General features: G+C 52.2%; 70 protein-coding genes, 2 rRNA genes, 4 pseudogenes and 3 CRISPR repeat arrays (1 of these 79 only partly in view). Of the genes and pseudogenes, 33 read left to right on the forward strand and 43 right to left on the reverse strand.

Translation table 11 applies throughout. The features are described 5' to 3' along the window. Positions 1–438 precede the first annotated feature (438 nt). Together JCM14467_RS11280 and JCM14467_RS20170 are read right to left on the reverse strand one after the other, a co-directional pair. Positions 439–702 (reverse strand): annotated as a pseudogene (locus tag JCM14467_RS11280) (PaREP1 family protein); the annotation flags it as partial. Continuing rightward, positions 693–824 (reverse strand): hypothetical protein, encoded by a 132-nt coding sequence (locus JCM14467_RS20170; protein ID WP_342765539.1) that lies wholly within the window; start codon positions 822–824, stop codon positions 693–695. The gene JCM14467_RS20170 and the pseudogene JCM14467_RS11280, both read right to left, overlap by 10 nt. Before the next feature lie 12 nt (positions 825–836). On the opposite strand from JCM14467_RS20170, the gene JCM14467_RS11285 reads away from it, so the two are divergent. From JCM14467_RS11285 to JCM14467_RS11295, 3 genes are read left to right on the forward strand one after another with little or no spacing between them, the layout of a single operon-like run. Next, entirely contained in the window at positions 837–1,187 is a 351-nt protein-coding gene (locus tag JCM14467_RS11285) for a hypothetical protein (RefSeq protein ID WP_252901459.1), read from the forward strand. Further along, complete coding sequence (gene cas6, locus JCM14467_RS11290) at positions 1,184–1,858, forward strand: CRISPR system precrRNA processing endoribonuclease RAMP protein Cas6 (RefSeq protein ID WP_054850213.1); 675 nt, start codon at positions 1,184–1,186, stop codon at positions 1,856–1,858. The genes JCM14467_RS11285 and cas6 overlap by 4 nt, the downstream gene beginning before the upstream one ends. A 55-nt stretch (positions 1,859–1,913) precedes the next feature. Next, the gene (locus JCM14467_RS11295; protein ID WP_054850214.1) at positions 1,914–2,333 is read left to right on the forward strand and encodes a hypothetical protein; all 420 of its coding nucleotides are present in this window, start codon (positions 1,914–1,916) and stop codon (positions 2,331–2,333) included. Here JCM14467_RS11295 and JCM14467_RS11300 read toward each other — a convergent pair. The 10 genes from JCM14467_RS11300 to JCM14467_RS11345 all read right to left on the reverse strand — a co-directional run bounded on the left by JCM14467_RS11300 (position 2,310) and on the right by JCM14467_RS11345 (position 7,831). After that, positions 2,310–2,576 (reverse strand): hypothetical protein, encoded by a 267-nt coding sequence (locus tag JCM14467_RS11300; protein WP_252901460.1) that lies wholly within the window; start codon positions 2,574–2,576, stop codon positions 2,310–2,312. The two genes, JCM14467_RS11295 and JCM14467_RS11300, sit on opposite strands and share 24 nt — an antisense overlap. Continuing rightward, entirely contained in the window at positions 2,563–2,835 is a 273-nt protein-coding gene (locus tag JCM14467_RS11305; RefSeq protein ID WP_054850216.1) for a hypothetical protein, read from the reverse strand. Before JCM14467_RS11305 ends, JCM14467_RS11300 begins: the two co-directional genes overlap by 14 nt. Beyond that, positions 2,808–2,990 (reverse strand): hypothetical protein, encoded by a 183-nt coding sequence (locus JCM14467_RS11310; protein ID WP_054850217.1) that lies wholly within the window; start codon positions 2,988–2,990, stop codon positions 2,808–2,810. Before JCM14467_RS11310 ends, JCM14467_RS11305 begins: the two co-directional genes overlap by 28 nt. Before the next feature lie 112 nt (positions 2,991–3,102). Further along, a complete protein-coding gene (locus tag JCM14467_RS11315; protein WP_054850218.1) occupies positions 3,103–3,795 on the reverse strand; it encodes a hypothetical protein in 693 nt (230 codons plus the stop codon). Beyond that, positions 3,795–4,526: a hypothetical protein gene (locus JCM14467_RS11320; protein ID WP_054850219.1), complete on the reverse strand. Its 732-nt coding sequence runs from the start codon at positions 4,524–4,526 to the stop codon at positions 3,795–3,797. The genes JCM14467_RS11315 and JCM14467_RS11320 overlap by 1 nt, the downstream gene beginning before the upstream one ends. A gap of 40 nt (positions 4,527–4,566) precedes the next feature. After that, positions 4,567–5,184, reverse strand: coding sequence for a hypothetical protein (locus JCM14467_RS11325; protein ID WP_252901461.1), 618 nt, complete (start codon positions 5,182–5,184; stop codon positions 4,567–4,569). Beyond that, positions 5,184–5,522 (reverse strand): hypothetical protein, encoded by a 339-nt coding sequence (locus JCM14467_RS11330; protein ID WP_054850221.1) that lies wholly within the window; start codon positions 5,520–5,522, stop codon positions 5,184–5,186. Before JCM14467_RS11330 ends, JCM14467_RS11325 begins: the two co-directional genes overlap by 1 nt. After that, entirely contained in the window at positions 5,500–6,282 is a 783-nt protein-coding gene (locus JCM14467_RS11335) for a hypothetical protein (protein ID WP_252901462.1), read from the reverse strand. Before JCM14467_RS11335 ends, JCM14467_RS11330 begins: the two co-directional genes overlap by 23 nt. Positions 6,283–6,419: 137 nt before the next feature. Then, a complete protein-coding gene (locus JCM14467_RS11340; protein WP_252901463.1) occupies positions 6,420–7,412 on the reverse strand; it encodes an RAMP superfamily CRISPR-associated protein in 993 nt (330 codons plus the stop codon). Next, positions 7,403–7,831 (reverse strand): type III-A CRISPR-associated protein Csm2, encoded by a 429-nt coding sequence (locus JCM14467_RS11345; protein ID WP_054850223.1) that lies wholly within the window; start codon positions 7,829–7,831, stop codon positions 7,403–7,405. Before JCM14467_RS11345 ends, JCM14467_RS11340 begins: the two co-directional genes overlap by 10 nt. 44 nt (positions 7,832–7,875) lie before the next feature. On the opposite strand from JCM14467_RS11345, the gene JCM14467_RS11350 reads away from it, so the two are divergent. The 4 genes from JCM14467_RS11350 (at position 7,876) to JCM14467_RS18145 (ending at position 9,723) form a co-directional block, all read left to right on the forward strand. Then, positions 7,876–8,184, forward strand: coding sequence for a hypothetical protein (locus JCM14467_RS11350; RefSeq protein ID WP_054850224.1), 309 nt, complete (start codon positions 7,876–7,878; stop codon positions 8,182–8,184). Beyond that, entirely contained in the window at positions 8,178–8,987 is an 810-nt protein-coding gene (locus JCM14467_RS11355) for an ATP-binding protein (RefSeq protein WP_054850225.1), read from the forward strand. Before JCM14467_RS11350 ends, JCM14467_RS11355 begins: the two co-directional genes overlap by 7 nt. A 278-nt stretch (positions 8,988–9,265) precedes the next feature. Beyond that, a complete protein-coding gene (locus tag JCM14467_RS11360; protein ID WP_054850226.1) occupies positions 9,266–9,469 on the forward strand; it encodes a hypothetical protein in 204 nt (67 codons plus the stop codon). Positions 9,470–9,585: 116 nt separating this feature from the next. After that, on the forward strand, positions 9,586–9,723 hold the full coding sequence (locus tag JCM14467_RS18145; RefSeq protein WP_252901464.1) for a hypothetical protein: 138 nt from the start codon (positions 9,586–9,588) through the stop codon (positions 9,721–9,723). A 267-nt stretch (positions 9,724–9,990) separates the two neighbouring features. Here the strand turns inward: JCM14467_RS18145 and JCM14467_RS11365 are convergent, their stop codons facing one another. The 7 genes from JCM14467_RS11365 to JCM14467_RS11390 are packed head-to-tail and all read right to left on the reverse strand — an operon-like array spanning position 9,991 to position 12,787. After that, positions 9,991–10,764, reverse strand: coding sequence for a hypothetical protein (locus JCM14467_RS11365; protein ID WP_054850227.1), 774 nt, complete (start codon positions 10,762–10,764; stop codon positions 9,991–9,993). Between the two features lie 29 nt (positions 10,765–10,793). Then, positions 10,794–11,012 carry a thermopsin family protease gene (locus JCM14467_RS11370; RefSeq protein WP_054850228.1) on the reverse strand — a complete coding sequence of 73 codons (219 nt, stop codon included), beginning with the start codon at positions 11,010–11,012 and terminating at the stop codon, positions 10,794–10,796. Further along, positions 11,005–11,520 carry a hypothetical protein gene (locus tag JCM14467_RS11375; RefSeq protein WP_054850229.1) on the reverse strand — a complete coding sequence of 172 codons (516 nt, stop codon included), beginning with the start codon at positions 11,518–11,520 and terminating at the stop codon, positions 11,005–11,007. The genes JCM14467_RS11370 and JCM14467_RS11375 overlap by 8 nt, the downstream gene beginning before the upstream one ends. Positions 11,521–11,555: 35 nt before the next feature. Continuing rightward, positions 11,556–11,843 (reverse strand): thermopsin family protease, encoded by a 288-nt coding sequence (locus tag JCM14467_RS11380; RefSeq protein WP_054850230.1) that lies wholly within the window; start codon positions 11,841–11,843, stop codon positions 11,556–11,558. After that, complete coding sequence (locus tag JCM14467_RS11385) at positions 11,822–12,352, reverse strand: hypothetical protein (protein WP_054850231.1); 531 nt, start codon at positions 12,350–12,352, stop codon at positions 11,822–11,824. The genes JCM14467_RS11380 and JCM14467_RS11385 overlap by 22 nt, the downstream gene beginning before the upstream one ends. Position 12,353: 1 nt before the next feature. Then, positions 12,354–12,485, reverse strand: coding sequence for a hypothetical protein (locus tag JCM14467_RS19535; protein WP_256359253.1), 132 nt, complete (start codon positions 12,483–12,485; stop codon positions 12,354–12,356). Positions 12,486–12,538: 53 nt separating this feature from the next. After that, a complete protein-coding gene (locus tag JCM14467_RS11390; RefSeq protein ID WP_054850232.1) occupies positions 12,539–12,787 on the reverse strand; it encodes a hypothetical protein in 249 nt (82 codons plus the stop codon). Positions 12,788–12,953: 166 nt separating this feature from the next. Between JCM14467_RS11390 and JCM14467_RS11395 the strand changes: the two genes are divergently transcribed. After that, positions 12,954–14,180 (forward strand): hypothetical protein, encoded by a 1,227-nt coding sequence (locus JCM14467_RS11395; protein WP_054850233.1) that lies wholly within the window; start codon positions 12,954–12,956, stop codon positions 14,178–14,180. An 8-nt stretch (positions 14,181–14,188) separates the two neighbouring features. On the opposite strand, the gene JCM14467_RS18150 is transcribed toward JCM14467_RS11395, so the two are convergent. The 3 genes from JCM14467_RS18150 to JCM14467_RS11405 form a co-directional block, all read right to left on the reverse strand. Next, the gene (locus tag JCM14467_RS18150) at positions 14,189–14,416 is read right to left on the reverse strand and encodes a hypothetical protein (protein WP_252901465.1); all 228 of its coding nucleotides are present in this window, start codon (positions 14,414–14,416) and stop codon (positions 14,189–14,191) included. Between the two features lie 348 nt (positions 14,417–14,764). Further along, positions 14,765–15,769: a CRISPR direct-repeat array (repeat unit 25 nt; unit sequence GAAGATTTCAATAGAATATTGAAAC). Between the two features lie 45 nt (positions 15,770–15,814). Then, on the reverse strand, positions 15,815–18,373 hold the full coding sequence (locus JCM14467_RS11400) for a thermopsin (protein ID WP_252901502.1): 2,559 nt from the start codon (positions 18,371–18,373) through the stop codon (positions 15,815–15,817). 211 nt (positions 18,374–18,584) lie between these two features. Then, the gene (locus JCM14467_RS11405; RefSeq protein ID WP_054850234.1) at positions 18,585–19,457 is read right to left on the reverse strand and encodes a hypothetical protein; all 873 of its coding nucleotides are present in this window, start codon (positions 19,455–19,457) and stop codon (positions 18,585–18,587) included. A 669-nt stretch (positions 19,458–20,126) separates the two neighbouring features. Between JCM14467_RS11405 and JCM14467_RS11410 the strand changes: the two genes are divergently transcribed. From JCM14467_RS11410 to JCM14467_RS11420, 3 genes are read left to right on the forward strand one after another with little or no spacing between them, the layout of a single operon-like run. After that, a complete protein-coding gene (locus tag JCM14467_RS11410) occupies positions 20,127–20,483 on the forward strand; it encodes a hypothetical protein (RefSeq protein WP_054850235.1) in 357 nt (118 codons plus the stop codon). After that, on the forward strand, positions 20,459–21,388 hold the full coding sequence (locus JCM14467_RS11415) for a CRISPR-associated DxTHG motif protein (RefSeq protein ID WP_252901466.1): 930 nt from the start codon (positions 20,459–20,461) through the stop codon (positions 21,386–21,388). Before JCM14467_RS11410 ends, JCM14467_RS11415 begins: the two co-directional genes overlap by 25 nt. Then, entirely contained in the window at positions 21,385–21,744 is a 360-nt protein-coding gene (locus JCM14467_RS11420) for a hypothetical protein (RefSeq protein ID WP_054850237.1), read from the forward strand. Before JCM14467_RS11415 ends, JCM14467_RS11420 begins: the two co-directional genes overlap by 4 nt. A gap of 603 nt (positions 21,745–22,347) precedes the next feature. Continuing rightward, positions 22,348–22,867: a CRISPR direct-repeat array (repeat unit 25 nt; unit sequence GAAGATTTCAATAGAATATTGAAAC). Between the two features lie 50 nt (positions 22,868–22,917). Here the strand turns inward: JCM14467_RS11420 and JCM14467_RS11425 are convergent. The 14 genes from JCM14467_RS11425 to crn1 form a co-directional block, all read right to left on the reverse strand. Beyond that, positions 22,918–23,793 (reverse strand): hypothetical protein, encoded by an 876-nt coding sequence (locus tag JCM14467_RS11425; protein WP_054850238.1) that lies wholly within the window; start codon positions 23,791–23,793, stop codon positions 22,918–22,920. A gap of 66 nt (positions 23,794–23,859) precedes the next feature. Further along, a complete protein-coding gene (locus tag JCM14467_RS11430; protein WP_252901467.1) occupies positions 23,860–24,183 on the reverse strand; it encodes a hypothetical protein in 324 nt (107 codons plus the stop codon). After that, positions 24,122–24,442, reverse strand: coding sequence for a hypothetical protein (locus JCM14467_RS11435; RefSeq protein ID WP_054850240.1), 321 nt, complete (start codon positions 24,440–24,442; stop codon positions 24,122–24,124). The genes JCM14467_RS11430 and JCM14467_RS11435 overlap by 62 nt, the downstream gene beginning before the upstream one ends. Beyond that, positions 24,405–25,217, reverse strand: a complete 813-nt coding sequence (locus JCM14467_RS11440; RefSeq protein WP_252901468.1) for a hypothetical protein — start codon at positions 25,215–25,217, stop codon at positions 24,405–24,407. The genes JCM14467_RS11435 and JCM14467_RS11440 overlap by 38 nt, the downstream gene beginning before the upstream one ends. Continuing rightward, on the reverse strand, positions 25,166–25,372 hold the full coding sequence (locus JCM14467_RS11445; RefSeq protein ID WP_054850242.1) for a hypothetical protein: 207 nt from the start codon (positions 25,370–25,372) through the stop codon (positions 25,166–25,168). The genes JCM14467_RS11440 and JCM14467_RS11445 overlap by 52 nt, the downstream gene beginning before the upstream one ends. Further along, positions 25,369–26,073, reverse strand: a complete 705-nt coding sequence (locus JCM14467_RS11450; protein ID WP_054850243.1) for a hypothetical protein — start codon at positions 26,071–26,073, stop codon at positions 25,369–25,371. Before JCM14467_RS11450 ends, JCM14467_RS11445 begins: the two co-directional genes overlap by 4 nt. Beyond that, positions 26,049–26,609, reverse strand: coding sequence for a hypothetical protein (locus tag JCM14467_RS11455; RefSeq protein ID WP_054850244.1), 561 nt, complete (start codon positions 26,607–26,609; stop codon positions 26,049–26,051). Before JCM14467_RS11455 ends, JCM14467_RS11450 begins: the two co-directional genes overlap by 25 nt. Before the next feature lie 97 nt (positions 26,610–26,706). After that, positions 26,707–27,036 (reverse strand): hypothetical protein, encoded by a 330-nt coding sequence (locus JCM14467_RS11460; protein WP_054850245.1) that lies wholly within the window; start codon positions 27,034–27,036, stop codon positions 26,707–26,709. Positions 27,037–27,044: 8 nt separating this feature from the next. After that, positions 27,045–27,413 (reverse strand): DUF58 domain-containing protein, encoded by a 369-nt coding sequence (locus JCM14467_RS11465; RefSeq protein WP_252901469.1) that lies wholly within the window; start codon positions 27,411–27,413, stop codon positions 27,045–27,047. Continuing rightward, positions 27,317–27,946 (reverse strand): hypothetical protein, encoded by a 630-nt coding sequence (locus JCM14467_RS11470; RefSeq protein WP_054850247.1) that lies wholly within the window; start codon positions 27,944–27,946, stop codon positions 27,317–27,319. Before JCM14467_RS11470 ends, JCM14467_RS11465 begins: the two co-directional genes overlap by 97 nt. 100 nt (positions 27,947–28,046) lie before the next feature. Beyond that, positions 28,047–28,811 carry an AAA family ATPase gene (locus tag JCM14467_RS11475; RefSeq protein ID WP_342765545.1) on the reverse strand — a complete coding sequence of 255 codons (765 nt, stop codon included), beginning with the start codon at positions 28,809–28,811 and terminating at the stop codon, positions 28,047–28,049. Continuing rightward, positions 28,760–29,011 (reverse strand): MoxR family ATPase, encoded by a 252-nt coding sequence (locus JCM14467_RS20175; RefSeq protein WP_342765540.1) that lies wholly within the window; start codon positions 29,009–29,011, stop codon positions 28,760–28,762. Before JCM14467_RS20175 ends, JCM14467_RS11475 begins: the two co-directional genes overlap by 52 nt. A gap of 65 nt (positions 29,012–29,076) precedes the next feature. Beyond that, positions 29,077–29,601 (reverse strand): hypothetical protein, encoded by a 525-nt coding sequence (locus JCM14467_RS11480; RefSeq protein ID WP_054850248.1) that lies wholly within the window; start codon positions 29,599–29,601, stop codon positions 29,077–29,079. A 58-nt stretch (positions 29,602–29,659) separates the two neighbouring features. Beyond that, positions 29,660–30,217 (reverse strand): CRISPR-associated ring nuclease Crn1, encoded by a 558-nt coding sequence (gene crn1 / locus JCM14467_RS11485; protein ID WP_252901503.1) that lies wholly within the window; start codon positions 30,215–30,217, stop codon positions 29,660–29,662. Between the two features lie 338 nt (positions 30,218–30,555). On the opposite strand from crn1, the gene JCM14467_RS11490 reads away from it, so the two are divergent. From JCM14467_RS11490 to JCM14467_RS11505, 4 genes are all read left to right on the forward strand, one after another. Continuing rightward, a complete protein-coding gene (locus JCM14467_RS11490) occupies positions 30,556–31,131 on the forward strand; it encodes a Panacea domain-containing protein (RefSeq protein ID WP_252901470.1) in 576 nt (191 codons plus the stop codon). Next, positions 31,124–31,660, forward strand: a complete 537-nt coding sequence (locus JCM14467_RS11495; RefSeq protein ID WP_054850249.1) for a hypothetical protein — start codon at positions 31,124–31,126, stop codon at positions 31,658–31,660. Before JCM14467_RS11490 ends, JCM14467_RS11495 begins: the two co-directional genes overlap by 8 nt. Positions 31,661–31,793: 133 nt before the next feature. After that, on the forward strand, positions 31,794–32,165 hold the full coding sequence (locus tag JCM14467_RS11500; protein ID WP_054850250.1) for a hypothetical protein: 372 nt from the start codon (positions 31,794–31,796) through the stop codon (positions 32,163–32,165). 26 nt (positions 32,166–32,191) lie between these two features. Next, entirely contained in the window at positions 32,192–33,025 is an 834-nt protein-coding gene (locus JCM14467_RS11505; protein WP_054850251.1) for a hypothetical protein, read from the forward strand. Between the two features lie 132 nt (positions 33,026–33,157). On the opposite strand, the gene JCM14467_RS18155 is transcribed toward JCM14467_RS11505, so the two are convergent. Continuing rightward, on the reverse strand, positions 33,158–33,361 hold the full coding sequence (locus JCM14467_RS18155) for a hypothetical protein (RefSeq protein WP_252901471.1): 204 nt from the start codon (positions 33,359–33,361) through the stop codon (positions 33,158–33,160). 273 nt (positions 33,362–33,634) lie between these two features. Then, positions 33,635–34,482: a CRISPR direct-repeat array (repeat unit 25 nt; unit sequence GAAGATTTCAATAGAATATTGAAAC). A gap of 166 nt (positions 34,483–34,648) precedes the next feature. On the opposite strand from JCM14467_RS18155, the gene JCM14467_RS11510 reads away from it, so the two are divergent. Next, a complete protein-coding gene (locus JCM14467_RS11510) occupies positions 34,649–36,463 on the forward strand; it encodes a hypothetical protein (protein WP_252901472.1) in 1,815 nt (604 codons plus the stop codon). Positions 36,464–36,537: 74 nt separating this feature from the next. On the opposite strand, the gene JCM14467_RS11515 is transcribed toward JCM14467_RS11510, so the two are convergent. Beyond that, entirely contained in the window at positions 36,538–36,741 is a 204-nt protein-coding gene (locus tag JCM14467_RS11515; RefSeq protein ID WP_252901473.1) for a hypothetical protein, read from the reverse strand. A gap of 77 nt (positions 36,742–36,818) precedes the next feature. Here JCM14467_RS11515 and JCM14467_RS11520 point away from each other — a divergent pair, with 77 nt between their 5' ends. From JCM14467_RS11520 to JCM14467_RS11560, 9 genes are all read left to right on the forward strand, one after another. Beyond that, positions 36,819–37,733 (forward strand): hypothetical protein, encoded by a 915-nt coding sequence (locus JCM14467_RS11520; RefSeq protein ID WP_054850254.1) that lies wholly within the window; start codon positions 36,819–36,821, stop codon positions 37,731–37,733. Between the two features lie 13 nt (positions 37,734–37,746). After that, positions 37,747–38,031 (forward strand): type IV secretion system DNA-binding domain-containing protein, encoded by a 285-nt coding sequence (locus JCM14467_RS18160; RefSeq protein WP_252901474.1) that lies wholly within the window; start codon positions 37,747–37,749, stop codon positions 38,029–38,031. Then, positions 37,998–38,336 carry a hypothetical protein gene (locus JCM14467_RS11525; protein WP_054850255.1) on the forward strand — a complete coding sequence of 113 codons (339 nt, stop codon included), beginning with the start codon at positions 37,998–38,000 and terminating at the stop codon, positions 38,334–38,336. Before JCM14467_RS18160 ends, JCM14467_RS11525 begins: the two co-directional genes overlap by 34 nt. Beyond that, a complete protein-coding gene (locus JCM14467_RS11530) occupies positions 38,330–38,956 on the forward strand; it encodes a hypothetical protein (protein ID WP_054850256.1) in 627 nt (208 codons plus the stop codon). Before JCM14467_RS11525 ends, JCM14467_RS11530 begins: the two co-directional genes overlap by 7 nt. After that, positions 38,938–39,444: a hypothetical protein gene (locus tag JCM14467_RS11535; protein ID WP_054850257.1), complete on the forward strand. Its 507-nt coding sequence runs from the start codon at positions 38,938–38,940 to the stop codon at positions 39,442–39,444. Before JCM14467_RS11530 ends, JCM14467_RS11535 begins: the two co-directional genes overlap by 19 nt. A gap of 137 nt (positions 39,445–39,581) precedes the next feature. Then, complete coding sequence (locus tag JCM14467_RS11540; protein ID WP_054850258.1) at positions 39,582–39,878, forward strand: hypothetical protein; 297 nt, start codon at positions 39,582–39,584, stop codon at positions 39,876–39,878. Between the two features lie 5 nt (positions 39,879–39,883). Continuing rightward, positions 39,884–40,285, forward strand: a complete 402-nt coding sequence (locus tag JCM14467_RS11545; protein WP_252901475.1) for a hypothetical protein — start codon at positions 39,884–39,886, stop codon at positions 40,283–40,285. A 698-nt stretch (positions 40,286–40,983) separates the two neighbouring features. Beyond that, positions 40,984–41,607: a hypothetical protein gene (locus tag JCM14467_RS11550; RefSeq protein ID WP_252901504.1), complete on the forward strand. Its 624-nt coding sequence runs from the start codon at positions 40,984–40,986 to the stop codon at positions 41,605–41,607. Between the two features lie 891 nt (positions 41,608–42,498). After that, on the forward strand, positions 42,499–44,121 hold the full coding sequence (locus JCM14467_RS11560) for a hypothetical protein (RefSeq protein ID WP_054850262.1): 1,623 nt from the start codon (positions 42,499–42,501) through the stop codon (positions 44,119–44,121). Here the strand turns inward: JCM14467_RS11560 and JCM14467_RS20180 are convergent. The 4 genes and pseudogenes from JCM14467_RS20180 to JCM14467_RS18165 form a co-directional block, all read right to left on the reverse strand. Continuing rightward, positions 44,111–44,200 (reverse strand): annotated as a pseudogene (locus JCM14467_RS20180) (alpha/beta hydrolase family protein); the annotation flags it as partial. The gene JCM14467_RS11560 and the pseudogene JCM14467_RS20180 sit on opposite strands and share 11 nt — an antisense overlap. Before the next feature lie 105 nt (positions 44,201–44,305). Next, on the reverse strand, positions 44,306–44,665 hold the full coding sequence (locus JCM14467_RS11565; RefSeq protein ID WP_054850263.1) for a hypothetical protein: 360 nt from the start codon (positions 44,663–44,665) through the stop codon (positions 44,306–44,308). 75 nt (positions 44,666–44,740) lie between these two features. Beyond that, the gene (locus tag JCM14467_RS11570; RefSeq protein WP_252901476.1) at positions 44,741–45,268 is read right to left on the reverse strand and encodes a hypothetical protein; all 528 of its coding nucleotides are present in this window, start codon (positions 45,266–45,268) and stop codon (positions 44,741–44,743) included. Continuing rightward, positions 45,265–45,528 (reverse strand): hypothetical protein, encoded by a 264-nt coding sequence (locus JCM14467_RS18165; RefSeq protein ID WP_252901477.1) that lies wholly within the window; start codon positions 45,526–45,528, stop codon positions 45,265–45,267. Before JCM14467_RS18165 ends, JCM14467_RS11570 begins: the two co-directional genes overlap by 4 nt. A gap of 83 nt (positions 45,529–45,611) precedes the next feature. Between JCM14467_RS18165 and JCM14467_RS11575 the strand changes: the two genes are divergently transcribed. From JCM14467_RS11575 to JCM14467_RS11595, 7 genes and pseudogenes are all read left to right on the forward strand, one after another. Further along, a complete protein-coding gene (locus tag JCM14467_RS11575; protein WP_054850264.1) occupies positions 45,612–46,502 on the forward strand; it encodes a DEAD/DEAH box helicase in 891 nt (296 codons plus the stop codon). A gap of 23 nt (positions 46,503–46,525) precedes the next feature. After that, positions 46,526–46,663 (forward strand): annotated as a pseudogene (locus tag JCM14467_RS18170) (helicase-related protein); the annotation flags it as partial. 214 nt (positions 46,664–46,877) lie between these two features. Next, entirely contained in the window at positions 46,878–47,603 is a 726-nt protein-coding gene (locus JCM14467_RS11580; RefSeq protein ID WP_444823191.1) for a hypothetical protein, read from the forward strand. 129 nt (positions 47,604–47,732) lie between these two features. Then, a pseudogene (locus JCM14467_RS18175) lies at positions 47,733–47,846 on the forward strand (hypothetical protein); the annotation flags it as partial. A 97-nt stretch (positions 47,847–47,943) separates the two neighbouring features. Further along, positions 47,944–48,501, forward strand: a complete 558-nt coding sequence (locus JCM14467_RS11585; RefSeq protein ID WP_054850266.1) for a hypothetical protein — start codon at positions 47,944–47,946, stop codon at positions 48,499–48,501. Positions 48,502–48,669: 168 nt separating this feature from the next. Next, positions 48,670–50,177: ribosomal RNA gene (locus JCM14467_RS11590) — 16S ribosomal RNA — on the forward strand. 51 nt (positions 50,178–50,228) lie between these two features. Next, positions 50,229–53,294, forward strand: a 23S ribosomal RNA gene (locus JCM14467_RS11595). Together the 16S and 23S rRNA genes form the textbook arrangement of a ribosomal RNA operon. Before the next feature lie 651 nt (positions 53,295–53,945). On the opposite strand, the gene JCM14467_RS19540 is transcribed toward JCM14467_RS11595, so the two are convergent. Then, on the reverse strand, positions 53,946–54,080 hold the full coding sequence (locus tag JCM14467_RS19540) for a hypothetical protein (protein WP_256359254.1): 135 nt from the start codon (positions 54,078–54,080) through the stop codon (positions 53,946–53,948). Between the two features lie 324 nt (positions 54,081–54,404). Between JCM14467_RS19540 and JCM14467_RS11600 the strand changes: the two genes are divergently transcribed. Further along, a protein-coding gene (locus JCM14467_RS11600) for a HoxN/HupN/NixA family nickel/cobalt transporter (RefSeq protein WP_054850267.1) crosses the window boundary here: on the forward strand, positions 54,405–54,573 show its start. 902 nt of this gene lie beyond the right edge of the window; the window shows 169 of its 1,071 coding nt (coding positions 1–169); its start codon is at positions 54,405–54,407; its stop codon lies beyond the right edge, outside the window.

The following is a 54,573-nucleotide window of genomic DNA, read 5'->3' on the forward strand; positions in this document are numbered from 1 at the left end:
GATCACGAAATAACGGTGACACCATATGTTGAAGACACCATAGAAAGAAGATTTCAATAGAATATTGAAAGTTAAATCCCCAGTTGTTGTTTGAACCTTGATGGGGTTGGAAATTGGAAGATTTCAATAGAATATTGAAAGGTGTTTACTCAGTCGTTGCGTTGAACATGGGTATTGCCGTGACGTGAAGATTTCAATAGGATATTGAAAGATCCCCTCCTCAAGGTCCTCTCTACACCTCTCGTTAATGCAGGAGAAGATTTCAATAGAATATTGAAAGAATAACGCCCAGACGCCCCAATCAACACTGAGGGGAATAGCGGGGAGGATTTCAATAGAATATTGAAGGCTCGGTGGGTAGGTGTGGCTTTGTCGCGGGTATGGCCTGGCGTTGGTGTTTGGGCGTTCCTTGCTCACGGTAAGGCCCTTGATTAGGTGTTACGGTCCCTGGTTTAGGAGTTTTTCCACCTCTCTTATCAGTGCCTCGATTATTGGTACTCTGTACTTTACATCGTTTATGTCTATCCTGACTTCGTGGAAGCCGTTGACGTGTAGGAAGTAGGCCTCGGCCCAAGCCCTCTCCACGGCATCGCCCAACCTGCGCGCTGCCTTGTCCAGTAGGCTCACGGTCCACCTACCCTTTTCCATAGCCGTCCTGGCCTCGTCGAGGTTCCTGGCAATGGCCAGGGCCTTTAAGCCCTCCTCAACTGCCTTGTAAAGCTTCTCGCAGGCCTGGACGACATTACCCTTCTCGGCGAAGCGAGGCCCTCGTTAAACATTTCAAGGGCTAGTCTAGCATGCTCCAGGGCCTCGCTGCTGGCCATACCATTGGTATAATGGCCTGGCCGTTTAAAACTCTTCTCGGCGTCGGATATGGTAATTGTGCATGTGCGTTCAACCTTAGGTGGCTCCATAGTGGTAAAGGGTGGCTGTTGGGTGCTGCCTGTGGGTGGTGGGTTTTGATTGTGTTTCTTTGTGGTAAGGGTGATAAATCCCTCTTTGCCATTTGTGGTTTGGTGACGCTGGTCTTTGTGTTCAACCTTGGTATTAGGTCATCATCGCCCATGGTACTCAGCGGCTTCACCGGCTCGATGGCCATGTCCATATTCCTAAACCTACTCAACACGATTGAGCGGGGCCTTGGTGATGAGCTTCATGCTAGGAGGGTCCTAAGCCCGTTTCCGTGACGCCGCTCATGCATAATGGTAGGGTTTTGTTTAGGGGTGATCACGTGGTGCCGCCTAATGAGGAGTTGAGGTTTAGGGTTACCGTGGTTGGTGAGTCCCTTGGGCTTAGGCTGCTTAATGGGCTTGAGGGCGTTAAAAACGTGAAGGTCGGTAGTGTTGATGCTTCGCTTAGTGTCCTTGGTGTTGAGGTTCTTAGGATCGACGACCTATGGAGGGTTGGTGGGAGTAGGTTTAGGATTGAGTTCCTTAGCCCTGTTAGGTTTGCTAAGAGGAGTACCATGGGTAGGAGGCGTAGGGTTAGGTTTGACTTCTGCCCGAGTATAACAAACATACTGCTTACGACGATAAACCATTACTCAACCGTTGTTGGTCTTGGCAGTGAGTTGAAGTCTTGGCCGTACCTGGTTAGGTGGGCTTATAATTATGTGTATATGAGGGATATGAGGGGTAGGGTCGTGGCCACTAGGCATGCTGGTAGGCCTGAGCTGGGCTTCATGGGCTCCGTGGAGTTCGAGATAGTGAGTAGGAGACAGTCGAGGATTCAACAGTTGTGGCATTTGCTGAATTATGCGGAGCTCATTAACGTGGGTACGGGCAGGAGTATGGGGTTTGGGATGATAAGGATAGTGACGACCAGCCAGGGCCAGGCAGGGTCAAGCCAGGGCCGTTGATGATTCTAACGACCATGGGCTCGGCCCATTCCCCACGCATGGGTTAGGCATAAGTATGGGTGTTGCCGATCTAGGCGTGTACTTCCTTGTTTTGCCAAGTAGGTGTGGTGGTTTCTTGGTTACTGAACATTTTGCCTTTAGGCCTGTGGATTTTGGGGATTTTGCCTACACACTAGTCAACACACTCAATGAGTGCGGCGTCCTACCTATGCTTCATATTGCCGGTGTTGGCAGGTTTGTTATTAGTAAAGACCTAGGTATTAGGCTCCTAGTTTGGCTTGGTGGGCAGGGGCATGCCAGGTTTAGGCCACCTAGCCTCTCAGCGTTAGCCACCCTAATTCACCTTGCCAGGAGGATAAAGTGCGGATTAGGCGTCTGCGATTTTTACGGCGACCTATCCCTCCTTGACCTAGCTAGGTTTAGGTATGTGCTGCCTATCGAGTATAAGGTGCTACCAGCCGGCCCCACCCTCTGACCTAGCCCTGAGTACGTACATGTTCACGCTGGCTATAGCCCTCCCCAGAATCCTCAAATACTGCCCTACACCATCCTCACTACCACACTTGATGTTCTTTAGCAGGTTTACCAGGTTTTCCGGCATTAATTCACGGCCCAGTTCATTGACTGCCCGTGAAACAGTATCCCTATTCCTATTGTAGTAGTAGGTGTATTCTATTATGGCCCTAAGAAGCTCCTCCTGGCATCTAGCAGTTGCCACCATTTGACGCAACCTCGTAAAGTACGTTATAAATCTCTACAAAATGCCTATTTAACCTATAGAGCATTGATGAGCTTACACCCTGGCCCTCCTCAAGATCCGCGTAATCATGTCTCATCGATACGTAGTTGGCAATGCCCAGTACGTCATCTGGCCCCAGTATTATTGGGGCCCTGTCCGTATCCATCACGTAAATCAGTGACGAGCCCCTATTCCTCTCCTTAGCCCTTATTAGCCTATCCTCAGTCTCCAGCCACACAAGTAGATTGGTTGATAAACATCGTGCACCATCGCGCCGGCGGCGACGTTTATCGAGAATTCATTAGCCCTAATGATGAGCCGCGCCATGTAGTCCAACGCCATGTGGTCCCCGATCACCACAACATCGTCACCGCCACTGTATATGAGGAACACGCCTCCACCATACCTTGCCTGATTACTGCTTATTAAATAGGCGCCGTATGCGTCAAATATCGTTGTTAGTAGGTTGGTGAAGAACGCGTATGTTGCTGCATCCCTCGCGGCATTAGCTTAATCCTACCCATCGAGTTTGCATCAGCCTAATAGTTATAGCCATGTTCCCCATCCCTATTTTCTCCAAATCCATAACATCGCCTGTCTCGCCTGCCTCGGGGTCTGTGGGCATTGTCGTGTTCAGGAAGATGACTGAATTGGCAACATTGCCCGTGCAGCTGAACCTCAACTCATTTAAATTGTAGTGAACATACTCATTACTGCAGTTTGGACTAACCCCCTCAGGGCATATGGCGTAGTCAATGCCCAGTAGGTTCACATTTTTGCAATGGTCCCTACCATAGTTACTGGTCCTTAGCCTAGCAATAAATCCCAGCCTCCTACTCACCGTGCCTATTTCATGGGCCTTGTAGCAGAAGGGGCACATCCTTAACGTGGTGCCGTCAAGCATCCGCACTCTCTCTAGCTTTTCCGACGCCATGCCACACATATCGCATAGACCCATGCCATTAATGTGAACCCTCCTATACCTACCATACCTCCGCCTAATGAGCTCCCTCTCAAGCTCATCCAGGACCTCGCGGAAGCTAGCATCAACACTATGGGCCTTGGTGTAGGCTATGACTAGGCCTAGTCTACCTTCAAATTCACTGATAACCGCCGACTCCACGTCATCTACAGCCTCATTTAATACGTCTTCACCGACATCAGGTATCAGCATTACGACCTCACCACCCGTATTCATTAGTATGTTCGCTGGGCTGAGTACGTCGTCCCTGAGGGCTTTGTTGGCGTCGTTAATGAGCCTAATGGCCGCGGCTGCTGGACCAGGTTTATGAGGATTGACCTACCCTTTAACTGCCTCATCGCCTGCTTAGTCCTCTGTATCCTGCCTATAACGTCCTGTATACCCACGACATCTATGCCCAGGAGCCTATAGTTGCCGTCTGTGGACGCGTAAGCCATGGCTGCGTGGGCCACTGCATATGCCGAGTAGCGGTTGCCGCCCTCGCAGTTGGAGTATGGGACGTAGAGTATGGTTAGTCTCATCACGGTCAACAATGTTTCAACTAACTGCTGGTAATCCATGCGTAGGCCCGCTAATGAGTTAACATACCTATCAATTTCATCAACAATATCCTTGTAACTACCCCTAGCCCTAACGCCATATTTGACAACATCGAGTGTTAGAGCGGGTCCGACAGTAACTACTTTATCCCCGCTTATGAAGTCGATTACGACACTCGAATCACCTGGGCATTCCCGGCTTGGCTCCAGACTCCTTCCCACGGCGTAGTTGATGCGGCTCATTGCCGCATTTTCCCTAATCAACTGCTCAACCTTGACGGCATCAAGGCCTGCGCTAGCTAATAGGTTTCTCAGCTTGTTGAGGTAGTAGACTGCGTTGTCTACGTCTGAGCCACCATATGCCCTACTCCTAACCCTACCCAATACGTAAAGTGCTATGGCGACCACAGCTCCTTACTCATTCAGCCCACCTCAATGCACACCCATCCTACGGCTCATTGCCTGCTAACCTAACCGTGGCATCGCCCCAGGGCTTACCGAGCTTATTACTTACGTAGTCCGCGACCCTGGAAACCAGTTCTGGGCTATACCTCTCCAGCAGGTTGATTACGGTCTTCCACCTCCTGCCTGCGCCAAACCCGACCCTCATTGGTATGCCATCCCCACATTTAGGTACCTTAAGGCCCCTCCTACCCTCAAATGATGAAACCTCATCGCTGAATGCCCTGAGTGCATTTGCTATATCGCCATAGTTTAGCAACCTAGCCCTTACATCATCAGTGACTGGGGGATGCCTTATAACCACCTCATACTCAAGCCTAACGCCTGGCTTTAGGCCGATTGCCATAACCCTGTACTTATCTTCCCTATCGTGGATGCAGTAGACGCCGTAGTCATTTAACCGAGACTTGGATAACTGCCTTATCACTAGGTCCTTAAATAATCGGTATGGGGCCTCATGCATCACCTCATTATAGACCCTCTCGATGACTACCGTTAGCACGTTATCCTCAGCCGTGGAGGAGACCATGTTCAATTTAGGCCTCGCAAGAAGCTCCTCGGAAACGGCCTTGATGAAATTCTCCCTAAGCCCCTCATCCCTCATCAACAACCAATGCAGGTACGCAGTCCTGACCAGCCCCTTAACCTCACTGGGCGGTATACCCTCTGGCTATGGTCGAGGACCTCGACGCCCTCACACTTAGTTATTACGGCGTAGTCCCTCACCGAGTACTTACCGGGGTTCCTAGACACGGTGTTCATCAGGGCATTTAACACCTGCCTATAGTCCGGCGACCTGACGTTGATTAATTGCTCAATGGGTAGCCTATTAATGTCGATTACGTAGAGCCTATCCCCACTGACTATGGCGTCTAACCCAATATGCAGTCTACCTCCGTTTAACACGAATGTCGGCGTCTCAACATTGATAACGAGTCTCATACCACAACCACAGCGGGTCAAGTCTCTTAACGCAGTTAGGCCCGGTTAATGTTTCAAAATCCAGGTAATCCCTATGTACCACAGAGCCGTCGGTGAGGATGGAAATAGGACCCATTACGTAAAACGGATTACTACATACCCAACCTCTAACAATAGAATTAACGCACCCAATGACCTCCGACCTACGTGGCAGTGCAGTGCCAAGTAGCAGTGCGTGACTTCCCGAATCCCATGGATAATCAATGGTGCTGACATCAATCACGGTGAAGTGGCCAAGGCCAACACTCCTCTCCCCACCAATACCCACCTTACCCAGGACCTCAAGGGCGGTCCTGGCCCTGCCCATGTCCGCACCCTCCCTCAGCGTGAAGTAGAGCACGTAGTCAACGATTGGTTGGAATGCCGCAACCCTGTAGGTGTCTGCGTTATTGAATACCCTGCCCAGGACATTCCTCTGAATACCAACCCTAACACCGTAATCACCAACATGCCTATACTCACGGCCACCGCAGCGAACCCTAACAGCGCCGTCGTCAACGTCAACGTCGGGCTCATAGAGGCAGTCAAGCGGTATATAGGCTAACTTCTTGATCCGCTTAATCGCGGTATGGATCTTGCTATAATCATTAACATACTTTTTACTAACTAAGTCAAGTAATTGAATCTTTAGGTCGATGGGCATTGGAACCGTGAGTACGGGACCACCACTGCCTGTGAAGGCCATTGTACATTGAGGAAACCCTGTCAATGCCGTGGTCAATACCCATGTGCGTCAGATTCTCAAGTGCCGAGTGCACGGTGTCTGACGGTACGTAGTCCAGGGTATCCATTAAGCCAGTCCTACCAACCCTGAAGTCCCAGGAACCTAACTATTGCATAGCCAACCCTCATTTACGCTCACGTTGAGCCACAGACAATCTTCTTAATGTCGTCAAACACAGTCATTTTATCGATGAAGTCCCTCAACTCCCTCAAGTCCCTAAACCTACCCAACTCCCTGGGCGCAGGCTCATTAGCCGCCAGGTTGTGTAGGGACAGGACTATGTCCCTGAACTTAACGTTCCCGTAACCCCTAGTGCCCGAGCCACCTATGTAGGTCTCCTCAACAAGCATCAACGCATCGACCAGGGACTGTAGGTAGTAGCGGGCTGGGTAGTCCCTGATGTACTCCCTCAACTTACTATGCTCCTCACACTCCCTACGCCTACACATGTCGAGGTCGAATACCAGGAATGAGATCGACCCCTCAAACTCAACGTCAGGCTTAACCCTAAGTATTGTCCTTGGGTCTGCGGCGCTCGTGACCCTATCAATCCTATTCTCACTCTTCTCCTCAAGGAAATCCTCAAAGGTTACGTTATTGCAACCATCCTTCTCATCACATAGTTTTTTTAACGTAATTTCCTGATGGGTATATGTCTCTGAATATGGCTCTAGTAGCGCCCAGCACTTCTCAACAAGCCATGCATATGGATGGGGACCCTCCTCACCGGGCTGATAATCCTTAGGCTGTATGGACATACTACCAAACACGTTATCGACTGGACAGTACGGGTCATCATGAATTATCTGATTGCTCCCACCAACCCTCATGTGGTAGTAGATCTTACCATCTGTGGTGCTTAAGCTAAGGCCTAGGGCAAGCTCAAGTAGTGACCTGGCCCTACCTTTAAGGGAACTGCCCGGTATGTATGGTACCCGCAGCGAGTAATTTTTATTATCAATACTATATTGTTTATATATCGACATTGGCTCAACATCTGCTGCACCCATGATTTCCCTAGCCTTGGCGTTCCTAATCAGGAAGCCGGTCTCATTAATGAGTTTAAATTTTAACTCAAAAATACCAACAAGTCTCAGCTGGGGCGAGAGGTACTGTCTCACAGCCATTCCTCCTCACCCCTCTTACTACTATAAATGACGTATGCTAGGAATGCGTCAAGCGAATCCCTGAGGGTTTCTGCAAGCCTCCTAGCCTGCTGTGGGTCCCTGGCATTCCTTATCTCATCAAGTGCCTGCTTAATACCATTAGCTAAGTCCTCATCAATGACGCCGCGGTTCTTCTGATACTCAAGAATTACGTTCAGCCTAAATAAGGCCCTTTGATACTGGTCAATAACGCCAGAAGAAGTGGAGGAGGATATTATCTTATCCAGGACTGGCACAATCATGTTATAGATCTTCCTAAAGGAGGCAGCCGTAGTCCTATAAACCCTATAGCTCATCAAGGCCTTTAAACCATTATCATAATTTCCGCTCTTAAAGCTCTGTACAACATTTGAGTAGAAGCGTGAAAAACCGTATGACATTACATAAATTTTATATAAAGTTTCTTAAAAGCATTACTCTAAAGATGCCCAAGTTAACGATTAAGGGAGGTTTAACATATGGTGGAAAGGGTATCAATTTTGATGTAAGTATTGATATTAAGCCGCTAACCATACTAATCGGGCCGAACCTAAGCGGGAAGTCGCTAACACTCATGTGCCTAGCAAGGCTGGCGAGGAGGAAGATCATAGCGAGGGGTTACGTGAATGATCGTATCAATGAGTTACCGCGGTCGCTGGAGTGTGCAGGTGATGATTTGAATTACGACTATGCAGTATATGTCGATACGTATAGAACTATGCTGCAGCCATTTGTAAGGATAAGTCTGTGTTAGACGAAATAAGGAGGGCTGTTGAGGAACTGGGAGATGAGAACCTACGTGCTATAAGAAATTCCATATTACGCGATGTTGATACTCTTAATAAATCGCTCTCAGAGAATGAGGTAGCTGGGGATCTACGCATTAGAGCCAGCATGAGATTTCTATATTATGCGATGGATCTTTTCGAGAAGGCACGTAAAGAATTTCAAGCAATAATCGAGGAAGTCTCAAAGTCCCTTGGCGAGCGCGGTGAGGACTTCAGGAGGGCGCTCAGCCACTTCATGCCGTTATTCATCGAATACGTCAATACTGCAGATAATAACAGTGCATGGTATTGGTACGACCTCGAATTAGGCAATACCGGCCTTAATGTTGAGGAGCTCTCCAGCGTCTATGCACCATCTCTCGTGGTCTTCTACGCACTACATACCTACGCGTTGCCGCAAAACTCTGTGCTCCTCATTGAGGAGCCCGAGGCGCATGCACACCCAAGTCTCTCGTTATTCCTGGGCTACTTCCTAAATAAACTTGTGCAGGATAGTGAGCGGAGGCTTAGGGGCGGTGAGAAGCCGTGGATATTCCACATAGTCACTGCCACACATAGCATGGACTTCCTGAGGGGAGCGCTGATGGCTGGTGAGGATACGGTGGAGGTTTACGTATTTAATAGGGATGTTGCTGAAGGCAAGATAACCGTGGAGCCCTGGTCAGGGGGTGCCGTTGTACCTGGCTTAACCGAGCCAGCGCTATTAACCATACTCAGTGGGGTGGTAAGAGGTGAAGAAAACGAAGCTAATAGGGATAAACATAGTTGATTTATACTACTGTGGGAAGCCACAAATAACACAAACAATAGAAAAAAATAATAGGTAACTTATATACGCTCGGTCGTGATAACGAATATTGTATCTTAGGTGAAAAAGGAGTTGAAAATTATTTAAATAAAATTATTAAAATTATCGAAGAATATTTAAATAATAAAAATAAAATCTCAGAGGTCCTGATAGCCTTCATAAATAAAGCAACTAACGTACTGTGCTTCGACCATAATGATTGCAATCCCAATAATAAATGCGTTGCGGGTTGTATTGTTGTGAATAAGCATGAGTCCCATCACCTTACGTGCTGTGTTGGGCGTGGCATCGCTGGCGTGTTAACCGTCAGGGCTGGTTGCAGTAAGGGGTGCAGTGAGGGTGTTAGTGCTAAGGAGGTTGATGGTGAGCTCGTGTGTGATAATTTCTTTAGGTGCAAACCCATTGATAGTTCAGGGTGTTGGCTTTACTGCTATAAGCAATAGTAAAATGTGGATGGTCAATAGGAGCTTACCTTGATTAAGTATAATGATACTTGGTAGTTAGTTCACTAAATGAGTTTATGAGGTAGGTTTTGAGTTGATAAGGCTTGTGGATGAGGTTGGCGGTGGGAGTTAGCGATTACGTGGACTCCGGTGTTTTCGATCTTAGTGAGGGTTACGACGTTGTCGGGTTTCCTGCGGTAATGCTGGCTTTGAGGTCATTGATAGGGATAGTATTGGGCTTAGGGATGGGCTGATTAGTGTTGGTTCCACGTCCGTGCCAGGTTCACGGCATTCAACGCACACATGGCCATCGGCGTTTTCGTAGGTCAGGACGCCTACTTAGGTGCCTGGGGTTCAGCCAGGTGGTTAGGGCTTAGGCTTGAAAGTAAGCCCTCAGTACCATTTAATTATTAATACTCTGAGCCATCCTTTTAGGCTTTAAATAAATATACACAATGAACACGGTATATACGCAATAATGCTCAAAAACCAAGTGGCAATCAATGATTGAAGGCCCTTGACTAGGGCGTGAAGCTCGGCGGCTCCGTGCCGGGCATCGCGGTTGATGAGTTTGTTGGTTGTGGCCAGGAGATCACGGCCTCATTACCGCTGGTGTAGATCCATGCGTTCATGACCCAACCACTCACGGGCCCAACCCCAGGCCTTACTGGGGCTTGTGCCCAGGCGGTGCCGTTCCAGTAGTATAGGGCTAGGACTGCGTACACGTCCCTAAAGTCAACACCCGCCCCAGTGGCTGGCCCCGAGATGGCTATGCTAGTCCCAGCGCCTGGCGTGATGACCGTGTTGGACCCAATCGTGTAGCTCATGAACCAATCCACGGACTTACCATTGCTCGAGTATCCCAGGTAAACCGTACCATCCTCAATACTGATCACGAACCAGCCACAATCACCACCAGCCGGGCCAGTCTCGCTAGAGAGTAACTGCCCATTGCTCCCCAGCACCTCCCCACTAACATTGATGCTCTCCAGGACGCCGTTGACCGTATTGTACGAGAAGCCCCACGCATCCTCAAGCGAGTAGCCATTGCTCAATTGGGCGTTGAGCTGCACGGTGTAACCCGGCGGGAAGTAGGCGCTGGAGTTCGGTTCATAAACACCGTTGACAAGCCAACCATCACTAGCCACATCAACCCTATACACGCAGTAGTAGCCAGCCAACGCCGTTGTTTGTGGTCCATCGTATGAGACACCCACGGGCTGGTAAGTTACGAAGGCCGGGTTCGGCGGAGCAAATGGGTTAATGCTGGGCGGCTTAACGGGCGGCATCGGCATTGTTGAGTTGGCTGGACGTGGGTATGAGACTATGGCTCATTCTGATTCGCATAAACCCAGGCCCTGAGCGTGAACTCGCCAGTGCCGCCGCCCTCAACAACAACCGGCGCCGGTGCCCAGGCCGTGCCGTTCCAGTAATACAACGCTAATACGGCGTATAACCTCGTGAAGTTAACACCCGCACTATTGCCCGGACCCGCAATAACGAGGTTGGTCTCATGACTAGGCACTATGGTCGCATTACCCACTGTAGGTGTAGTACCAATCCACCGACTCACCATTACTCGAGTAACCAAAGTACGCAGTGCCATTGACAACCCTCATAATTAGCCAACCACAGGGCTGGGCGGCCGGGCCCGTCTTGAGGGATAGGAGGGTGTTGTTTGACCACACATTCTCATCAACATTTATGCTCGTTAAGGCGCCGTTAGTTGTTGTGTAAGCACCACCATATACGTCCTGGATCCACAAACTATTGCTCAACTCCGCATTAAGCTGAACACCGTAGCCCGGTGGTAAATAGGCACTGGCGTTGGGTTGGTAAACGCCATTCACCATCCAACCATCACTAGACACATTGGCGACATAGACGCAGTAGTAACCAGCTAAAGCCGTGGTAGATGGGCCGTCATAGGTCACGCCAGCCGCCCTATTAATGATCAACACAGGGTTCGGCGGTGTCTCGGGTGTGAAGCTCGGCGGTTCCACGGTTGGCAGGGCAGCTGAGGAGTTCACGGCATTGGGCCAGGAAACCACGGCCTCTCCACGCCCCGTGAAGACCCAGGCATTGGTTACGAAACCCGTGTAGTAGCACCGCTAACCGCCTCAACGGGCGCTGGAACCCACGCTGTGTCGTTCCAGTAGTATAGGGTTAGGACCACGTAGAGGCTTGTGAAGTTAGCGTCAGCCCCATTGGTCGGTCCAGCGATTATTAGGTTTGTCTCCACGCCAGGGACTATTGATGCGTTAGACCCGATGCTGTAGCCGTAGTACCAATTAATGGACTTACCATCAACCGAGTACTCGAAGTAAAGCGTACTCCCGTTAATGCCGATGATTAGCCAACCGCAGTCGGGCACTGGAGGGCTATCCTGAAGTGGAGGACGCCGCCATTACCGCTCCAGACGGTGCCGCCGACGCTAATACCCCTCAGCACATTACCGTCAAAGTGCGGGAAACCCCAGGCATTCTGGGCAGTGTAGCCATTACTCAGCTCAACATTCAACTGAACCGAGTAGCCAGGTGGTGAGTAAACGCTGGAGTTCGCCACGTAGGCGCCATTCACCAACGAACCATCGCTGGCGACCCTTGCCTGGTAAACGCAGTAGTAAGCCGCCAGGGCATCCGTCGGTGGACCCACGTACTCAACACCGGCAGGCGCGTTAGTGATGAGCATCGGGTTTGGCGGCGGCCTTGTTGATGATTGTGTCTGATTTATGGTTTGGTTCATGATGCCTAAGGTTTGGTTAGTGAGTTGTGGGTGGGTCATCATGTACACCACGCCTGCAATAATAATTAGTATGAAGAATGCCAGGAAGATCCCAAGGAACACAAGGCCTATGGTCCTCAGGAGGCCCATGAAAACCACCTCATAACCCTACTCCCTCCTCATTGAGCTTCCTGGCAATGATGACACTACCATCCCCAGTCCTGTACTTCATCAACTCCACACCCTCATTAACCATGAACGGCCTAGGCGGTAACTCATCAACCCACTCCATGACGTATGGCATTAGCCAATCTGGTATTTCCTCCCTCGGTATTGCGTCAATTATTACGAAGCCTGGTTGAAGACTCCAACGCCGACACGGCGTCCGTGGTCTGTTAGGTAGTTTGCCACCTCGTCAGCCCACTCCGGCGGCTCGACCTCATCCCACTTATTAGTTCTTGAGTTGTAGATTAGGAGCCTGGCCGGTGGGTCGTGGTCGATATCGAGTAGTATCCTGGTTCTGACAATGCCATAAACACCCCTGGCAGTGCCAGGGGCTTGGTGAGGGGTGGAGCCAGTGGTGCTGGCGGCCATACAGTAATGCCATTGTTGAGGACCTATAAAAACCCAAACCTGCGAGGGATGACGAGGATATGCCTACGGTACCGCATTGCCGGTCTTCCCTACTCGGCGGTTCGGCGTGGACTCGGGCGCCGGCCTGGTGACGGGTATTTAATCCCCTACACGCAATACATAATGCGTGAGCGAGTACATCTACGTGACCGGGGAATTCATTAGGAAGGCTAAGGAACTCTGGAAACTGGACCAACTGGTGCAGGTCAAGGATGAGGGACTCAAGTGCGTGGTTAGGTACGGAGTGTACATGAAGTTCGGGAAGAAGCCGGACTGCGACCCAAGGGGCTACTTCACCAACGAGACCCATTACCTAATATTGGCGAACAACATTAATTGGGATGGGTTACTGGCCGTGCTCCTGGCGGAGCCGTACGCCGTCTTCATGGGGAAGATAAACCCAAAGGATAGGAGGTCATACACGTGGTATTACGTGGTTGGTAGGCAGGTCGGTGGCGGCTTATTTCTACACGAGGTTGAGCTGAGGGCGAGACCGCTAATCGACCTGGATAGGAAGGCGGTGTTTATTGGGCGGGTGGACACATCGGTGGTTTATGCAGCCCTTGGTTACGGCTATGACATGGAGCTGAACCCGGTGGACTTGAATGAGGTTGGCTATGGGTTCGTTAGGGTTCAGGGTGACGTGGCCATGAGGATAGCGAGGGTTCTTGACTTTAGGGAGGAGGTTGGTAACGTTATTGCTCAGCAGTTGTTCGATATATTGACCAGCCACTACATTAGGAAAATTGCCGATGAGTTGATGAATAACGGCGTTAACGTGGACATAACGGCATCAAACACCCTCTTTGTCCCGTTCCCAAACACTTATAATTTGGGTGAGGTGGAGGGTGCGCTGCATGAGTACGTGAGCAAGATCGTGAGCGACCCCGCCGTGCGTATCTACGTGCGGTGGAGCCTAAACCCGCTTGGGTTTAGGGTGGAGCTTAGGGTTAATAGGGACGTGGTCATGAGGGGTGATGCCAACTCGTACATGGCGAGTATTTATCACAGCGTGGTTGATGCAGTGGCTAGGGAGTACGTGAAGTACGAGGGCGAGTATCAATTATCCTTTGGTAGGCACGTCATTAGGTACGTTGGTTGGCCGCAGAGCGCCTCCATGTTCGTGGACACGCCAATTGGTAAACTACTAATCAATGTTGCCTTCCCCGCAACCCAATTCATCGCCAGGGAGGTCATGATCACCCACCCAGAGCACAAGCCCTTCTACTACAGGTTCAACGAGCCAATGCGCATCGAGGTCTACAGCATCAACAATAGGGCTGTGGACCTGGAGAACTACTACGCACTAACCAAACTACTCAACATCAAGAGATCAAAGATCGCATACCGTTAAGCCCAGCCCTAATCAACCCTGAGCACGTACCTACTCCTACCACCCAGGGAAGCCCTAAGCGAATCAGCACTAACAACATTAACAAACACCCCCTCCCTCACCCCACCAACACCCCTATCCTCACCCAAAACCTGAACCCTAGCCCTAACCCCAGCCCGCCCCTCCACAACAACCACCAAAAACAAAAACAACAAACAAGTACTTAAACCCAACCACACGAAAACCACAACACCCATTAAAACAAACCCCAACAAAGGCACAAAACCATGCACTGAAGAATGTTTAGCATGCACGATTTCGTGCACACAATCATAAGCCCTTCCTTTGCGGAGTTGAACGCATCAATATTCATGCAGTGTGCACGTTACCATGCACCTTCTCCATTTTACAAAGTATAAATTACCATTGGAACAGGCTCGGTTTTGAGGAATTGAACCTAATCACAAAAACAGCGATTCAACCCCCAGGTAAGAATCGTTGGAACAAGTGCGAACCGTGAACGAACATGGGGATAAACGCTCCAACGAGAATCATGGGGAGGGGTGGAGTAACGCTTATAAAACCCCAAATAAACAAACGAACCGGAGGATTTCAATAGAATATTGAAACCCCCTAACGTAAACCACGTTGCTCGGTGAAGCCTCAATAATCCTGAGGAGGATTTCAATAGAATATTGAAACTAATCGTTATAGCCCTCATAGCAAACACCACGTGAGATACTCAAGTAAGAGGATTTCAATAGAATATTGAAACAACCGCCCAGACCTTCCCGCTTGAGTTCATTATCCGACACGAGGATTTCAATAGAATATTGAAACCAGCTTTATTCCTTGCTCTATGCACCAAGCCATACCTCGTCATAGAGGATTTCAATAGAATATTGAAACGTTATTTACGATGTCATTAACGAGCATCATGAAACCACGCCTATCCAGGGAGGATTTCAATAGAATATTGAAACATCTCTTTGGTCTTCGACTTCGAATATAAAGTTAAACATAAGCCATGAGGATTTCAATAGAATATTGAAACGGAACAATAGTCGTTATCCCATACGACGCAGTATGGGGCGTGAGGATTTCAATAGAATATTGAAACTAAGAGTGCTAAGCGTGTCGTGCAGGTCGTGGAACCCAGCGGTGAGAGGATTTCAATAGAATATTGAAACGGTAAACATCCGCCTTCCTCGTGTAAAACCTGTAAAGCCTGACGGAGGATTTCAATAGAATATTGAAACTATATAATACACGTCGCTGCCACTGCTCGAATTAAAACCCAGAGGATTTCAATAGAATATTGAAACATGTATGGCGCGAATAATAACACGGCGTAATCTAATTTCCTGTCAAGAGGATTTCAATAGAATATTGAAACAAAGCCACGCACATCATTTGCAATAACCGCATCACCATCACCGAGTATCGAAGATTTCAATAGAATATTGAAACGGTATTTTAGAGTATTGTAGCTTGACCTTGAGGCTGCCAAGCCTCAGAAGATTTCAATAGAATATTGAAACCCATATCTCCACGCATCACTTGCCATTAGACCCATATTTATCAGGAGGATTTCAATAGAATATTGAATTTCCTATACTATCCTTAGAAATGGAATGTTTGGGACTGAGGTTCGTTTAACACCTGGTGAGTCTAGGTGGTGCTGGCTGGAGGATTTTGATGGGAGATGGGGAGGTTCTTCCCTTTGGTATTGTGTTGGTGTGTGGTGGGTGTTTTAGTGATGATGTTGGGGTTGATTGTTGTTGGCTTGGTTTGCTTCGTCGTGGGTTTTTCAGGTCTGTGCTTTGTGAGTCTTCATGTTTGTTTTCCTCATTGGCCTTGGCTGCTTGTTCGTGGTTTGTGGCGTGCTTGGCTGCTATGGCTGCGGTGATTGCTGTGGCTAGTCCTCCGTAGAGTGCGGTTGTTAGGGCCCAGTTGACTTGCCAATGCACGGTTATGCTCGTTGGCTTGGTGGCTGTGATTGTGTAGCCTGGCTCGCTCATGAATAGGCCGCCTGTGAATACGGTGGCTGGCTTAATGGTTATGACTGCTCCCTCGTTAACCCATACTGTGGTTCTTGCGGCCACGGTACCGTTTACATTGACTGGGTATGGGCTTGTCACGGTGATGAGGTACTGGCGTTCGAACCTGCTTGGCGGTATTTCGATGGTTAGTGGTGAGGTTATGGTTATTGACTCGTTATTACCCACGTAAACCAGCCTGGTCCCGTTGCTCAGTACGTAGTACCTGGGTATGAGTACCGAAACAATGGAGCCGAGGTTTGCCCAGGCGCTCACGGTGGTGCCAGTCAGGTTTTGGGCGCTTGATATTGATAGTGTGATTGGTACTGGGCTGGTCACGTTTACCTGGTACTGCCTCGTCCAGTTCACGACGATGGTGTATGGGTAGCTCATGGGGAGCTCCGCCGTGTTGTTCGTGATCACGTTGTATAGTGAGCCGAATAGGTAAATGTCATAGCCGCTAAAGACTAGGCGCGTCTCATTGCCCAGGTTGTATATTGAGGGCTCGCTCAGGGTTACCACGCTTCCCCTGTTGTACCAACCACTCAAGCCATTAAGTAGGCCGCTTGGGTCCTCGACAGTGAGTATGTACTGTAGCGTGTAGTTAACGTAAACACTTGTTGGTCCATTGAGTGTTAGGTTGATGACCCCGCTCGGTACGACGAGTGTGTTGTTGATTACGTAGTTGATCAAGGCATACCTAGTCTCACCGGGTGTCAGCACCACGGTCTGTGGCTCACTCAGCGTCACCGTTGAGCCGACCGTGTAGATACTAGTTGCCGTACCGCTCACGGGGCTTATGATCGTTAGTGGTATGAAGTAGCTCCTGCCTAGGAAGCCGAGTTCCTCAAAGCCGTTTAGGACCTCGACTTCACCGTAGCCAATGGGTACTGAGTATGTGTCGTATATGGTCTCACCCGTGTCATCGCCGAAGTCCCACATTGAGGGTATCGGCGACAGGTACTTGTCGCTTGGGTATGGCCAGGCGAAGTAGAGGGCTAGGTCCACGTTAAGGGACTTAGCAATAGTACACTCGTAATTCCGCCACCCAGTGATCACGAGCTCTGCGTCATTGGGTAATCCACGACCATTAAGTGTTGGTGAGACCTCCATGTAGGCGGCGGTGGCTGGGACCTTTATCGTGACGTTATCATACCAATTAATTGATTGGCCATTAAACGAGTAGCCAAAGGCGACCCAGGGATAGCCGCTGCTTGATAGGCCGGTCTTGATAATGAGGTATACGGTGAGTGGTAGGCTTACATGCGTGGTTGGTAGGTAATAACCGTAGTAATGATCCTTTCCTGAGGTATATACCGCGCCATTACCGCTGATTAAGGCATTGCTCAGCATTGAGGGGTATGACGAGAAGTTCCATATGTTGTCCCAGACATATGCAATATTACTCAGTGAGTTCAGGCTGAAAATGTCCTGAGGCCAATAGTACTGAACCTGCCCGCTGGTCGTTTTCACGACCATGATTACATTCATCTCTACACTAAACCAATTACTACCAGGCTCAACGCTACCGCTTGGGCATGCATTGGGCTCTTGGGTGTAGGCGTTGTTTATTGTGGCTATGCCAATGAACTCGTTGGTCCTGTAGCTGTAGGCGAATAATGAGCCGTTGATGAAGGTAATGCCGTAGTCAGTAATGCCTATTGGGAATGCCCAATCACTACTTTCGGCACTGTTTGTTAAACCCGCGAAGTAAATGACGTATACGGATCTAGTCCCTGGGTTATATACGACTACATAGTACATGCCCGGTTCATTAACGTAGTAATAACCCGTAATGTTCGTGCCGCTCTCCGAGTATAGGTAACCACTGACATTCCTACTAGTAATAAATGTCTCGAACTCCTGATTATTAAATATGTAGAATGTAATGGGTAATTCACTCCACGCACTGAAATATATGTATGAGGGTCTTGTAACATTAAGGCCGCTCCCATCATAACCATTTGGCGGTAAGTATGATGTGAAAAGCACACCATTAGAGAAGTACATGGAAGGCTCAAACGACGGCGATGACACTACACTAAATATATTGATTGGTGGTATCCTCACAACACTGCCGAAGATGGACTGGGCATGGGCAGCGACTGGTAATGCCAATGCCATGGTGAGTATTAAGAGGATTACGGCCCAGGTCACCCTAGCGCTAACCCTCATGGCCTTCACCGCGCTTAATTTAGTGCTTCGGCAATAAAAACCCAGCCACACGGCTGGAACACGCCACGCCAGTCTCGTTGGACCATTACGCTAATGATTAATGACATGTACCCTTTACGGCTTCCATCGCCCTAACCGTGAGGATTAGTTTACCTGCTTTATCCATGTTCAAGCACTAGGCAGCGTATTGAGTGGCTTATTGAGCAGGTTGTTACCTGTGCCTTCCCTGCGATAGTAATGCCTTCAACTCCCTATACCTCTCCCTGATCGTTGCCCTACTCACCCCAACGGCTCTGGCGATGTCCTTCATCGTCAAGCCCTTGCCCTTGGCCATGGCCGCCATGTAAATGGCCGCCGCTGCAATGCCGATCGGGTTCTTACCGGCCACGGAGTTCCTACCCACGCTGCGTGCCCTCCTGAGTATGTTAATTGCCTCGGCAATCACGTCCCAATCAACGCCAAGCTTGGAGCCCAGCACCCTGACATAGTCAATTGGGTCGCTGAGCTTTACCTTAATCCTTAGGCTGCTCATCACGAACTTAACTGCCTCCATCACGCGGCCACCGTCAATGCCCACGTACCTGCCCAACTCCTCGGCACTCCTTGGCGTGCGGTTATTCCTACATGCCAGGTAGAGGCATGCCGCGGCGACGACTTCGACACTCCTACCCCTGAGTAAGCCCTTACCAACGATGTCGCTGAACACCTTAAGGGCCTCGTCAATGCACGGCTTGGGTAGGCCGGCCTGGGCAGAGACCCTATTAATGACGCTGCTAGCCTCAGCGATGCTGCGGTCCTCCTCCCCAGAATAAACAATGCCCTGCCACTTCCTAAGCCTCAGTGCCTCGAGCCTACGCCTAATACTCGGCGAATCACCGCCATCCCAGGCAGTGCCAATTACGGTTGAGGAAACGCCAATGAGCGGCCCAGCCCTTGCGCCATCGGCGCTCCTCCAGTCGGGTCCAAGGTCAATGGGTCGATCATCAACGACAGTCCCATCCCTAGAGTCAATAAGAAAGCCACTAACCGGATCCCTAACCAACCAACGACCGAAGCCCTCACCAACCTCAACGCCCGAACCCATTTTTAAGAGGCAGCTAGGCAGCCAAGGCGAAGGGGCAAAGACCCAAGTAATCAATGCACCTACCAATTTATAAACCAGACCCTGCGAAACACCGAGCAAGCTAAACCAAGTTTGTTTTAGATTCTCTTTAGAGATTTCACCCACTCCTAGGTCTGGGTATTATTATTAATACTCGCAATCGCAGTTTCAGATTCTCCTTAGAGAGATGAGGTATTTAGCATCGCACGCACAATGTGCGGAGCACCCTGAACCCTGAGTTTTAGATTCTCCTTAGAGATTTCCGAATTGCTGAAGACCCACCCCGTGGTGGGTCTCCAGGTCCCCACATTTCAGTTTCTCTTTAGAGATATTTAGTGATTATTGGTTCGAGGGCTAAGTTGCTTGGCGATTTAATTGCTTCAGATTCTCTTTAGAGATTTCGGGATCGTAACTTTATTAAGTTCTTTTTAAGCCTTACCCGCCCCTTCCTATGGTTTCCATTAGAACATTTATCCCTACGCACGTTCACGGGCCGCGCCTATTCCAACGGTTTTCACCTGGAATTGAACCGTTATTTTAATGGGTAGATTCAATTACTCGAAAACATGCCTCTTCCGACGGTCTATATAGGGCTATTTACTTCCTGCATTTGCGCAGTCCTTATTAGTGCGTGGCTGCATTCAGTACCATATGAGTTATCGCGCACTCGTGGTTAGTACCTGGGGTGACTTCAGGCGTTATCAACCGGCGTACTACGTCCATGAGGGCGGCGGAGCCGGCGTTAAGTGTAATTCCTCATCCATAGCCCTAACGCAGATTCTGAGTGCCCGTGGGCATGATGTTAAGGCCCTAGTAATACTACCGTACACGCTGCTTGGTCCTGAGGATATTGGTAATGCTGGGTCAATTGATTACCCGGTGGTTGTTGATAGGGTTGTTGGTAAGGCTAGGGAGCAAGTAAAGCAGTGGGTGGGTAGTGGTGATTGTGAGGCGGGTGACGCATTAACCGCCTTGAGTTCGCCGTGGTCCCAGCCATGGCCTCGATAATTGACACGAAGCTTAAGTTCGAGGCTAAGCCCAACCTATACCAATTAGCCGTTTACCACAGCGTGTATAGGGCCCTGACCAGCGGTGATTATGACTGGGTCTACCTGGATACGACGCATGGCATTAACTACATGCCGCACCTGGCCAGTGAGGCTGTGAGGTTGGCGGTTCACGTCTATGCCGTTAGGAGGGGGAGGCCCATTGAGTATGTCACGGTTAATTCAGACCCATACCCACAGCGTGAGAGGCCAACGGCTAAGCCCCAGGGCCAGTCCGAGGTGCCTAACCTAACAATTTACGAGACATACCACGAGACGGCCACGCCCCAGGGCGCACCTGGCGTGGTTGGTGCCTTGTCCCTAGACATCCTTAAGTGGTACGTCAGGACCACGTCACGAAATAATCGTGGGGAATTGCACGTGGATGAGGAGGCCCTCAGGCTTGGTTTGATCCTGGGTGTTTCGTTGAGGGATGCCCTGTACCCAGTCATGTTGTCGCTTGGGGATGAAATAGGCAGGTATAGGGACGTGGTTGTGTCCGACCTGGGGAGACTCGATACCGCGCCGGTGGGTGTTAGGCGTGATGGTGATTGGACCGTGGTGGCCCACACGTATGAGCCTAGCATCCTGAGGTCTAGCGGTGGCATTATGTATAGGGCGGCAATGGCGATGCATGCATTACTCGAGGTGGCGCATAAGTTGGTTGAGGACGTTAGGGGCGAGGTTATGGTCGTGAATGGCTCGGTAGCCCTCACGATAGACGCGCTGAGGAGGTTGAACAACGCCTATGGAAACATAACAAACCGCGCAATTGTAGAGAATGAAATAGCGAAGCTGCAGTACGTTGAAAATGACGTCAACAGGGACTTCATGAGTAAGCACGTGGGTAGCAGTACAGGCTCATGATCTTCGAGGCACACCCATACGACCAATTATGGACCAGGTGCGTAAGGAATGAGGTCAGTGCGTGCAAGACACTTGATGACTTACTAAACGCAATAGACCGCGGCGGGGAACCTCTGGAAATCAGCGGTATTAGTACTAAGTATGACCTATGCAGGATCGCCGCAGGTGATAGTGATGAGGCGGTCATTGATAAGTACAGGGACTTGATCTCGCACGTGGGTCTCGACATGTACAACACCTACGTAATAATCACCGAAGAAGGCGGTAAGCGCAAACCCCTAATCACGTACGGCGACAAAATAAACTGCCTAAAGGACTTAATTCACAGGAGCATAATGATCGAAATAACAGGCTAAACAACCAAGCCCACCAAAGCCCGTGAATAAGGATCGTTAGGGCCTCCACATACGCTATGGGCTCTGAGCCTGGAATTAAGGTCCGAATCACCGAGGGCCTACAACCCATGGCAGGTCAACCAAGGCGACAGCACCAGCCCAGGGACATAGCCTAAGACCATTGGATTAGACGCAACATCGAGACGCCAGCCTCAACCACCACCCATACGGGCGACGCGCACATCATCATTAACCACAACCAACCACTTAAGCAACCATAGAACCAAGCAACAGCCCACAGACACGAAACCATGCACTGAAGAATATTTAGTGTGCACGATACCGTGCACACAATTTTAAGCCTTTCCTTTTGGGATTGAACATATCAATGAACGTGTTGTGTGCATGGTTTCGTGCACTTTCTCCATTTTACATTGTATAAGGCATCATTAGAACAAGTACGGTTAGGTGGAATTGAATTGTTCGTTAGAACATCAATTCAATTCCTAATGCGGACCGTGGGAACAGGCACGAATCGTAGAGATTAAGAGTAGAAAGATGTTCCAATGAAACCAAAACACGAAAGAGAAAAACTTATAAAGGGGCTAATAAACAAACGCACCGGAAGATTTCAATAGAATATTGAAACTCTCGATAGGGATGCCGTTAATACGTTGCGTGAGTTAAGTAGTAATTACATTGTGAAGATTTCAATAGAATATTGAAACTCCTTCAAATGGTACAGGCAGGGCTATGCCAAGGCAATTCGAAGATTTCAATAGAATATTGAAACTCATAGTCATTACTCACGTGCATGAAGTAGCAGTGCCAGCCATGGAAGATTTCAATAGAATATTGAAACATTCAACTAGTACGACGACAACGACTCAGTCGTGCTACCCAGGAAGATTTCAATAGAATATTGAAACATCCTAACGCCTATATATGCATCATCCTCACGGCTATAGTATGTGAAGTGAAGATTTCAATAGAATATTGAAACTCGATAACCTCAAAGCCGTGTTGTGCCAGCACAACATCTATATGAGGATTTCAATAGAATATTGAAACCCGAAGTAGTTCAACACGAGCGCCTTACCGCATGTCTCATCAAGGGTTGAAGATTTCAATAGAATATTAAACGGGACGCGGTTTAGGTGTTGGTTCTTTAAGGCGTATTCAGGGTGAGAGATTTCAATAGATATTGAGGGGTTGGGCTTGGGTGTGGGTTAGGTGGTTTGTTTTTTTGTTTGGGTGTTTTTGTGGGCAGTTTGTTATGGCGTTTAGTATTTCCGCCGTTATTGCCTTCCTATTCTCCATGTCCACCCTCACCGACTGCTCCAGGTTCTTCACCTCCCAGGGCCATATCCCGGTGCGTTGCGGTGGTTGGTAGTTGATGAGGCTGTTCAATACCTTCATCACGTCCTCGTAGTCCACATCGCATTGGGCTAGGGCATAGGCCGTGTAGGCTATTAGCTCGTCCTTCCTACCCCACCTCAGGAACTCATTTATCGCGTTCGTCAGTGCCTCGTCCTCGCTTGACGCAGCCAGTGGCGACTCTCTCACGTGTTGCTCATAGATCCTCTCGCTAATCTTCTCGGCCGTCCTCGAGACCGCCGTGTATAGCCTATAGCCTATGAGTGACACGACGATCAGCAGTAGCACCAGTGATGCAGTCATTACATAGCCACTGTACGGCCTTAACTGTGGTACCTGGGTCAAGGCAGCCGCCAAACCTAGGATGAAGAATAGGGCTACCACGGGCTTAGACACGGCAATGATGTCACCACTCACGTGCCTAAGTGATGGGGCTAGCCCAGCAAGCATTGCCGCGCCCATTATTGCTGAGCCCATGGCTGCGTATAGGAATGGTAGTGCGGCGGGTGCGTAGGGTATTGAGGCGAGCACGGCCACGCCGTAGAGCACCACGGCGGCTCCTACGTAGGTTATTGAGTGCCTAACTGGTTCCCCGTATGAGTTCCCGTAGTTTGCTGTGATGGCTCCCGCCGTAATTATGAATAGTGCCGTGAATATGCCAGGTAGTTTGGCGTAGTGTATGAATCCCGTCACCAGGAGCTCCGTGTTGCCTAGGAGTAGGTAGGCGAGTAATATTGGGGCTATTAAGTCGCTATTGCGTTACCCGCCGCCCTCGCCGCAGTACCGCTCCTCGTCATTAGTGCCTTTCCCGCCAGCCTTAGCTAGGAATATTAATATCGGCAGTAACAATGCGTTTACGAACCACTTAATTAATGTTGATAAAAACGGCGCATGGGCCACTATCGACGGCGCCACCAGTAGTATGAGCACTAAGAAAACGGCCACAACGCCGATCCTAATGCCGTAGTGCCTAACCACCTGCCCAAGGCTCATCCTAGACACCCCATGACCAGGGCGTTGCTTAGCTGTATAGCCCACGTATGAACTCCTCATACTCCCTCCTACCCACCTGGGCATGCCCATACCTAACACCCTCAAACACCCTCAGGCTAACCCAATCCCCGCAATTCGCCTCACTCATCAACCCACGCCTAGCCAACTCCATGCAAACCTCCCTAGGCGTCTTATTCTCCACACCCTCAATGCCGTGCATGGCCATGTTAGCCCTGAAGGTATTAACCACGTCAAACCCGTAATCCTCCACAACCAACACCCTATGCACCTCAGCAACACCACCGCCAACCCTAACCCTGACCTCGTGACAACCCGGGCTGTGGAACACAATGCTCCGCCAACCAACTCACCCTCAGGCTCAACTCTATGGCCGCACCATTGCTCACCGTATATGGCAGTGGGTCATTAACCCTCCAGGTGAGTGGCAGGTCCTTGTCAATGCCAAGGTCAATGTACTTACTGCCTCCCCAACCCCTCAATGGTACTGGCGTTCCCTCTATGGTCATTCCCACGCCCTGGATGGCTTGTCCAGTCTTCTCCGTGGGCTTCGGCCTAGGCATCTCAGTCCTCACCCTCGGTCTCCTCGCCTGTTGCTCCTCCCTCCTTTCCTCCGTTATCTTCCTCAACCTGGCTAGGGAGTTCCTACTGCTTATTATTGTGAAGGCTAGGAGCACGGCTATTATGGCTATTAGGACCCAGAGTAGCCAGGGTAGGAATAATTTAATGACCACGGTCTTAACAACCTCATTACTCACGGGCCCAGCCGCCCTCGCACCACCTCCACCGCCTCCGCCGCCAGGCCTGATTAATGGAACCATCAATGGCGCATTGCTGAAGGCTATGGATAGCGCCGGCGCCCTTAACTGTGGCATTGACGTTGGCGTTGACTGTGACTGCGGTATTTGTATCCTCGGTGGTGTTGGGCTCATTATTGGCGCGTTTATGAAGGGCATGACAATCGATATGGGCCCAAGGCCGCCTGGCCCCGAGAAGCCGAACCCGAAGCCGTGTAGCCCAATGCCGAAGCCACTAATGCCTATTCCGAAGCCCGTCAACCCAAAGCCAGCCCCGAATATCCCCGTGCCAATGCCCACGCCGGGCATTGCGTCTTGCTAACGCTAACCACGTTAACGAGCTTATTCACAGTCGCCTTTGTCCCGCTGGTCTTAATCACTAGTGGTGTTATTGAGTTCATGAGGATCCAGGTTATTGCGAGGACTATTGCCAGGAATATTATCGCCCTGGCCCTCTCATTCATAGCTCAACACCCCTATTCATTATTACTATAATTCCAGTGGCAATGCTCATTACCAGGAAGCCCACCAGCGCCATGCCGATCAGTGATATCGCCGCCCCAATTATAAGCACTGCCACAGGGACTGCCGTGGGTATGTCCAAGCCCCTAACCGCTGGTATAAGCAACGCCGCACCCGTAACCGCAACACCCACCAGCCATAGTATGGTACCGTAGGTCAAGGGCCACGGTAGTGGTATCGAGGCGAATATGAATAGTGGGTTGAGCACAATCCTCATTCCCTGGGTCACCACGGGAGTGACGTCTGTGACCATCATGATTAATATGCCGATTAATGCCAGGGCAGGCCCGGCGAGGGCTATTGACGAGCCGGCCAGGGCAATGGTGTTGGCAATCGACCTCCCACCCCTCCACAGGGTGAGTATTCCGAGCCATAACCTGAGACTTGATAGTAGGGCTGCCCCGAACATGGTGATCAAGGTCGAGTCCACAACGCCCGCGAGTATGTAGAATAGCTGCGGGGGCAACCCAAGCAATTCATACGCCTCAGCAAGCAGCTGTGGGTGCATCCACGGGCTCACCACGACTATGAACAACTCCGCGAATGCCCTAGCCGACCCCAACGGGTTATTGTCGATGCTGGCCACCAACTGCTTGGGTAGCTTAATTATTATTATTGTTATGATGAGGCCACTATGGTCCATACCACGAAGGCCTTAAGCAAATCCATAAAGCCCAGGTCGCTTAGTGATACCCTGACCATGCTAACCACCCCCATGGCCCTGGCGATCAATGCCGTTGCCAGGTAGATCAATATGAACATTAGCAGTGCCATGAGCGGCGCTAGGACTAACACCCTAAGGGCCTCCATGAGTAGGGTTAGGGCCAGGGACAGGGCTATCGCGGCTGCCCCAACGCCAATGACCATGGCATTCATTAGATCCAGCTCCCTAAGCCCCTCAACGCCGTAGCCCAGCTCCCTCATCCTTCTCGCCAACCTACTGCTCGATTCGTAGACGTTTCCTAGGAAGTAGGCGTAGATCGATAGGGTCACGGCCAGGGATAGCCAGGTGAGGGCTGGCCTGCCTATGGTCCCGAGGGCCACGTGGATTGTGTACGGTATGTAGCCCATGGCGAATAGCGTTAGGGCCATGGTGGAGAATGCCGAGAATAGGCCGGCCCTACCCAATCCCCTACCCCTGGCGAGGCCCAGGGCGGCTAGGACGGTGGTTACGCCCATGAGTGCGTAGATGAAGAGCTAGAGTAGTCTGTCATCTCCATGAGCACCAGGTACGGCGTCAGCGGTAGCACCACCGCCAACAATGCCGAGGCGATCCTCATGACAACCACCTAATCCTCGGCATTAACCTAGCTACCGCAAGCCCAACACCCTCGCAAGCCGGGTCCCAGGGAGCCACGAGAACGCCCCTCGGCAGGGCCCTGTACAGCCTACCCCTAGTGGTTATGCGCCCAATGCAGGTCTCAACGCCGTACTCACCAAGCTTCTCCCTCATTACTACCGATCCGTGGCTCACATCAATGACCAACACCCTACCCAGCAACCTACACCTCCCGTCCTGACCTAGGCATAGGGATTTCCTAATGGCGTTCACGGCATCCCTATTGGCTATGTTCGTGACCACAATGAGCACTGGCTTGGTCTCCACAACTACCCTTAGCAGGCTGGGTCCGCAACCTCGTACCTCGGCTTCTCCAGGTACTCAATCCTCAATAGGGCGTTGAGGACCCTGTAGAACTGGGTCTGGCCTGAGGAGGGAATTACGTAGATGTTGCTTGGCGGTATTGTCCATAGGCCAACGTTGTAGCCATACCTAAGCAGGACCTTGGTGAGCGAGAGCACCAGCGACGCGCCATACTCCAGTGGGTTCTCGTGAGGGTAGCCAAGCCTCATCCAGGGGCCCAGGTCTATTAGGAATACCACGTTCCTTAGGCCCTCCCTATCGTACTCATTAACCATGACCTTACCCTCCACGGACCTTGCCGTGGCCTTCCAATTAATGAACTTAAACGGGTCACCAGGCACGTACTCCCTAATATCCCTGAAATCCGTTGAGTGTGGCCCAAGCTATTCGGCGTTACCCTAGGCGTCACCGTGGCCGGCTTAATCCTGCCAACGCTCCTCCTGATAATCCTATACCTGGGCATTACAATGAGCCTAATCTCCTCATCAACCTCATCCTCAATGATCCTAAGGCCAAATAGGTGGTGGTACGCATACCTAACACGGCCAAAGTCATAGACGCCCCTCTTCATCGCCCTAACCCTAAACCTAAACTCCCTCTCCACGTTACCGAAGCCCTTGAAGAATACCTGCGCCGCCTTACCACTAACCACCTCGAACCCCTCCCTATACCTGGCCACGCCTCCGTACGTGGCCGGCGGCATGGCGATGGAGATTAGCCCGAAGCCGCCCCTTACGGACACCCTGGCCCTAACCTCAACCTCATCACCGGCGAACACCCTGGTCCTCGGGACCTGGAGCTCCACGGTTATTGTTGGGCTCGTGTTCGTGGCCATGGCCAGGGAGACCATGATTGCCGAGAATACGACGGCCATTAGCAGGTCCCTAGCCGTGGCTATGAAGCCATGATGGCCGTGAATATGGGTATGGCCATCAATAGGTAGTAGGACTTACTGATCTCCCTAACCATAACCATCACTTAGGCACGGGTATCTTACTCAGGTACTCAAGAACCACGTCCCTACCCGTGATCTCACCCTCAATGGCGTACTCAGGCTTCAGTACAATCCTGTGGCCAAGCACGTCAGGCGCCACGGACTTAACATCGTCAGGTATCACGTAATCCCTACCATCAATCACGGCCATGGCCCTAGCCATCCTAAGCAGCGATAGCAATCCCCTGGGGCTCGGCCCCGCGGCAACCCTCTCGTCACCCCTAATCGCCCTGAAGGCAAGTATGTACTTGATGATATCCTGGTCAACCCTAACCCTAGCCTCTATGAACTGCCTAATGGCCAATAATTCATCCGCACTCGTCACCGTGCTCGCGTAGCCGGTCGGGTCATCGGTCATCCACTTAATCCTCCTATTCAACAACTCACCCTCCTCATCCTCACTCGGGTAGCCAAGGCTTAGCTTGAGCATGAACCTATCCATCTGAGCCTCGGGTAGTGGGTATGTGCCCTCATACTCAATCGGGTTCTGGGTGGCAATGACTATGAAGGGCTGCGGAAGCCTAAAGGTCTCGCCCTCAATGGTGACCTGGAGCTCCTCCATAGCCTCGAGGAGCGCCGCCTGGGTCTTCGGCGGAGCCCTATTTATCTCATCAGCCAGTATGAAATTGGCGAATATTGGTCCCCTCACAACCTCAAACCTACCCTCCGCAGGCCTCCAAACCTTGGTACCAACTATGTCACTGGGCAGTAAATCAGGCGTGAACTGAATCCTCGAGAACTGCAGGCCGAGACCTTAGCAATGAGCTTCGCCAAAAACGTCTTGCCAACGCCGGGTACGTCCTCGAGGAGTACGTGGCCGCCGGCAAGCACTGCTGCGAGTATCTCCTTAATGACCTCCTCCTTACCAGAGTAGTAGCTGAGTATCTCACCCACTATTGCCTTGACCTTACCCCCAATGAAGCCTATGTCAACTCCCTGCGACATAGAAAATTCACCACCTAGGTTATTTTCAACTATTTTTAACTTTACCACCCACGCCACCAACCACATCACTGCCTACCCAGGTACCTCCTCCTCACGTACTCAACGACCTGCGTTGGGTAGATCACGTGCGGCACATCGATAGTCCTACCATCCCTCAGGTAAACCCTAATGACACCCTCCTTAACCACGTCATAGTCAACGACCATGTTGCCACTGGCCAGGTAGCCGCGGAGGCTTAGGTAGGTCCTCGCCGATTCATGCTCGGTAACCACCTGTACGTCGCTGACGTCACCCCACCTAGCGATTAACTCCCTATTCCTGTAAATACCGTCACTCCCTATGAAGTACTTCCTACCACCCCTACCACCAATGGGCAGCAGGTCCCTAGGAATACTGGTCCTCCTAAGCACCAGGTAGCCACCTGCAATAAACGGCAGGCTAAACACCACACCCACGGCAGACCTAAGCCCTGCAGCCGCTAGCAGTATGAAGGCGCCAATAACGATTAGGAAGTAGCCCCAACCCCTATGCCTCGTCAAAACCCTCCTGGCAGCCTCAAAGGGCCATAGCTCATCGCTGTGCCCAGTCATACCACTAAGTACCTAGGCACGCACCCTTTTAAACCAGGCCACACGGTCGGCCACAGCATCACATGAGCACGATGGTCCTCGCACCACCCGAAACCAACCCACAGACCAAGTCCTTGATTCCGCAATTACCCCTCGCAGCCTCCTCAACCAAGCCCTCCACACCCCTCAGCCTCCTAATCAACTCATTAACCCTACCATACTCCTCAGGCGGTACGACCGTGGTCACCAGGTGAGCCCCAACCTCCCTAGCCGCCAACGCCGCAGCCACACTCATGGCCTTCCTACCACCCGTGAAATCCACGTAATCGCCGCCCCGCACCACGGAGAGCACCGCATCCATGAAACGCCTAAAGTCCTCGGGATCCTCCATATCCTCCATGGGGGCTACCAAGTCCTTAATAACTACATCGCCAGTGTCGCAGCAGGTGAAGATTGCCTTAACGAGCTTCCAGGTGAATTCCACGGAGGCACTCCTAACCACGTAAACCTCGTCAACACCCACAGGACCAACACAGCCAATGCACCTACCCAGGCGCAGGTTAATGAAGGACTCATAGACACCACCCGGCGTCGTACCCAACGTAACGACCAACCTAACCACGGAGGGCAAGGCCACACCCAACTTTAATGCCTTACCTAACAACCCACACAACCAAACCATAAACCGTCAGAACATTTACGTTATTGCGGAATTGAATTGAACATCAGAACAACGGTTCAATTCCAGGTGGAAACCGTCGGAACATCCACGGCACGTGAACGTGCGTGGGGATAAATGTTCTGACGAAAACCACAGGGAGGAGGCGAGTAAGGCTTAAAAGAACCTAATAAACTAACGACCCCAAATCTCTAAAGAGAATCTGAAATATGAGCGGTATATCCTTGAGGGAGGAAGATTATGGTCATGGGTTTGCCAGGTAGGTTTTTAAAGAGCCCCGTGACCACTCAATTAGCATGTCCATCAGGGGGGTTGGGCTCGATAGTGCGAGGTCTCAAGCCACCCAATACGGCCCTGGGGACGTGATTTACGCAGTAGTAGAGAAGCTCGGAGGCTCCATTGACGGACTTAAGAAACTCATGAAGGTGTTATTCCTCGTACAATACGACATTAGGAGGGGTGTGCTCAGCAAGAAAGCCATTAAGTACCTATACGGCGGCAACCCCATCACCAGGGTTGAATTCTTCCTGTGGAACTTCGGCCCCATGAGCAATGAGGTGTACGACGCGATCGACGAGCTCGAGGACAATAACGTGATAAGCACCGAGGCCCTCGACAACCTATACACCACGGTGAGGATAAGCATTGCCAGGAAAACGCAGGTAAGTCTCCCAAAACCCGTGCTGTCCAGGATTGACGAGGTGGTTAGGAAGTACGGTAACTACAGGGGTTGGGAGCTCGAGAGACTCGTGAAGAGACTCCTCGGGCTCGACATCGAGGAGAAGAGGAATGAATACCTGGGCTATTACGTCGATGATTACCTCAGGGAGGAGGGATTCAACGTCGTAGAGCGGGACTTGGCCCATGGGTGAGTTAAGGAGTGACTATGAATACGCCATAAGCGGCATTACAATTCACGTTAGCAGCGGCGGTAGGAGTCGCTCCGGCCTGGCACCTGGGGAATACATGGAATTAATTAATGAGACCTGCAAATCATGGAGAGACAGGGGCATTGCATGGCTTAGGAATAGATTTGGCAACGCATACGTGGGCCACCTCGGCGTGCTGGGCACGGCAATAATGGCATGCTACGCACGGCAGAGGTGTTACGACTTCATACTCGAACCCTCAATCACGACAATGCCGAGTACGCACATACCACTAACCAGCATTAACCCAGACATCGCACTCATCATCAAAAACGAACTCCTAATACTCGAAATAAAACTCCACCACAAAGTAATAGCCAGTCTGACAAGCCAAATCGACGAATTCATTGCAGAATTCAGGGGTGAATTAAGAAGGCTGAAGATCCACATGGGCGTCCTACACATGCTCATGACCAGGGCGGCCCAGGCCAGGAGGAAAGGAGGAGCAAGCCACGCTGGCTCGCAGAACTAATCCTAGCATCAAAGAGGCAGCAGGACATATACGATGAAATAGACAGCATAATCAAAGACCTAATGCATTGACTTCTCCAAACAAACACAATAAATCACTAACTTTTTAAGGCGCTTAATTAGGAATTGATTGTATGCAGGACCTAGCCGACCAAGTAATCACATCGATACTGAGCCTCACCGCGCCAGCTCCGCTATCCGACAATGAATTCACCACCATAGCAGACATAGTCAAGGCATTACTCATGAGGGGAGAGGTGAACGAGGAAGAGCCATGTGACAGGGTTGCCGAAGCCATAGCCAGGGAGGCCGGGATGGCTGTGGAGGTACGGCGCGATAAAATCATAAGGCCCACCAGGACATCCGCCACCCTAAGTAAGGGCACCATCACCCTTAATTGCACATCAGCCTTAAGAAATACGGCCATATTAATGTATAAACGACATCCCCACATACCTCTACTTGGTCTAATCTTAAAACTTAGGGGCTCGGTATCCTCAGGATAACCAACGCCAATAGATACGCCGTTACATTGAGTACCGAGGAGGTCAATAAGTTGTTTGAGGAGGTTAAGGCAAAGGTTCGTGGCAGGGCCTTGATATCCATCCATGGGGATGAGTACCTATTCATACGTAGGGGAGACTCACTCATAAGGATAGAGAGGCTCGGCGAAGGCGTGGTAAGTGTCGTGAAAGGTGATTATCAATACAAATACGCACTGGTACCCAAGGACTCACTCAACGACCTAATCCTCAAGGTCAAACTCATGTGCTTTGAAACCGAGCCGAAGTGCTCATTATCCATGTGGTGGATCGAGCCTGGGTGGTTCCTAGAGCCGTACATCAATAGGTTCCAATCCGAGAATGCCCTACCTGATGAACTAGCCCAGTACAACGTCGAACCCATCGATAGGGTCTCAATACCTCCCAATGTACTCAACTCATTAAGCAATGAGTACAAGTCCATTGTTAATAAATTAAGGAACCTCTTCGTGGTTGGTTCTCAGGGTGGTGAGGTTGATGCCGAGTCTGTTGAGCATAGGCTTGTCAAGGAGAGGCTTGTCGAGGTCGGCAGGAGGGTTGGCTTTGAGGCTGTTCAGGAGTTTAGTGTTGGTGATTTTAGGCTTGACGTTGCCTGGCTCGACGGTGACGAAATCGCCTACGCCTTCGAGGTCGTGATCAGCGGGAGCCTACTCGAGGCGCTCTACAGGCTTGAGCACGTAAGCGCAGGTAAGAGAATACTCGTAGTTAGGGACGAGGAATTGAAAAGGGCCATGGAGAGGGCAGGCGGTGGAATTAAGGTAATACCAACATCCCTAATACTAAACGGAAAAACCCACGAAATAATAAGGGAAGTAATAACATGACACAAGCCCCAAGGCACACAATGGCAATCCCAGGGCCCACCACGACCAAGAACAATACAGCACACCCTCAGGGAAGCCCCACCACGCGAATCAACGTAAGGCCTAAAGGGGGTTGGCATTGCAGTAGGTGAGCTAAAGCACCATGAGGCACGCCCAGGCATTAAGGAGCATGGACAGGACGAACACTGCCGAGCCAAGTCTACCAATAACCCAACAATGAACAAACACCACACAACAATCAACAAAGCCACAACCACACAAACACAACAAAAACAAAGCCCAGGTGCACGAAGCCATACACTTTAGGTTAGGCGGTGTGCACGGTATCGTGCACACATTCATAAACCTTTCCTTTTGGGATTGAACATATCAATGAACATGTTGTGTGCATGGTACCGTGCACACTTATCGTTTTACATTGCATAAACTTCCATTAGAACAGGCACGGCTAGGTGGAATTGAATTGACCATTAGAACAACAATTCAATCCCTAATGCAGATCGTAAGAACAAAAACGACTCGCGAAGATTAGGAGCTGAAAGATGTTCTAATGGCGTCTAAACACGAGGGAGGAAAGACTTATAAAGGGACAAATAAAGCTACGCATCAGAAGATTTCAATAGAATATTGAAACCTGTGATGATGTTTTCTAGTAGTCATCAATTAATTAGGAGAGAAGATTTCAATAGAATATTGAAACAGCAACCCATCAGTAAAAATGCCGTATTGCGTGAGCTGGGAGGGAAGATTTCAATAGAATATTGAAACTTATCCTGAATCTCAATGACCTTTATCGGCATTTCCCTAACAAGAAGATTTCAATAGAATATTGAAACCTTCCTGTATGTTTGCCTGGCCCGGCATGTGTTGTATCTGGACGAAGATTTCAATAGAATATTGAAACTTTGGTGGCGCCTCCCTTAATGTAGGCCATCTTCCTCCTCTGGAAGATTTCAATAGAATATTGAAACGTTAAGCCTAATACCTCTGAGTACCTGCCGTAATAACTGAGTAGAAGATTTCAATAGAATATTGAAACTACCTCAACTCATTATCCAGGTGTATCCTCAACTTCTCAACCTCATGAAGATTTCAATAGAATATTGAAACTGGCAACTAAGACTCAGAGGGTAAAGGAGACCTTGCCCAACCACTCGAAGATTTCAATAGAATATTGAAACTCCCGGCACTCACGTAGTACTTTATGCCAAACTCATTAAGTACTGAAGATTTCAATAGAATATTGAAACATAGGACGTGCCCGCGAGACACATGCACTCGCTAGAACTACCGAGGAAGATTTCAATAGAAAATTGAAACTATGGTGTAACCTCCTTCTCATAGGTTGTTATAATTAACTGGTTTGAGGATTTCAATAGAAAATTGAAACACTTTATAACATTATTTTTCGAAACACTATATTGACTCACCCGAGGATTTCAATAGAATATTGAGGGATCTCGATCATGTGGTGCCGGCTTTAGGTACGAGTTTATGGTGTATGATTTTAAATTGAAAGATGAACATCCCCACAGAGGGAGAATGCCGAAAGTGCGGTTAATACATCCCTATGGCCTCAATAGGAAAGGGACCAAGCCGGCGGGCCAGGGCCTTGGGGAGGTGGTGCGTAGGCTTGAGGTGGCGCCTAATAGGCTTGATGCATGGCTTGCTGTTAGGGAGGTGCTCAGGCCACACGTACTGGATAGGTATGGTGAGGCAAGGGAGTCAATGGATAGGTTGAGGCGGGCAACCCAAGCAGTGCAGTCAATGCTTAGGGGCGACCTCGAGGCGGTGCTGGAGCTGGCCAGTGCAATGGGAATTGAGTACTCAAGGGCTAGGGAGGCACTAAGCAACGCACATGCCAAGCACGTGGGCCAAGCACTGCCAAGGTACATGAATAATAGGGAAGTCAAGGAGAGGGCCAGGGGTGACTTAAAGGCAATAACCGATGTGCTACACACAATGAGGAGCAGCGTTGTCCTGAGTTACGACTCCCTGAAACCACTCCTGAACTACTTCAGGGACAACTACAGGGCAATCACCACAATAAACGACTGGTGGGTTAAGCACACCAACAGAATAAACGAGGCAATGAGTAGGGGTGCGGATGACGCTGAGTTAATGCTGATCAACAGGGCGAGTGTTAGGGAGTTAACGACGGCCCTAGCCCCATTCCTCGCCGTGAAGTACAGGGAAGCCCTTGAGGCGAGGGCCCTACAGGCAGCGTCGAGGGACCCAGGCGTGATTCGCCAGGCAGTCATTGACACTCTAAGAGCATTGAACTACGGTGAGTGGGTTAGGGAGGTTGGTGGGCGGTTTAGGGAGTTCCGCCTACTCATTGATGAGTATGTTAGGCTGTATAGGGAGGGTTCAGGCGCGTTGAGTAACGGCAAGTCCTTCGGTGAGGTATTCCCGAGGCTTGCCGCGGTGGCCAGGGGCAACGTCGTGGTTGACTCGGCAATAACTGCGTACCTAGTCATTGATGAGCATGGTAGGTGGCTTGAGGAAACGGCACTGAGCGGTGGTAGGAGGGGTAGGGAGTGGAGGGCGCTTAGGAGGGTCATTGATAGGGCTGTGTCCAGTGGGCTACTTCCAATGGCCCAGGTGCTAATGGCACTGGGTGAGTACGTGGATTTAAACGAGGCCATTGACTGGGGGCAACTGGCCATGGAGCACGCCGAGTGCGTTGGCGGTGAGTGCCTAACCGAGTTTAGGCAGTTGTTTAGGGCACTTAAGCAACTCCACAACCTAGACCGAATAGACCTGGACAGGATTGAGGAGTCGGCGCCGGGTCTCGTGCCCAAGATCCTCACAGCAAATGCCGAGGGCGGCCTCAGGGAGTTCCACAGAGCCGTCAGGGACCTAACAATTGGGGGTGGCTATGCATCGATAGGTGGGATTGGTAGGGAGGTGGTTGGGGAGTTGGTTAGGAGGTACATGGCGCCTGGCCTAACCGCTAAAATACTCGGGCAGGTCAGGGACTACCTGAGTAATGAGCTCGATGCAGTACTCCACCGCATCACCAGCGATATAAACGCCGTGACGAGACCCGTTAGGGATAGGTTGGGGGAGCTCAGGGGCCAGGTACAGCAAATACTCAATGCAGCCCTAAACCAACCCACTGGGTTAAGCCCCGAGCAGTGGCGGCAACTGGCCCAGTTGGGTAGGGAGGTGGGGCAGTTGGAGGAGTGGCTCAGGCCATTCGATGAAATACTCAAGGAGGTAAATGAGGCATTGAGGGTTCTCGAGGCACCAACGCCAAGGGAATTACTTAGGCACGCCGGGGAGTTGGCGAGGCTACTCAGTAAGTATGAGGGGGAGCTTAAGGCGCAACTGGCGGGTGAGGAGGTAACCCTAACAACACTGAAGGACGACATCGCCAGGGCAGTGAACCTAATGAGGGCATACGCATTCGCCGAGGGAATCACGAGGCACTAAGGCCATACACACGGCAACCTGGGAATAACCAGCCACGGCAGAGTGGATACGCAACACGCCAATCACAATCCTAGTCACGGACAAAGAGTCTCACAAAACCACTGAGCGCCAGGTAAAAAAACCAATAAATACGTTGCAAGCCAGTAGTGGTGGGTCAAAAGCCCATAGGCTATCAACCCAATTATTATGAAGCCAAGGACTGGGGTAAAAATGAGGATCTTAACAATCCAGAGCAGTACAGCCACAACCCACTCCCAAACACTGACTTTCCTCCCCATCAGTTTTGAGGTAGTAAACACCTATATAAAGCCATCAACAAATTAACGCCTTATTAAGGCATTAACCCCACACACCGATGATTAGGCTGGTCCTAGGGAGGCTGGATTACCAAGGCATTAACACGGGCGTGACTTTCAGGCTGGGCAATGCTAAGGCACTGGATGGAGTGCCCAATGCTGGGTTGACGCCACTGGGTAGGGCGTTGATTAATAGGGTGTTTCATGAGTTGGGCATTAACTGCGATGCAACGCACATAAAGGCACTCGGTGACGTACTCGCTGACTGCGGCTTTGCGCTACCCGCCTCGGTCGAGCTAACAGACAACTACGATGTTGGTGAACTAAGGACCAGCCTACGCTCCGCGCCGATACCAACGATTGAGCCACTATCAACAATAATTGGCCTAGCCCTGGCGTCATCGCTGAGGGTCAATGTTGAGTTCTACTCAGACCTATGGCCTAGGTTAACGGATGCCTTGGCGCAGCTCAAGGCTTTGGGCGTTGACGTTGCCGTGCACTCAAGCACCTTTGATGCAGGCAGGTTCTACGTATTCGACGAAATAATCAGGAAGTTGGTTAGGGTGCCTAGGGTTGATGAGCTTAGGGAGACAACGGACTTCGGCAGTAAGCTGGAGGTGATTGGAACCAACAGGAGGTTCATTGAGTACCCAGCCAGGTTCTTCAACCTGGCAGAGCCCAGGGAGCCAAAGATCGATGATGATGTGGTCAACGCAGTCGAAGTACTGGTGAGGGATTTGGGTGGTGTGGCTACGCTGAAGTCCCTGGCGGACATGCTCGGTGGTCAGGAACCAGTCCTAAAGGCAATAACCATGGGCTACGCAACCTACAACCCAGGGGACATGACGGTGAGGGCCACGGCAAAGGCACTAGCCCTTTTAAAGGGCCTCGGCCACAGTAGTGATGTTTTGGAGGAGGGCCAATCAACCTCAGGTAAGTCCAATAGGCCAGGCGAGCCCGGTGGGCCAGGGTGATGGTCAGTTACAGGTGGGTGGGCTGACCTTCAAGGCGGTCATAAACGAGCCGGCGAAGCACCTCTTCCGCCTAATGGTGTTGGATGAGACTCATGCGTTGATCTTTGGGGCGATAGGCACTGGGAAGACGACCCTCATAAAAAATGCGTTGGTGGATGTACCGCAGGACTACACGGTCGTTGTCTTCGACATTGCCGGCAGTTATGAGGTTACACCGACTACCACGCGCCATACCCCCTCAACCCACTTGACTTCCTCGGCGACATGGAGTTCCTGGACGTGCTTGATGAGGTCCTAACAATGAGGTTCCCTAGGCTACCCTACGCAAAGACTCCTGCCATGGACTACACGCTAATGCTGGCCTATAGGCAGTTAATGGCGAGGGGTGGGGAGCCATCGGTAGGCAGTGTCCTGAGGTTCCTCGAGGAGGCCGTTGAGGGTGGAACCATTGTGCGTGAGGACGAGGCTAGCGCGGCCAGGGGCCTCATCAGGAGGCTCTCTTACTTCAACCACTGGATATTCCAGAAAACACACCCACTAATCAACCGCCTACTCAAGGGCGAACTCAGGGGCAGGTCAATAGGCATAGACCTAAGATGCTAACCCCAGTCCAGCGCTGGTTCTACGTGTTGTCACTCCTAACAGCCGCCAACGCCGTTGATGCCAGGAACGTGATATTCGTGATTGATGAGGCCCACCTGTACTTCAGACTCGGCGAGTCAACGCTGACCTTCTCCGTGAGGGTTGGTAGGAATTACGGGAGGTACTTCGCATTGATAACACAGTCGCTGTTCGATGTTCCAGAGGAGTTCATTAGCATGAACAAGCTATTCATTGAGTTCCCAATCATGTTCCATAGGCCTGAGAACGTGATATTTAGGGAGGTTGGGTTCAAGGCCTACTTCGGGAGGAACGAGTTCTACGGCTCGGGTAAGGACGTGGGAGGCCTAATGCCGCCTCACTGGGCATCCCCACTGACCGCTTTGATGCACCTACACGTGACGAGTAGGCAACTCCTCGAGATGACTGCCGAGAGGAGGCCATACTACGAACTACGAGTCGAGGTAAACCCAACAATACCACCGAGGACAGGCGCAACAACACTTAGGCAGTGCGCCAAGGCGTATGGGGTGGACCTTGGCGTGATTAGGGACCGCGGCTTCGACTACACACCACTGCAGCAGCTCCTCCAGGGTGTCTGGGAATGCATTGGGATGCCCTAGTGTTTTACGTGGAGCCTAGGGCATTGATACTCGGCGGAACCGCAGTGATTGGGACTGCAACAATCGAGGTAGACTCAAACAACTGCTCAGTAAGCGTGGGCAGCATTGAGTACACGGTCATAGGCGTGGAGGACCTACACCACTTAGCGGGCCTGCACGTGCAGGGTATCAAGCCACTCACGGCATACCCAAGCAAGTACATGGACGCAGTGGACTACTTCCTATCGAGGATGGGCCTCCCCAAGTACATGTACAAGGTCGTTAATGCAGACCCGAGGGCGATCCCACTCAAGGCCGTGAACGCCGAGAACATTGTTAGGAACATCGCATACCTACACGGGTTGAATGCCGTAATTATCGCCAATTGGAAACGACTGGGCAAGCCAAAGACCTCACACGTACTGCACGCAATACTAAGGGCATCGAGGTACAACGCAGACCCAGACTACGCTAGGTATTACCCAAGGCGCCATGCAGGGCCAGGCTAGCGTGAACCCGCCCTTAAAACCAATTTCCACATAAATTAATGGAGGAATGAACCCCGAGGTATAGCACCCGGGTCAAGCCCGGGTGAAGTCCTCGGGGGCGATTCAAGGGGCGCCCAGGCCCACCGCAGACCCGCAGGGTGATTAGGCGTGGCGGTGATAGGTATGTTGATGTTGCGAAGGAATTGGTGAGGAGGTTCCTTGAGGAGGAGCTGCCGAGACATAGGAGGAATGTTCGTACTGATGATGGTACATTCAAGATAACGCCGCGCATCCTTAGATCGTATTTCGCAAGATACGTTGGTGGTAATGATGATATTGCTAGAAGTATGATAATATCAATCTATAGCGGCGGCCTGAGGGTGATGCTTGAGGAATTGGGGTATGAGATTCTCTACAGTCATAAGGGTGTGATCATCATTAGGAAAAGAGGGTGATGGCAGTGAATGAGGAGAAGGATGAGGATTTGGAGTTGGAGGAGTTGAGGATGGAATTGGTGGGTTATGTAAATGAGGAATTGACAAGGTTTAGGGAGCAGTTAATGGATTTACTGGCTGGTCTCAAAAACGAGATTGTTAAGGAGGCCGTGAAGGAGCTGAGTAGGAAGCCAGAGAATTTGGAGCGCATAATTAATCAAAAACTCGACGCAGCGACTCAACGGCTGCAGTCATGGCTCGATTCAATGCTGCAGCAACAGCTCAACCAAATACATCAGCAGCAAATGCAGCAGTTAGAGGTGTGGATTAGGCAGTATCAATCACAGTTGGAGGTGATCATTAAGAATAAAATTGCAACAATTATTGAGGAGAGGGAAGGGAGAAGGAGGTCGAGGAGGAGGGCGTGATTTTAATCGGCGGAGTAATCACCGCGGCAATCACCATCACCGCCATAGTTCTAGAACACCCATGGACACTAATACTACTACTAATACTAATATTGCTATGGCTCAGGAGGTAACGACACGGGCTGACCACTTCACCCGGCATTGGCCGGGTGGGGTGGGATGAAGCCCGTGATGAACGCTCCTTGGGCGGAGCCCTGAAGAGGATGCGATACGCCGAGGCGGACCACCCCACCCGGCCGCCGAAAGTCTCCTTTAGTGATTAATAAACCCATCGCCTTCGTTGCCTTCGATGCGTTGATTGCCAAGCCCGGGCTGACTCGCCCCGGCCAGCATGGGTGGGGTTGGCTGGGGTGGGGGTGAAGCCCGGGCGGTTTGATGACCACGGCACGAGCAGACCACTGAAGATGGGACGACGTGCTGACACTGCCCGGGCCGACCCACCCCGGCCCCTAAAGCTCAGGTTGGCTGGGGTTAATAAACTCATTGTTTCCGCCGCATCGACGTCTTAGCCGCCTTATAAAGCATGCTAACTAGCTAATGAGACGATGAGTCCCCAACCAAACCACCCCGGTAGAGCCGGGGCGGAGGGTTGGGGATGATCCAGGCCTGCCGTTAAAACGCCGCGACCGCCCCCTGTGGAGAGTGTCAAAATATTGACTGCATCTGTGGTGAGCACGTGAGTAACGGTGGTGATAACAATGGTTAATGCCTGGAATGAGAGCGTGAGGTTGGCGGCAATCCTATTGAGGCGCTTGAGGGATTTTGATGAGCGTGGCGTTAAGGCGTACTTTACTCGTGGGTGTTTTAAGCACGGCTTTGACACTAATTGGCATTATGATGAGCGGGTTAGGCGGTGTTTACGCACATGGTACTTCCGCGCACTGGTTGCGGTCGCCAGCTTGGTACTGCCCTTTGTTAAGGCATTCGGGAGTAAGTACCTAGTGAGTATTATTGACGAGCTTGACTTGAGCGTGGTAGATACTAGGCATGACTTGCTGAGGGACTTGTCGAGGGCCATCTACAATGCCCTACTGAGCGGTGGAGGTGGCAATGCGGGTGTGCTTGGGAGCGACGCCAACATGGCGAGGTTGTTGGCCAGGGGCTTGGCGGATGTGGAGTCGCAGATCGTCAGGGTTGAGGATTTGATGAGGAGGTGTAGGAATGGGGTTGTGAGGTATTACGACGAGTCGTTGGATTGTAGTGACCTTTGGAGTTACGATGCGTACTTACACCAGGTGGCTCGATCACTCGAGGAACTGAGCAGGAAGTTCAACACTTCAATTGATGTGGACGACAAAAGGCACTGGTGGCTCTGGCTCTAGCCACTCAAACCCACCCGCTTATCCTACTCCTCCCTCCTCCCCATCCCCCTCTCGAGCCGGCGGCCCCCTCGGTCAAGGGGCTCCCGGCAGGTGGGGTGGGGCAATTGGGGCAGATGAAACCCGAGCCCCAACGCCGACAAGCCGGGGGTGCCGCTCACGGACCTGGTAATTGGGGACGATGAAACCCGAACCAGGCCGTGGGTAGGCGGGAGGAGGAGTAGGATAAGCGGGTGGGGAACACACCAACGCCCAGGTGCAATATTACTTAGCAAACCCCGAGCTAAAAGAGAATAAAACACATTAACTGCGCCAAGTAACTAAGAAATTGTTTCACGAAAACGTGAAACAATTGCCAATGAATAAGCCGAGAAACGAAGGAAAATAATAAGCAAAACCCAGGGAATTGCTGAACAAATGCTTAGTTAAGTAAACGATGGTCGTGGAGCAATGGGTATTTAAGGCCTTAATGCGTAAGGGGTAGTGGGGTCCGCCCCTCCCCGTGAGGTGCGGCCCATCCGGCTCACCTGGGAGGAGGCGCCTTGCCGGGGTTGCCCGGTGGGGCGCCAACCCACCTTAACTCGATTTTCCAAATTCCTTGATTTTGCGCTCATCCTCGGGTGGTGGGTGGTATGGCCCCACTGGGCGATCCCGATCCATGAGGGGTGTGAACCCGATGGGGCGTCTCTTCCCAGGTGAGCCGGATGGAGGAGAGGAGGAACAGTTCAAATCCGTCCGTTAAAACATCCCCGAATGATCCTGCCCCCGGTTCGGGGGCCATAGGGGAGTCTCCGCCCTCCACGGGGAGGGGCGGGCTCCCCACCGATGCATCCACCACTAAGCTGCCTATGATACCTAGGCTGCGCGGGTTGACTACGCAAGCTGAAAACGTCAATGCTACTAACGCCAATAACGCCGTTAATAACGCAAGCGGGGCGGAGTGGGCCTGGGCTGGGGCGTCCAGGCCCACCGCAGACCCTGAGCGAGGAGCTTAGAAGGTTGTTGAGGAGGAACAAGTTCTGTATGGGTGTTAAGCGTGGTGGGGAGTACGTCTGCGGTGGTGATGCTGGTGAGGGTGCGAAGGACAAGGCCGTTGGGTTGTTAAGCGAAGCGATCGAGCGAATACGACGCTGGCGTGTTTGGGATGATTGGTGGATAATAGAGTGGATGGATGAGTGGCTTGAGAGGCGTGATAGGCTTGAGGTTCAATTAAGGGGCAGATACAGCGAGGAGGTCATAAACGACCTCCTAGGGATGGTTAACAAGTTCATAGGCTACAACGAGCGGTTCCTGAATTACTGGCGTAGTGTTGGCGACGAGGTTAGGAGACTAATTGATGACCTAATGAGCGGGAGGGTCGAGGTCATTATTTGGGAGGGTGAGAAGGGAATAAGCGTGTATTACGAACACGTGACGTTGGAGGCGCATAGAACAAGTACCGGCGGTGTAACGGTTCAGCTGGTGCTTAATGGCCTTGAGGGTATGACCATTGAGGTGCCCAACATCTTCATTAAGACAATGAGCGAGAAGGAATATAGGAAATTCGTTAATGACGTGCTTAGGGCGTTAAAGGGCGGATTTGAGGAGACTGATGGTTTTATCGAGAAGGGCCATGCAGCCATGACAACAACGCAGATATGGCAGGTCATCGCTTGGGCACTGCTTTACCCAGGTGAGAATTACGTGCATGTAGATGCCATTAATGTTAATGAGAATGATGTAACGATCGAGTGGCACCTAAAGTCTAATGGACATAAATCAATCAAGGGTAAATTGCTTAACAATGTCGACAAGCTTAGTAAGGAAGAGCTTCCGGCGCTTATGTTCACAGCAATACTCGGCGATGGCTATGCGGACGTTGTTAAGCTCGTAATAAACGGTCGCGTCTACGATAAGGCCGTGATTAAAATCACAATGTCGGGTAAGAAGCTCGATACGTGGGAGCCGTTGTTGGAGAGACTGAAGGGTATGGGCTTTGGCTGGAGGCCTTATCCAGTCGGTGGTGCGGTCGATGTGAGGTTTTACGATGGCAACGCCATTGACTTGGCGAGGGCTATGATCAACGCCTTACCGCCAATCCTCAAGGACATCTTCGACGCGTTATCATTCGAGAAGTGGCTGAGTTTACGACGAATAGCCGAAATGGAGGTAAAATGGCGAAGTGGCGAGATGCAAATCATCGTGGTTGGCTATAAGTTCTCGGTAAGCATTCTTAAGGGCACTGTTGTGTTGGTGCATAAGGCTAAGGATGATGCCGAGGTGAAGATTATTGTCAACGCGTTGAGGGCTAGGTATGGTGATGAGTTTGTTAAGTACGTACGCGTTAATAAAAGCGGTAAATACCTAGCCGTTAAGATACCAATGTACGTGTTTGAAAGGTACGAAGACATTAAGTCGCAAGTCATTGAGGTGCTGTGTAGGAAGCTCGAGAAAACAAAGGACGAGAAAAAGAGACAAATAATAATCAAACACCTCAAGCGATTAACCACACCCACAAAGGGGGCGCCGCGGCCCTGAACCTATCCGTGTGCGTAATTATCCAGTTAGTCATGAACCCACCATACGAACCACCAATGACGCCAATACTGTGGGGATCATTATGGGGAGTTCAGGAGGATAATACGGAGGGTGATTACAGAGGTTGCGGAGAGGATTAGGAGTTACGTTAGGGATTTAACTAAGGTAGTCCTGGGCTAACACACTAAACCAGTGCCGACAGGTGGCTCATGACGAGGGATATGAAGTGCTTAAGCGCCGCGGCTATTGCCGTCAACCCCACGGAGTTGAGGACGCCGGGCAGTATGCCCATTAATAGTACGAAGACCACGCCCATCGCAGTCAAAACACCTATGATACGCCTAATACTAGACCACTCAATAAGCGAGTAACCAATCAGGGACTGGATCAGGGCCAGGAAGCCGAGCAGGGCTAGGCCGGCTATCGTTATTAAAATCAGCACTGCGGCGATGAAGGCCATGAAGTCCACGGTACTACTGACAATCCCCTGAATAGCCGACTCAGCGGCCGAGTACGGGTTAACCAGGCTGAGAGCCATTGGCATGGGTATTGACGGCGCCAAGGGACCTAATTAACATTGCCCAGCGTAGACCCTGCGTTGCACCAGAGGCGGCGCAACTCAACGCCTAACGGCCTTAAGCAACCTGGTCAGGGCATTATCGGCAAGGCCAAGCTTGAATAGGTAGGTTGGCCCAAGCATTTGGTGGGCCATGGAGACCAAGTCCTCGATAGGCCTAACGAAGGGCATCAATGCGTAATACCACTTACCAGAGACCTCAATACCAATTATTGCATACGGGTCCCAGCGGGTCACAATCTTAGCCCTAACACCACCAACCACAAACTGCCTACCAACCCTCTCAAACCTCTCCACACCACTAAAGCCAAGCCCACTAACCAACTCACTAAACGTCCTAAAGTTCGTGGGCTCACCAATAACGAAGAAGGGCGACTCAGGCGTGACCTTTAGGTAGTGCTTACAATCCTCCGTGGGCATCCTATTACAAATCCTAACAACCCTACCACCTGGGTAAGCCTCCAAAACTCTCTCCGCAGAAACCACAGAGTCCGGCTCATAGGAACTAACGACAACCAAGATGTCAGCCCTACCAAGCAAATCAACAAACTCAGGCTGAGCAAGGCTCATTGGCGGTAGGTCAACGATGGCGAGTCCTCATAGCCCTGGGGAGGCAGCCCCTGCCTAACCCTCACCAACCTAGACAACCTATTAATACCATCAACGAAGTCATTCAGGTAATAATAAACGCCAGTACAAACACCAAGACTACACGAGTAATCAAACAACTCATGGCTAAAGCCCCTAAGCGATAGTATCGCAGATAAGCCAAGGGCTACGGTGCTCTTCCCCGTCCCACCCTTCGAACCACTAGTCACAACTATCAACATCCCAATAATGCCCGTCCCAAGACAGTATTTATATTACTTTTGCCAAACCCAAGCACTAAAATACGACCACACGACAAGCCAACATGGCAGACAGACTCATAAAGGGCTGGGCAAAAACCACGGCGAGCGCATTAATGAGCGAATTCTGGCGAAAGCACCTACACCCAAGGCTCGTGGAGGTAATCAGGGGGTTCGGCTATTTAGAACCAACACCAATACAGGAAAAAGCCATACCAATCGTACTAACCGGAGCCAACACGCTGATCACGGCACCCACCGGGAGCGGAAAAACCGAAGCAGCCATGCTCCCAATAATGAGCAAAATACTCACCGAGGGCATGACAGGTGGAATCAAGGCAATATACATAACACCGGCCAGGGCACTCAATAGAGACGTAAACATAAGACTCAGGGAGATAGCCAACAAGCTAGGCATAACCACGGCCGTGAGACACGGAGACACACCAGAAAGCGAACGCAGGAGGCAGGTCAAGGAACCACCAACAATCCTCATAACCACGCCGGAGACGTTACAAGTCATCCTCGTAATGAAAAGCATGAGAAAAGCCCTAAGAAACATCAGGTGGGTCGTGATCGACGAACTACACGAGTTAATGAACGACGAAAGAGGCACCCAACTAACCATAGCCCTGGAGAGGCTCGTTAACATAGCCGGCGAATACCAGAGGATCGGGCTCTCGGCAACCATCGGAAACACCGAACTAGCCGGACAATTCCTAGCAGGCGTGGGCAGGGAATTCGAGGTAGTCACAGCAGACATAACAAGGGACATGGAAATAACCGTAGAACACCCAGAACCAAACGAAGAAGACACAGCCACAGCAGACGAACTAAACACCACACCAGAAACAGCCGCAAGGCTAAGGAGGATCGTAGAGATAATAAGCAGGCACAAAGCAACACTAGTATTCACAAACACAAGGGACGAAGCAGAGTTACTAGCCACAGACTAGCGAAGCTACTCGGCGAGGAAGCCATAGGCGTATACCACGGATCCCTAGACAAAGAAGAAAGGGAAAGCCTAGAGGAAGGCCTCAGGAGCGGCAGGGTCAGGGCAGTCGTGACAACCTCAAGCCTTGAGTTAGGCATAGACATCGGGCACATAGACGCAGTAATCCAATACTCAAGCCCAAGACAAGTCACCAAACTAATCCAGAGAATAGGCAGGAGCGGGCACAGGCTAGGCAAAAAAAGCCCTGGGCCACGTAATAACCAGGGACACGGGCGACTACCTGGAGTCCCTCGTAATAGCCAGGAAAGCCCTAAACAACGAACTAGAGAAGGACGTCGAGTACCACGAAAAAGCCCTCGACGTACTACACCACCAAATAGCCGGAATGATAATCGAGGCAAAGACAGAGGGCAAAACACTCACGGTAGACGAGGTACTAAACACCGTGAGGAGGGCACACCCATACAGGGAACTAACCAAGGACGAACTAATGGAGGTGATCAAGTTCATGGAAAGCAACAGACTCATCAAAGTCACCGAAGACGAAACCCTAACACCAAGGAGAGGACTACACAAGTACTACTTCGAAAACATATCCATGATACCAGACCAAAAACACTACAAGGCCAGGGACATGGTAACAAACAAAACAATCGGCGAACTCGACGAAGAATTCGTAGAAACAACCGAACCAGGCACACAAATAATACTAGCAGGCAGGCCCTGGAGAATGATCAGCATAGACAGGGAAAAAGCCGAGGTAGTCCTCGAGCCATTGAACCAAGTCCTCAACGCAGTACCAACCTGGATCGGCGAAGAAATACCAGTACCAACCGAAGTCGCATGGGAAACCTGCAAACTAAGGGAAGAACTAATAAACGCAATAACCAACGGCCAAGACCCAACCACAGCCCTCACCAAGTACCCAGCAGGTGAAGTGCCGAGCCAACTCACCGAGGAACTAAGGCAACAGGCAACCACAGAAGTCACCAGGTTCACCAACGCAGTAACCATAGAGTGGAGGGGGAAGGACATGGTAATACACGCATGCCTAGGCACAAAGGGAAACCAAGCCCTAGCCCTATACCTAGCAAGCACATAAGCCAAAAATACAGGGTGGTAGCCACATACGTCACAGACCCATACAGTACTCATAACAACACCAATAACCACACCACCAACCGCAATAACCGAAGCCCTAAACCAAGACCCAGGCCAGGTCGAGAAAGAATTGAAAGAAGCCATAAGAGACACACGCCTCTACAAGTACAGGTTCATACACGTAGCAAGGAAATTCGGAGTACTACCCAAGGAAACCATCGACATCAACATCGAGAGACTCGCCAACACACTCAGGGACACACCACTAGACAAGGAAGTCATCAGGGAAATACTCACCGAAAAAAATAGACCCAAGGCCCCTCATACAACTAATAAACGCGGTGAGGCAGGGCAGGGCAGCCGTAAAGGTCGTGAGGGCCGAGCAATACACACCAACCGCCCAACACATCATAGACCAAGCCGCCAAGGTAGACGCAGCCGTCCAGGGCATACCAACAACCACAATACTACAACTACTAAAGAGGAGAATCGAAGAGAGGGAAGTCACACTACTCTGCCTAAACTGCGGATGGCACACAACAATGAAGGTAAGGTACATCCCCGAGCAAATCAAATGCCCAAGATGCGGAATGAGGCAAATAGCCGTGTTAAAGTACGGCGAAGACCCACTACGGGCATACCAAATAGCCAGGAAGACAAAGAGAAAACAAAAACTAACCAACGAGGAACAGGAGAAGTGGCAGGAAATGACCCAATCAGCCCTAGCCGTACTACAATACGGCAAAAAGGCAGTAATAGCCATGGCAGCACACGGAGTAGGACCACAAACAGCACTGAGGAAAGTCCTGCCAAGGGCGAAGACAGAGGAAGAACTCTACCAACAAATACTAGAAGCCGAACGGCAATACCAAAGGACAAAACCATTCTGGAGCGAGTAATAATACCAAAACCCACGAAGAAAAAGCTTATAAAAGAGAGAGCTAATGACACATCCGCACAATGAGTCCCCAACCAAACCACCCGGGAACAGCCCGGGCGGAAGGTTGGGGATGATCCAACCCCAACCACACCCAAACCCAACCCCCGAACAAACCCCATCCCCCAAGAAACCGGTTGATCCTGCCGGACCCGACCGCTATCGGGGTGGGGCTAAGCCATGCGAGTCGTACGCCCGGGGACCGCCGGGCGTGGCGCACGGCTCAGTAACACGTGCCTAACCTACCCTCGGGAGGGGGATAACCCCGGGAAACTGGGGCTAATCCCCCATAGGGGAAGGGTGCTGGAAGGCCCCTTCCCCGAAAGGGGTCGCGGTCGATCTACCGCGGCCCGCCCGAGGATGGGGGCACGGCCCATCATGGTAGTTGGCGGGGTAACGGCCCGCCAAGCCGAAGACGGGTGGGGGCCGTGAGAGCGGGAGCCCCGAGATGGGCACTGAGACAAGGGCCCAGGCCTACGGGGTGCAGCAGGCGCGAAAACTCCGCAATGCGGGAAACCGTGACGGGGCCACCCCGAGTGCGCCCGAAGAGGGCGGCTTTTGCCCGGTGCAAAAGCCGGGCGAATAAGCGGGGGGCAAGTCTGGTGTCAGCCGCCGCGGTAATACCAGCCCCGCGAGTGGTCGGGGTGCTTACTGGGCCTAAAGCGCCCGTAGCCGGCCCGGTAAGTCGCCCCTGAAATCCACGGGCTCAACCCGTGGGCTGGGGGCGAAACTGCCGGGCTTGGGGGCGGGAGAGGCCGAGGGTACTCCCGGGGTAGGGGCGAAATCCGATAATCCCGGGAGGACCACCAGTGGCGAAGGCGCTCGGCTGGAACGCGCCCGACGGTGAGGGGCGAAAGCTGGGGGAGCAAAGGGGATTAGATACCCCTGTAGTCCCAGCTGTAAACTATGCGGGCTAGCTGTTGGGCGGGCTTAGGGCCCGCCCAGTGGCGGAGGGAAGCCGTTAAGCCCGCCGCCTGGGGAGTACGGCCGCAAGGCTGAAACTTAAAGGAATTGGCGGGGGGGCACCACAAGGGGTGAAGCTTGCGGCTTAATTGGAGTCAACGCCGGAAACCTTACCCGGGGCGACAGCAGGATGATGGCCAGGCTAACGACCTTGCCGGACGAGCTGAGAGGAGGTGCATGGCCGTCGTCAGCTCGTGCCGTGAGGTGTCCGGTTAAGTCCGGCAACGAGCGAGACCCCCACCCTAGTTGCTACCCGGTCCTTCGGGACCGGGGGCACACTAGGGGGACTGCCGGCGTAAGCCGGAGGAAGGAGGGGGCCACGGCAGGTCAGTATGCCCCGAAACCCCGGGGCTGCACGCGAGCTGCAATGGCGGGGACAGCGGGATCCGACCCCGAAAGGGGGAGGCAATCCCGTAAACCCCGCCCCAGTAGGGATCGAGGGCTGCAACTCGCCCTCGTGAACGTGGAATCCCTAGTAACCGCGTGTCACCAACGCGCGGTGAATACGTCCCTGCCCCTTGCACACACCGCCCGTCGCGCCACCCGAGGGAGCCCCAACGAGGCCTCTTCTCCTCAGGGGTAACCCTGGGGAGGGGAGGACGAGTTGGGGGCTCCCGAGGGGGGCGAAGTCGTAACAAGGTGGCCGTAGGGGAACCTGCGGCCGGATCACCTCCTCTGGGGGATGGGGTGTTCAAAGGGGGTTGGGTGGCACCCACTGACCAAACCACCACCCGCACCAGCAAGCCGCCCGGTGGATGGCTCGGCTCGGGCGCCGAGGAAGGGCGTGGCAAGCTGCGATAAGCCCGGGGTAGGCGCAGGCAGCCTTTGAACCCGGGATTCCCGAATGGGGCCTCCTGCCTGGGCCGAATAGGCCCAGGCGCTCCGGGGTTTTCCTCGGAGCGGGAACCCCCCGAACGGAAACATCTTAGTAGGGGGAGGAAGAGAAACCAACAGGGACCCCCTGAGTAGGGGCGACCGAAAGGGGGTTAGCCCAAACCAAATCCCCATGGGATAACCGTGGGGAGATGTGGGGTTGTGGGCCCGGGTACCGCCGGGGCGGCCTAGCCGAAGTGGGCTGGAAAGCCCCGCCGTAGAGGGTGATAGCCCCGTAGCTAAAGGCCGCCTGGCGGAGTCCCGGTGTCCCGGAGTACCACGCCTTGGTTTTGGCGTGGGAAGCTGGGGGCCACTGGCCCCTAAGGCTAAGCACGTCCCGAGACCGATAGCGCACTAGTACCGTGAGGGAAAGCTGAAAAGAACCCCGAAAGGGGAGTGAAAAGAGCCTGAAACCGGGCGGCTAAAGGAGGGGCGGCCCGAAAGGGTGCCCTCCCCCGAAGGAAACCGGGGCGAACCCGGGAGTACGAGGGGGAGGGTCCGGGGTCGCCCCTTCCGTCTAGAAACACGGGCCGGGGAGTTCCCGCCCGTGGCGAGCCTAAGGGGGTTAAGCCCCGAAGGCGTAGGGAAACCGAAAAGCCCGTAGCGGGGGTGACCCCGTGAGGGGCTGGGTCTTAACGGGCCCGTAGTCACGGGCGGGAGACCAGAAACCGGGCGATCTAGCCCTGGGCAGGGTGAAGCGGGGCGAAAGCCCCGTGGAGGCCCGAAAGGGTTCTGATGTGCAATTCGTTCCCATGACCTGGGGCTAGGGGCAAAAGACCAATCAAGCCCGGTGATAGCTGGTTCCCCCCGAAGCGGGTCCCAGCCCGGTCTCCCTGGAGGATGCCCACGGGGTAGAGCACTGATCGGGGATGCAGGGGCCGAAAGGCCCCGGTCCCCGGTCAAACTCCGAACCCGTGGGCTCCGAAGAAGGGGGGAGGCGGGTTCCTCGGGGTAAGCCTGAGGGCCGAGAGGGAAACAACCCAGACCGGGGTTAAGGCCCCTAAGTGCGGGCTAAGTGTCAACCTAGAAGGGTGTCCCCCGCCCAAGACAGCGGGGCCGTGGGCCTAGAAGCAGCCATCGGCTAAGAAGTGGGTAACACCTTACCCGCTGAGGCGGGGGGCCCCGAAGATGTCTAGGGACTCAAGCCCGCCGCCGAGACCCCGGCCCGCGGACCGTTGGTCCGCGTGGGGTAGGGGGGCGCGGCCATGGGGCGGAAGCCGGGCCGTGAGGTCCGGTGGACCCGTGGCCGATGCAGATCCCGGTGGTAGTAGCAGCGAAGAGGGGTGGGAACCCCCTCCGCCGGAAAGGACCAGGGTTCCATGGCAACGACAATCAGCCATGGGTTAGCCGGTCCTAAGGCGGGGCCTAATTGGTACCCGCCGAAAGGGAAACGGGTTAATATTCCCGTGCCGTGGGGGTAGGTTTTGCGGCAACGCAGGCCCCACTCCCGACGCCTCGGGATAGGGTGGGCGGGGGAATACCCCGCTTAACCGCTGAAGCCGGGGAGTGCCGTAATGGCGAGAACCGGCCGAAGGCGGGAATAGCCGGGCCTTGAGCCCGGTCCACCTGACTCCTGGGGCCCATGAAAAGGGAGTGGGGAACGAGCCCCCACGACCGTACCGAGAACCGACACAGGTGTTCCTGGGTGAGAAGCCCAAGGCGGCTCGGGTGACCCCGGGCCAGGGAACTCGGCAAATTGGCCCCGTAACTTCGGGAGAAGGGGTGCCCGCGGCTCTGGTGGGTTACCACTGGAGCCGTGGGTCGCAGTGACAAGGGGGACCTGACTGTTTAACAAAAACATAGGTCCCCGCTAGCCCGTAAGGGTGTGTACGGGGGCTGAATCCTGGCCACTGGCGGTACGTGAAACCCGGGTTCAACCGGGCGAAGCGCCGCTGAAGGCCGGGGGTAACTCTGACCCTCTTAAGGTAGCCAAATGCCTTGCCGGGTAAGTTCCGGCGTGCATGAATGGATCAACGAGGTCCCCACTGTCCCGGCCCGGGGCCCGGCGAACCCACCTCCGGGTGCAGAGTCCTGGGACCCCGACGGGGCGAGAAGACCCTGTGGAGCTTTACTGCAGCCCGTCGTTGGGGTGCGGGAGGGGGTGCATAGCGTAGGTGGGAGCGATGAAGCGCGGTCTCCGGGCCGCGCGGATGCGTCAATGAAACACCACCCACTCCCTCCCGCACCCCTAACCCCGGGTAGCACCCGGGGGACAGCGGCGGGTGGGCAGTTCGGCTGGGGCGGCACACCCCTGAAAGGATATCAGGGGTGCCCAAAGCTCGGCTCAGGCGGGTCAGAACTCCGCCGTAGAGGGTAAGGCCAAATGCCGGGCTGACTGCGCCCTTGAACGCAAGGGGCGCAGGGGGGAAACCCGGGCCTAGCGAACGCTCGTGCCCCCACCAGTGGGGGCCGGGCATGACAGAAAAGTTACCCCAGGAGTAACCGGCTCGTCGCGGGTGAGAGTTCCCATCGACCCCGCGGTTTGGTACCCAGACGTCGTCTCTTCCATCCTGGGGGTGCAGCAGCCCCCAAGGGTGGGGCTGCCCGCCCATTAAAGGGGAACGTGAGATGGGTTCAGACCGTCGTGAGACAGGTCGGACTCTACCTGTCGGGGGTGCTGGCCGCCTGAGGGGAAGGTGCCCTCAGTACGAGAGGAACGGGGCGCCGCGGCCTCTAGTCTACCGGTTGTCCTTCAGGGCAGAGCCGGGCAGCCACGCCGTAGGGGATAACCGCTGAAGGCATCTAAGCGGGAAGCCCTCCCCGAAAAGAGGCGGCCGCTCGGTGCCCGGTGGGGTTTCCCCGCCGGGTGCCGGGTGAGGGTCCCCGTAGAAGACGGGGTTGATGGGGTGGGGGTGTTTCCCCCGAGGGTTTTCCCGAGGGGGGAGCCCGCCACTCCCAATGGCCCCAGGTGCGGGTGGTGGGGTTTAGGGGGTGGGTGCGTGGGTGTGGTTGGGGTTGGGTTTCCTTGGTTTTGTTTGTGTTATCTTAATGCTTGGTTTTGGTGGGCGTTGTTTATGTTGGCTGGTTAGGCATAGCCTTAGTTGGTGTGTTTTGTTGATTGTTGCGTCGTTGCCGTGGGTATTGTGTTATGAATCGTGTTGGTTTGCCTAGTATTGAGGGTTAGTTCTCGAGGATTGGTAGTGTTGGGGTGATGGCTTATTTCCTCGTTCTATCCTGCGGAGTGGGGCTTCGTCATTGGGGTTGCAGGGTTTTGTGGGCATGGTTTAGGATGTTATAGGGCTTAGCATGGAATCAGTACTAATCCACCGGGCGCGTGGGGCCACTATGAGACTAGAGTAGTGTAGGTCTATAACTAACCTCCAAGTCACAACTCACACATGCGCCAAAGAGAGAGGAGGCCTAGGCCTAGCCACTACTAGAACGAGAACCCGAGGTAAACAACCACGGCCTTAACAAATAGGCAGGTACATATGGGTGTGGTGCAGGCCATTATTATGGGCTCCCGACATATGGAACACTCCAGGCGCTACTCATAACCACCGCATTCCAGAAGGCGGCACGCATGAACCAGGTTCGGCAGATAGCCATACACGTAATCCCCTCCAGCCCCTACTCCTCATGGCATACAACAATAATCACACCCATAACAACAGAGATCAGCAGGCATAGGGTATACCACACAAGTGGCGGGCTCATCGGCGCAGTAGGCACGGGCATGCCCAATAACTCAATCCCAAACCCCATGCCCAGGACCCCAGTAATTATCTTACCTCCTCTCTTTTCTTTTCTATTTTACGTAAATCACTATTCCTGCGGTGATTACCACCAATACGATTAAACGGCGAAGATTGACTTAGTAATCAAATAAGTAAGCAACGGCAATGAGGAGGGGATGGAGTGAGGAGACCATGAAGGCTGGGAGGTAGGGTAATGGGGTGTATGCTGGGTTAGCGATGGTGTTTTGGGTTGGCGGCCCTGCTTGGTTGGGTGGTGAAATGCTTATAAATAGGATGTGTATCCTATGTCGATGAGTGGGCAGGTTGCGTGGGTAGGAGGGCTCTTTTAATAATGGGCCTCACGTATGCCGCAATACTGACTGCCACGGGTCTTGCCTGGTTCTGGTTCTACGAACTAATGATGCTTACCAAAAACATGGCGTTAACAGGCTCAGCCGTATCGTGGCTTAAGGACGTGGCTCACATACACGGTGGCATCACACTATCAATACTGGGCGTGC

Source organism: Vulcanisaeta sp. JCM 14467 (assembly GCF_001316245.1).
Classification (GTDB): Archaea; Thermoproteota; Thermoprotei; order Thermoproteales; family Thermocladiaceae; genus Vulcanisaeta.

Bases quoted from the DNA above. Each gene is read 5' to 3' on its own strand.
- JCM14467_RS11285 (WP_252901459.1), top strand. From the start codon at position 837: ATGGCCTGGCCGTTTAAAACTCTTCTCGGCGTCGGATATGGTAATTGT.
- JCM14467_RS11525 (WP_054850255.1), top strand. From the start codon at position 37,998: ATGGAGTTCCTGGACGTGCTTGATGAGGTCCTAACAATGAGGTTCCCT.
- JCM14467_RS11410 (WP_054850235.1), top strand. From the start codon at position 20,127: ATGAGTTATCGCGCACTCGTGGTTAGTACCTGGGGTGACTTCAGGCGT.
- JCM14467_RS11445 (WP_054850242.1), bottom strand. From the start codon at position 25,372: ATGAATGAGAGGGCCAGGGCGATAATATTCCTGGCAATAGTCCTCGCA.
- JCM14467_RS11470 (WP_054850247.1), bottom strand. From the start codon at position 27,946: ATGGCCGTCGTATTCTCGGCAATCATGGTCTCCCTGGCCATGGCCACG.
- JCM14467_RS11365 (WP_054850227.1), bottom strand. From the start codon at position 10,764: ATGCCGATGCCGCCCGTTAAGCCGCCCAGCATTAACCCATTTGCTCCG.
- JCM14467_RS11550 (WP_252901504.1), top strand. From the start codon at position 40,984: ATGGTTAATGCCTGGAATGAGAGCGTGAGGTTGGCGGCAATCCTATTG.
- JCM14467_RS11495 (WP_054850249.1), top strand. From the start codon at position 31,124: ATGGGTGAGTTAAGGAGTGACTATGAATACGCCATAAGCGGCATTACA.
- JCM14467_RS11440 (WP_252901468.1), bottom strand. From the start codon at position 25,217: ATGCCCGGCGTGGGCATTGGCACGGGGATATTCGGGGCTGGCTTTGGG.
- JCM14467_RS11340 (WP_252901463.1), bottom strand. From the start codon at position 7,412: ATGGCTGTGAGACAGTACCTCTCGCCCCAGCTGAGACTTGTTGGTATT.
- JCM14467_RS11515 (WP_252901473.1), bottom strand. From the start codon at position 36,741: ATGGGGAGGAAAGTCAGTGTTTGGGAGTGGGTTGTGGCTGTACTGCTC.
- JCM14467_RS18165 (WP_252901477.1), bottom strand. From the start codon at position 45,528: ATGTTGATAGTTGTGACTAGTGGTTCGAAGGGTGGGACGGGGAAGAGC.
- JCM14467_RS11535 (WP_054850257.1), top strand. From the start codon at position 38,938: ATGCATTGGGATGCCCTAGTGTTTTACGTGGAGCCTAGGGCATTGATA.
- JCM14467_RS11325 (WP_252901461.1), bottom strand. From the start codon at position 5,184: ATGAGGGATGAGGGGCTTAGGGAGAATTTCATCAAGGCCGTTTCCGAG.
- JCM14467_RS11430 (WP_252901467.1), bottom strand. From the start codon at position 24,183: ATGGGCATGCCCAGGTGGGTAGGAGGGAGTATGAGGAGTTCATACGTG.
- JCM14467_RS19540 (WP_256359254.1), bottom strand. From the start codon at position 54,080: ATGGGGTTTGGGATTGAGTTATTGGGCATGCCCGTGCCTACTGCGCCG.
- JCM14467_RS11455 (WP_054850244.1), bottom strand. From the start codon at position 26,609: ATGGGCGTAACCACCGTCCTAGCCGCCCTGGGCCTCGCCAGGGGTAGG.
- JCM14467_RS18150 (WP_252901465.1), bottom strand. From the start codon at position 14,416: ATGGGTGTTGTGGTTTTCGTGTGGTTGGGTTTAAGTACTTGTTTGTTG.
- JCM14467_RS20170 (WP_342765539.1), bottom strand. From the start codon at position 824: ATGGCCAGCAGCGAGGCCCTGGAGCATGCTAGACTAGCCCTTGAAATG.
- JCM14467_RS11350 (WP_054850224.1), top strand. From the start codon at position 7,876: ATGCCCAAGTTAACGATTAAGGGAGGTTTAACATATGGTGGAAAGGGT.
- JCM14467_RS11390 (WP_054850232.1), bottom strand. From the start codon at position 12,787: ATGGCCGCCAGCACCACTGGCTCCACCCCTCACCAAGCCCCTGGCACT.
- JCM14467_RS11490 (WP_252901470.1), top strand. From the start codon at position 30,556: ATGTCCATCAGGGGGGTTGGGCTCGATAGTGCGAGGTCTCAAGCCACC.
- JCM14467_RS11295 (WP_054850214.1), top strand. From the start codon at position 1,914: ATGGGTGTTGCCGATCTAGGCGTGTACTTCCTTGTTTTGCCAAGTAGG.
- JCM14467_RS11520 (WP_054850254.1), top strand. From the start codon at position 36,819: ATGATTAGGCTGGTCCTAGGGAGGCTGGATTACCAAGGCATTAACACG.
- JCM14467_RS11405 (WP_054850234.1), bottom strand. From the start codon at position 19,457: ATGGGTTCGGGCGTTGAGGTTGGTGAGGGCTTCGGTCGTTGGTTGGTT.
- JCM14467_RS11480 (WP_054850248.1), bottom strand. From the start codon at position 29,601: ATGACTGGGCACAGCGATGAGCTATGGCCCTTTGAGGCTGCCAGGAGG.
- JCM14467_RS11420 (WP_054850237.1), top strand. From the start codon at position 21,385: ATGATCTTCGAGGCACACCCATACGACCAATTATGGACCAGGTGCGTA.
- JCM14467_RS20175 (WP_342765540.1), bottom strand. From the start codon at position 29,011: ATGTCGCAGGGAGTTGACATAGGCTTCATTGGGGGTAAGGTCAAGGCA.
- JCM14467_RS11530 (WP_054850256.1), top strand. From the start codon at position 38,330: ATGCTAACCCCAGTCCAGCGCTGGTTCTACGTGTTGTCACTCCTAACA.
- JCM14467_RS11570 (WP_252901476.1), bottom strand. From the start codon at position 45,268: ATGAGCCTTGCTCAGCCTGAGTTTGTTGATTTGCTTGGTAGGGCTGAC.
- JCM14467_RS11345 (WP_054850223.1), bottom strand. From the start codon at position 7,831: ATGTCATACGGTTTTTCACGCTTCTACTCAAATGTTGTACAGAGCTTT.
- JCM14467_RS11500 (WP_054850250.1), top strand. From the start codon at position 31,794: ATGCAGGACCTAGCCGACCAAGTAATCACATCGATACTGAGCCTCACC.
- JCM14467_RS11400 (WP_252901502.1), bottom strand. From the start codon at position 18,373: ATGAGGGTTAGCGCTAGGGTGACCTGGGCCGTAATCCTCTTAATACTC.
- JCM14467_RS11560 (WP_054850262.1), top strand. From the start codon at position 42,499: ATGCTACTAACGCCAATAACGCCGTTAATAACGCAAGCGGGGCGGAGT.
- JCM14467_RS11450 (WP_054850243.1), bottom strand. From the start codon at position 26,073: ATGGACCATAGTGGCCTCATCATAACAATAATAATAATTAAGCTACCC.
- JCM14467_RS11565 (WP_054850263.1), bottom strand. From the start codon at position 44,665: ATGCCAATGGCTCTCAGCCTGGTTAACCCGTACTCGGCCGCTGAGTCG.
- JCM14467_RS11575 (WP_054850264.1), top strand. From the start codon at position 45,612: ATGGCAGACAGACTCATAAAGGGCTGGGCAAAAACCACGGCGAGCGCA.
- JCM14467_RS11315 (WP_054850218.1), bottom strand. From the start codon at position 3,795: ATGAATACGGGTGGTGAGGTCGTAATGCTGATACCTGATGTCGGTGAA.
- JCM14467_RS19535 (WP_256359253.1), bottom strand. From the start codon at position 12,485: ATGGAGTGGGTTGATGAGTTACCGCCTAGGCCGTTCATGGTTAATGAG.
- JCM14467_RS11330 (WP_054850221.1), bottom strand. From the start codon at position 5,522: ATGAGACTCGTTATCAATGTTGAGACGCCGACATTCGTGTTAAACGGA.